Consider the following 57356-nt stretch of genomic DNA (forward strand, 5'->3'; position numbering starts at 1 on the left):
GTGCTGTAGGCAAATGGTTTAAGCCGCTTGGTTTTCACCCAAGTGATTGCGGGTTCAACTCCCGTCAGCACTTCCAATTTTTCTGGGTCGGCTCTCCTATTGGTGTAGGAAACTGTCTGTAAAACAGCAGCTTAAAGCGTTGCTGGTTCAATTCCAGCCCGGCCCATTTGCAACTGTCTGTATTTAATCTGCAGTTGCAAAGCAAGAGAGCGTGGTGTAGCTGGATAACATCTCAGTTAATAAAACTGAAGATTGAGGGTTCAAATCCCTCCCTTCTCGCTTCAGTTCCTGTGCCAATTTATAGTGCTGTAGGCAAATGGTTTAAGCCGCTTGGTTTTCACCCAAGTGATTGCGGGTTCAACTCCCGTCAGCACTTCCAAACTGGGTCGGCCCTCCTACTGGCGTGGGTACCTGTCTGTAAAACAGTAGCTTAAAGCGTTGCTGGTTCAATTCCAGCCCGACCCATTTGTAACTGCATTTAATATGCAGTTGCAATCTTGAGAACGTGGTGTAACTGGATAACATCTCAGTCTACGAAACTGAAGATTTGGGGGTTCAAATCCCTCCGTTCTCGCTGTGGAGAGGTGGCCGAGTGGCTTAAGGCGCTTTCCTGCTAAGAAAGAGCGGTTTAACAGCCGTCGAGGGTTCAAATCCCTCCTTCTCCGTTTTCCCCCGATAGCTAAGTTGGTAGAGCGCTTGTCTGAAGAGCAGGAGGTCGTCAGTTCGATACTGACTTGGGGGATTGCGTTGCCTTATAGCTCAATGGTAGAGCAAGCGGTTGTTAACCGCTAGGTTGTAGGTTCGAGTCCTACTGGGGCAGCCATTTTTTAAATTGCCGGGTAGACAAATTGGTAAAGTCGCCTATCTCTGAAATAGGAGTTTCTGTAGGTTCAAAGCCTACCCCGGCACCCAATTATTGGGAAGTCGCCTAATCGGTATGGCACCGCTCTTTGAAAGCGGAAAAATGCAGGTTCGATCCCTGCCTTCCCAGTTCTGCTATTACCAAAGCAGAGCAATTACACTCCTGTAGCCCAATTGGCAGAGGCCGCAATTTCAAAAATTGTGTTGTGTGAGTTCAAATCTCACCAGGAGTACCAAATTTTCAACTAAGTTTCTACTTGCTCCTGTGGCGGAATTGGCAGACGCGGCAGACTTAAAATCTGTTTTATTTTGAGTGTGAGTTCGAGTCTCACTAGGAGCATGAACGGGATGTAATTCAGCGGCCAGAAGCCATGCTTTGGGAGCATGGAGTCGTTGGTTCAAATCCAACCATCCCGACTTTACCCCTGTGATGTAATTGGAAAACATCACTCGCTCAGAACGAGTGTTTTTTGCAGGTTCGAGTCCTGTCAGGGGTATGAGGTTTTATTCAATCTCAAATCTCAAATCTCAAATCTCAAATCGGTTTTGCCCCTGTAGCCCAATCGGTAGAGGCGCTAGATTTAGGATCTAGTTAGTGCTGGTTCGATGCCAGTCAGGGGTATTTGGTGACATCGCGGGTGAAGTAGCCTGGGTAGGCTTGGAGGTCTCATAAGCCTCTTAATAGCAGGTTCAACTCCTGCCCCCGCCACCAAAAATGCAGGTGTGATGTAATTGGCAACATGAGGCTTTTGTAAGCTTTCTTGCCAGTTCAAATCTCGCCATCTGCTTGGCGTGCTGGTGTAGCTCAATTAGGCAGAGCAACTGATTTGTAATCAGTCGGTTGTAGGTTCAATTCCTATCACCAGCCCCACAATTGCGGATATGGTGTAACGGTAGCATTCGAGTCTTCCAAACTCTAGGCACGAGTTCGAGCCTCGTTATCCGCTTGGCTAAACGAGAGATTTTTTCAATCCAAAATCTCAAATTTCCAATCTAAAATCGGTTTGCGGATGTCATGTAGCGGCTAGCATCTGAGTATGCCATTCTCAGCGCATGGGTTCGAGTCCCATCATCCGCTTTTGTAGTCCTGTAGCTCAACGGTAGAGCGTTTGCCTTACAAGCAAGATGTTGCAGGTTCAAATCCTGTCAGGACTACCAGTTTATGGGAGTGTAGCTCAATGGATAGAGCGCCGCGCTTCGGACGCGGATGTTGTGGGTTCGAGTCCTACCACTCTCGTTGTTTTTTCTTTAATTTAAGGAGGTTGATTCCATTGAATGGATAATTTTTTATATTAAGATCGATCGCCCTTTGCGTGCCCCAATCTTTGGAGCCTACATACTTTAGTACGAGAGGAAAGGTAACGCTGTCAACATCAGCGGGCGTTTGAGAACGAGGAGTGCGATGAACCCGGCAGGTTGGCTTAAAGGTAGCCATCCTTTAAAGAGTGTGTAATAACTCATCGGCGGAGTCCCTCTAGTAACTGAGAACACGCAATGCTCTGATAACTTGCACGTCAAAGTCCGATCGCACACATCAACAAAAAATACGGGAGTGTAACTCAACTGGATAGAGTGTCGAGCTTCTACCTCGAATGTTGTGGGTTCAAGTCCTACCGCTCCTGCTGTCTGGGGTTCGTAGCTTAATTGGTAAAGCATCTAACTGGCTGTTAGAAAGATATCGGTTCAAATCCGATCGCAATCCACCACACCAATTTTAGATTTTAGATTTTAGATTTTAGATTTACTCCACAGGTGAATCTTTTAGCCGGGGTCATAGCTCAATTGGTAGAGCGCTTGCTTTGCACGCAAGAGGTTAGGAGTTCGATCCTCCTTGACTCCACTTACGGTGTCTGAAGTCGAAGCGGTCGAGACGCTAGCCCGTGAAGCTAGTTATTAGCGGGTTCAAGCCCCGTCAGACACCCCTTGGAAGATGCCGCTAAATGGTTGGCAACCAGTCTTGAAAACTGGGGTACAGGTAACTGTAAGGGTTCGATTCCTTCATCTTCCTTTTAACCACTGGAAGTCGAAAAGCGAGACACCGTGCTGATAACGCGGGGATAGGAGGGGCAGTACCTCCTCGGTGGATTGCTTATGATTTTATATATAAATAAGGGACAATTATGGTTGATTTTTTCACGAGATTTGCTATCCTAGACGGAGCAAAATTATGGGGAGGTCGCCTAAGTGGAATGGCACCGTAAAAACTTTGGAAAAGCGGCTCCCAAAAGGACGAGCGGGTTTGTTGAGTAGGGTAAAAAGTTGCTTCGCGACGTTCCCTGAAAACGAAAACTGGCAGCGGGTTGCGGAGGCACTGAAAGGAATTAACAGTCCGAGATGGGGGCAGTTCTCATCTGCTTGCGGGCAGTAAGGAAGCGCGTTTCCTGAAAGTTGCTGTCGATCGATGCGGGTTCGAGTCCCGTCCTCTCCATTTATTGTCTTTAACATTTTAACAAAAGAAAGGTTAAATATGAGAAAACTAAAATATTACGTTGCTTGCACCGTTGACGGGTTTATTGCTCGCGAAGATGGCTCATTTGATTGTTTTCCTATGCAAGGAGAGCATTTTGCTGATTTGTTCGATTCCTTTCCTGAAACTTTTCCGGCTCACTTTCAGGAAGCACGAGGCATTCGTGCAGAGAACAAGCAGTTTGATGCGGTTTTGATGGGACGGAAAACCTATGAGGTAGGGCTAAATTTTGGTGTAACTAATCCTTATCCCAGCTTGAAGCAGTATGTTTTTTCGCGCACTATGAAAGCCAGTCCCGATGAGAATATTGAACTTGTTTCGGACAATCCTGTCGCATTGGTTCAGGAATTGAAAAAAGAAACGGGTAAAGACATCTGGCTCTGCGGTGGTGGCGGTTTAGGGGCAACTCTTTTTTCGGAGATTGACGAGATGATTGTGAAGTTGAATCCGGTAGTTATCGGAGCGGGAATTCCTCTTTTTTCCCGTGCCATTGAGCCGACCAATTTGGAACTTGCCGAGCGCAAAATCTATAGCAACGGTTTCATGTTACTTCATTATCGAGTGAAGCATTAGCAATCGGGACTTTAGGCGTTGCAATTGCTGGGGGAAAAAAATGACTGAAGTGTTTACTACACAATGATTTTTTAGGAATTACACAAACGCTGAATTTTTAAGGGTGGTTAGCAAAGCGGTTATGCACCCGGCTTTTAACCGGTACCAGATAGGTTCAACTCCTATACCACCCACTTTCAATCTATCAGCGTTAATCAGCGTTTATCTGCGGTTAAAAATCCAAAACTTGGAAAGTGCGGCTGTGTGGACGGCAACTGGTTTGGAATACCAGCGTACGGCGAAAGCTGTAGAGGTTCGACTCTTCCACTTTCCTTTTTAATCATTAGTCATCAGTCATTAGTCATCAATAACAGGCTAAGGACTAAAAACTCATGATTAGAAACCAAAAACAACTCTTAGAGGAGAATCAAATGTAATGTCACGCACCAAATTTGAACGGAACAAACCCCACGTCAATGTCGGTACGATCGGTCACGTTGACCACGGCAAAACAACCCTAACAGCGGCGATTACAATGACGCTGGCTGTACAGGGTCGGGCCAAGGCTAAAAAGTACGATGAAATCGATGCTGCACCGGAAGAAAAACAGCGGGGAATCACGATTAATACGGCTCACGTTGAGTATGAAACTGGCGATCGCCATTATGCTCACGTTGATTGTCCGGGTCACGCTGATTACGTGAAAAACATGATCGTGGGTGCCGCTCAAATGGATGGTGCAATTCTCGTCGTGTCGGCTGCAGATGGTTCGATGCCTCAAACTCGCGAACATATCTTGTTAGCGCGGCAAGTGGGAGTGCCGAAGTTGGTTGTCTTTTTGAATAAGAAAGATATGGTGGACGATGCGGAAATTTTGGAGTTGGTGGAGTTAGAAATTCGCGAACTTCTCAGTTCTTACGGTTTCCCTGGCGATGATATTCCAATTGTCGCAGGTTCGGCACTGAAAGCGCTGGAAAAAATGACTGCTAATCCGAAAATTCAGCGCGGCGAGGATGAGTGGGTTGATGGCATTTACAATTTGATGGATGCGGTAGATGACTGGATTTCTACGCCCGATCGGGATATTGACAAACCTTTTCTGATGGCTGTTGAAGATGTGTTCTCGATCAAAGGCCGGGGAACTGTCGCCACGGGCAAAATCGAGCGGGGTAAAATCAAAGTCGGCGATACTGTGGAATTGGTGGGAATCCAAAACACTCGCACGATAACTGTTATCGGCGTTGAAATGTTCCAGCAACTTCTGGATGAAGGAATGGCTGGAGATAATGTCGGTTTGTTGCTTCGTGGCATCCAAAAAGACGAAATTGAGCGGGGGATGGTGCTTGCTAAACCCGGTTCAATTCAACCTCACACTGAATTCGATTCTGAGGTTTACGTGCTGTCGGAAAAAGAAGGCGGCCGCCGAACTCCTTTCTTTGCGGGATATCGCCCTCAATTCTTCGTGCGGACAACGGATGTTACGGGTACGATCGCATCTTTTACGGCTGATGACGGGAGCACGATCAACATGGTAGTTCCGGGCGATCGGGTTAATATGACTGTGAAGTTGTTGCAGCCGATCGCGATCGAACAAAATATGCGTTTTGCCATCCGCGAAGGTAATCGCACTGTCGGCGCGGGTGTCGTCTCCCGAATTCTGAAATAGACGTTTTCGGAAGCAATTAGAATCAGTAAGGTGGGCAAAATTCCACCTTACTCATTAATTCACAGCAAATTTTTCTGTGTGGATGCAGTAGATCGCCAAGATGGAGTCAAGCGAATTGTCGAGATTGAAGATGGCCAAGTATCAGATTTGGTTGGATGGTCTGCCGCACGTTTTGCACAACTCTGGGGAGGTGCTTGAGGTCGATCGCGCTTAAATCAAATGTGGAATCAGCGCGATCAAACTTAAATTAAATGTTGGAGTAAGGGCGATCGTCACAAATTTTTCCAAAAATAGTTGATTTTTCAGAACGGTTGTGTTATACTAGCTTAGATGCGGGAGTATAGCTCAGTTGGTTAGAGCAGGTGACTCTTAATCTCAAGGTCGAAGGTTCAAGTCCTTCTACTCCCATCCCAAATCCTGAACCTGAATTTATCGAAACTCACGAGTGCAGTCAACTGCTGTAGCGGTTCGAGGCGTCGGCGTGTTTGCGCGGTCGGATTTTTAATGCCGATCGACCATTGGGGCGAGTCGATCGATAAAAGTGCGATCGCCCAAGCTATTTTTAAACTGAATAAGCACAGGAAATTGTGATTAGCTATGATGGCAAATCTCTCGGCGCGCTGCTATGCGGGCGATCGCGATTTAGATGCGATCGCCCATTTAATCAATACTTGCGAAGAAGTCGATCAGCTCGATGAAGGCACTTCCATCTCGGAACTCCAACAAGAATTTAACGCACCGTCTCTAGACAAAGCCCGCGATATCCGCCTTTGGGAAGATGCGGAGGGAAAATTAATCGGTTTTGCTCAGTTGTCAGTTTCTGAGCCTGGGGAAGTAATTGACGGTTGGCTGTGGTTTCGCGTCCAACCGGAGGCGCGCGGAGGCGATGTGGAAGCAGCCGCGATCGCCTGGGGTGAAGTGCGGATGCGCGAAGTGTCTGCGATGCGGGGCGCGCGCGTGAAACTGCGAACCTACGCGCGCGCTGAGGATTGCGCTCGCATTTCTGTGCTGGCTAATTGCGGTTTTAAGGCCGATCGCTATTTTTACCGAATGGCGCGATCGCTCTCTGAACCGCTCCCAGAACCGCAATTCCCCGAAGGTTTCGCGCTGCGTCAGTTCCCCGGCCAACAGGAGGCGGCAGCTTGGGTAGAAATGTTCAACCAGTCGTTTATCGATCACTGGAATCATCACGATTTAACGGTGGATAAATTTAAGCACGAGTTAGCTAAACCCGATTACAGAAATGATTTAGACTTGATTGCTGTTGCTGATGACGGCACATTTGTCAGTTTTTGTTCCTGCCTGATTTGTGTGGAAGAGTGCGATCGTACCGGGCGCAATGAAGGCTGGATTGCTTGTCTCGGCACTAGGCGCGGCTTCCGCAAAATGGGATTGGGACGAGCGATGTTGCTCGCTGGTTTGCATCGGCTCAAAGCTGCCGGTGTGGCTACTGCTATTCTCGGCGTCGATGCTGAAAATTCATCAGGTGCATTGCATCTTTACGAGTCTGCTGGCTTCCACAATATTCGCGACAGCATTTCTTATGTTAAGGACGTTTGATCGATGTTACAGTTCGCGATCGCGCTTTGACCAAAGAAACCGGGTTTTTTACCGGATCTGCGGGTTGCAACGAAATATTTTCGTGAAAAAACCAGGTTTCTCGCCACTGGTGTAAGTTTTATCTAAAAAACTTTTGCTACCCCCTTGACACTTGTGTAGTACAAATGTAGTATAAAGACATGGAAAGCGCAGGACAAGCAAAAACCTGTATTTTTCGTGCAAATTCTGAACCTTGACAACTAAATATTGCTCAAAATTTCAAGGAACATCAATTTGAAAGTCTTGCAATACAGACTCAATTGTCATGTTGTTACTTTATACGAGACTGTTCGGTTACAAACTGACTCGACCAGAGTCAGATGCTGTACGAAATCAGTCTAATTTCAATGAATTTCATGCGGATTCAGAACAGACAAGTTCGGCCAGATTTCAAGCAACCAAAAAGGCTGAGGAAATCTGCCAAATCAAACAAGCTTATCACCTAAAACGGCGCTTCTTTCCGTAAAGATTATCAGATTTCGTGAATCTTTACCGATACTGGCAATTTGCTAAGTCTCACAAAAAGCCAAAGTCGAGAGCAGATAAGCTACCAATCCAAAATTCAAAATTGCTCTAGGAGGTATCGGTAATGGTTCACATTCGTTTTGAAGGACGTTCCTATGACTTGGCAGAAAACCAACTGGGCATCGAGGCAGGAATGAGCGATCGAGCTATTAAGGAACGTCTAGCCAACCATTTTGATGTCAAGGGATCTCGCTTCGAGTCTTACGTGCTCGATCGCCGTCCCAGTGGGGATTTAATTGTCCGCCCAGAAGCCGTTTACGGCTAGAAATTCACTTAAAGCACGTATTAGACAGCGCACCCCAACTAAAGAAGCTTACAAACTGGATACGTTCGACTTAAAATCGAATCGTAGGTTCAATTCCTACTTGCCGCGAGGCTAAAGCTTCTCTGACTTGTGCGCTGCCTTTTATAGCTGAATTTTTTATATCTATCGGGCGCTTAAAAGTTCCACTTCGCGCCCTAATCAAGGAAGCTTACATACTAGCTCTTGGTAGAGCATTTCTCTTAAAAAGAAAAGGTCGCGGGTTCAACTCCTGCGTATGTGCAAACGGCTTTCTTAACTTGCGCGAAGTGACTTTTAATGCTATAAAAAGCAAAAATAATTGAGCAATTTAGAATAATCACAAGTCAAAAATTTCTAGCTTAGAGATTATAAAAATTTTGTTCCGCACCCTAACGAGTGAAGCGAATACACACATTCTAATCGATTGGTCGCAGGTTCAAATCCTGCCAGCCCCGTTTAAGGGGCTGTAGCTCAGGGGTAGAGCCATCGGACAGTCAAAACGCTTCGCAAACTTGTGCGGAACATCTCATCTTTATAAAAAGTTAGATATAAAAGTGGTGTGTGAGGAGACTTAAATTATGACCAAAAAAACTATAATTTACCGATCGCCCAAAGAGATAGACAGTGTGATTCATGCCTTCCAAGAATGCAACCTGTCGCGAAGTCAATGGACGCACGAGGCACATTTAACCGTTGCCCTTTGGTATCTGTTTTATGACTCCGAGCAAGAAGCAATCAATGCGATTCGCAATGGCATTAAACGTTACAACTCGGTTCAAGGAATTGAAACCACAAAAAACAGCGGGTATCACGAAACGCTAACGCTGTTTTGGGTGCGAACTATTCGCCGATATCTCGCCGATGAAAGCCAAAATCGGTCGATCGTACATCTGGCTAACGGTTTGATTGCAAAATATGCCGATCGCACTTTACCCTTTCGCTACTACACGCGCGATCGGCTGATGTCTTGGGAAGCTCGAAATAACTGGGTTGAACCAGATTTGAGAGCGATGGAATTAGAAACAGTTTCCCTGAAATAGTTAATTTCAAATCGCAGTTTTTGCCGCGCCCCAATCGCGAGAGCTTACATACAGACCCTATTAGGTTTAGCCATAGGTTTACTAAAAAAAGCTCCCCAAACTTGCGCGGTGATTTTTAAATTTCACTCGCTAGCGTGCAACAACTGCCAACCACCGATTTTGAATACTTCTCAAATCCAACATCCAAAATCGAATAGGAAGGTAACACCAATGAATATGAATACAGCAGAACGCGATTTGCGTTTGGAAATGCTCAACAGTCTGCTCACCACTCCTCACCGTGTATTAGAAAAAGTAGCAGAAATTCACAAGTTAATTATCGAATTAGACCCCATTTTTTACGGTCATTTAGCAGTGTGGTATCAACGTAACGGCGACGTGCGCGATCACAAGGAAGTTTTTGCCGGAAATTTGCTGACTTCGGCGCTGACGGAACACCGAGATGCCGGTTTTATGATGCTGCAAGAGTTCCCTCCCTACGAGGTTTCGCGGATTGTGGACTTTATGAAGCGGCACCAGAATAAGGTGCCCCGCAGCGCGCGCACTGCTGTCACTCGCTATCTGAAATCGCGGGAAAAGAATCCGCAGTTTTTCGATCGCGCTGCCATCCGCAACCGCAAGGCGATGAAGCATTTGTACGCAACGCTGCACGTCAAGCCGAGCGATCGCGCTAATGCTATTCTGTTTAAAGACAATCCGCCGGAAGACTCTCTGGCATTCGTTTTGAAGCAGTTGGCCAAGGCGGCGACACCTGCGGAACAGGCGAATTTGATTGTTGAGTACAAGATTCCGTATACGATCGCAGTTGGTGCGATCAGACAGCTAACGCCAACGGTTTTGGCCGCGCTGATTAACTCGATGTCGCCGCAGGAAGTCATCAACAATTTGAAATCGATTCAGTCGCGCGGCGCGATGGAGCACCCGGAAGTCAAGCAGTTGATTGACTCGAAGCTGGATGAAGCGGCAAAGTGCGATCGGGTTTCTGCTTACAAAGCGAGTGTTGCGGGCACGGGCGCGAACTTCGACGCAGCAACGGCGGCGAAGCTGGAAGCGGTGACAAACGAACAGGTGAAGAAGCGCGGCAAGATTGCGAAAGCAACCGGTTTGTTGATTGACAAGTCTGGTTCGATGGAAAGTGCGATCGAAGTCGGTAAGCGTCTCGCTGCTTTGATTTCCGGCATTTCCGACGCTGCACTGTTCGTTTATGCCTTTGACACGATGCCATATCCATTGCAAGCAAACGGCAGCGAATTGACAGACTGGGAACGCGCTTTCAAGCACATTCGCGCTGGCGGAGGCACAAGTTGCGGTTGCGCGGTGGAAGCAATGCGAATTAAGAAACAGGTAGTTGAGCAATTCATCCTGGTAACAGATGAAGGCGAAAACTCTTCACCTTACTTCGTGGATGCTTATCCCAATTACTGCCGCCGTTTGGGGGTAATTCCTGATGTTTTGATTGTGCGAGTTGGTGCTTGGTGCGAAGATGTTGAGAAGCACTTGAAGGACAAACAAGTATCGGTGGAAACCTTTACGTTTGCGGGTGATTATTACTCATTACCGAATTTAGTGCCGATGTTGAGTCGTCCTTCGCGACTGGAATTGTTGATGGAAATTCTCGACACGTCGCTGCCTGTGAGGGATGACAAGTAAAATGTAGGGTGTGCACTGCACACCTTACTTATTATATAGCAAAAATTTGCACGGATCTTAAGGACAAGACACTATGAAACTAGCGGAAGCTTTAATTTTAAGAGCGGACTGTCAAAAAAGAATGGAACAACTGCGAGCCAGATTGACAAGAAGTGCTAAAGTACAGGAAGGAGAAGAACCTCCAGAAAATCCCCAAGCACTAATTAGCGAATTAGATGCAGGGGTGCAAGAACTGGAAGACTTAATTAAGAAAATTAACAAGACTAATTCGCTGACAACTCTGGAAGATGGAGTGACTTTATCGGATGCTTTAGCGAACAGAGATGCTCTCGGGCTTAAGCGCGGCATTTACAATTCTTTAGTTGACGCAAGCGCTTTGAGGCAAGACCGCTATACTCGATCTGAAGTCAAATTTTTCAGTACGATCGACGTTGGTGAAGTGCAAACGCAAATCGATCGAATGTCTAGACAGTATCGGGAGTTAGATACTAAAATACAGCAAGCAAACTGGAATAGTGAACTTATCGATTGAGCAAGTTGGTAGCCAATGCAATAGAAGCGAGCACAACCCCCAACAGGGTTAAGTTGGATGGTACGGTTGAGGGGCCATAACCAAGCGGGTTCAAACCCCGTATCACAAATCAAGCCTTGCATTGTTACAAACGTACAGGGCATTGTTAAAGTTACTACCGCGTGCAGGTCTATTGATATTGGTGAGGGTGGGTTAGGGGTTTCTTGCTCAATTCCAAAAGGTATAGCAGTTGACAGTTGACAGTTGACAGTTGACAGTTACATACTACGAGCATCAAACCGTTTATGCTAAAGGGTCATAGGATCTATTCATGAGATTATTTATGTCCTAACCTATGTGGCGGTTGCTATATAAATTAATAGAGTGAGGAGCCCGATCGCACTTTACTCCAAAACGGCCCGCTTTATTTCCTCAAGCGAAAGCGTTTTCCTACTTCTCAACTCCTCTCTCGCCTTCTCGATAATTTCGAGAAACTTGGGATTTGTACTCAGCTATCGAGGCTGTGATGCTGTGGAAATTTCAATTGTTTTCGTCATAAAACGAAAGCCTTTTATCTCTGGGAAATTATTCTCTAGTTTGAGCGATAATTGCTTGTAATTCTGGATTAGCTATGGATGACACTAACTGGGAATCGGCACCAGCCAAAGCAGCGCGTAACTTTTCCGAAGTCAGTGCAGGATATTTCTCTAACACTTGTTGTTCCGTCCATCCCGCTGCAAAGAGTCCCAGCAAAAATTCTACAGACAATCGAGTTTCTGGCGCTGCTGGTTGACTTGTTGAAGCTTTCGGGTTGGGATGAATGAGCTTTCGCCAGTCCATTGTTTTACTTAAACGATTTGGGAAGATTCCGCCGATTATACTGCATTTGGACACAGTAGAAACACGGGCCTCGTTGACTGATTGTGTAACATGATACGGCAGGTAATACCATTTTAGATTTTAGATTTTAGATTTTAGATTGGGAATCACTGATGACAACCAGGGTTGGGAGTTGGGCGACAATGGCATTTTTTTTGAGCTGGTGTCATTTCCCCATTTTGGGATTAAATTGTTATTACGATCGCAGTACAGCGCTTTCTTATAGACTAGAGTGATGGGGTAGCAACGGGGCGATCGCCCTTTTGCTTCAGTCCGTTTCTATACCAAACTGCGATTGCGCTAAATCTCAACCCACTGTGCAACGAACTGTGCAGCGAACTGTGCAACGAACTGTGCAACCCACAATACAACTACTTTAACTTCTTAAAACTATGGGAAAAAAGTCGAAAGCCAAAAAATCCCAGCTCAAAAAATCCAGTTTGCTCTGCCAGCGACTCCAAGAAGCTCTCGATCGAGGCAGCAAAGTTTGGATTAAAACAAATAATAGCAGTTTCGGAGGCATCCCGATTAATTTGTTCGGGGAGTTTGTGGAACTTTTGGTGATAGTTCCCCCTAACGAACAGGCGGAACATATCGATGCTTACGGACAAGTTACGTGGCTGATTCGACTCTCTGATATTATTGCACTCGCTTACCCTACTGAATATTGGTCTAAAGATAGATTAGAAAGTTTGCTGCCACCCGATGCAGTTACTTCCGAAGTAGGAGATTAACTGCGTAGGGTTTGCATTGCGTACCCTAATTTTAGCTGAGTTGTATTTGGTATGGTGTGCAATGCACACCATACGTTTACTATTTTTTAAGCTGTTTTAGCAGCAAACATATACACCTGTTCCACCGATTTTTATCCGTTTAATTAGTTGTTGCAAGCTGAAAGCTGCACTTTACAACTGCCGCCCTCTAGTTCGCTGCAACCTGCGAGAGCTTGAGCTTCTGCTGCTTCTTTATCGTCGCCCCAGCCCGCACCGGCTCCTCCTTTGCCTACTGCGATCGCTCCACAATTATTACTATTAGATGTCAGGGGTTCGCAGTCGTTCGCACCTCCGCTTTGTTCATTGCACACGACTACTGCTGCGTTTAGTGCTTCTTTCTCTGTAGCATGATCCCAACTAATACCAGTGGCGTCAGAAGTCGGAGAATAAGCAGTAGCTCCATAGGTGTCCTGAGCTTGGGCTACCTGGACTGAGCCAAAAAGAGGAAGTGTCAAAGCTGTGACTACAACCCACTTAGAAAAAAGCTTTTGCAGCATATTTACTTACGATATTTACAAGGTTAAGTTGCGAGGTTTTCTCAATATTAGATTAGGAGATTAATTCCTGTCAATAGTGTTGAGCAATCTTTATATTTTTTTAAATTAAAAGTGTTTTGGGTAACAAAAACTAAGATGACGGAGGTAAATTCAGTGGCAGATATCCGCCAAATCCTCAGCCAACTCGCTGCCCAAGAAGCGCACCTACTCGATACCCAATTTCTGGCGCCCTGCGTGCGCGGGGGAAGCGTGCGGATAAGAGTTAGCTCAATGATTTATACTTTTCAACCGCAGCCACGCAACTTTGAAGGATGGGCTATTTTTGGGCCAGTCAATGAGAAAATTGCTGCGGTTATTGAGGAACCGAGTTTGCCGCAAGTAGCCGAGTATTTGCAACTGCTCGTACCCGTTCGCTTGCAGTTGGCTTGCGTGCTGCAAGGGCAAACTTGGCTGGCTTATCCTGTTAACGAATCTGATGCTAAACAGCGCACTGGTGTTGCCAAACCCGTACCAGTTCATTTAGTAACTGAAGGTTCGCAGTTTGAGCAGATCGTTACGCGCTGGGACGGTCATTGTTTGTGGTTTGAAGAGATTGATAGACGCGCCGATCCGCGGTCGTCTGAGGAATTGAAAGCAGCTTTGAAAAAGGTGATTTTGCCTCAAGAAGTTTGCTTTAAAGGGATGACACCGGAAATGCGAACAGTTTACGAATTGGTGTCCCGAAATATTAAAGATTTCAATCCAAAAGTGCGGGCAGAACAGCGCTTGCAGCGGGCGCTAAAAATGGGCGGCGGTGAATTGCGGGATTTTGGCGATCGCGAAAATTATTGGCTGGTTGAATGGACTAGCGGAACGGGAGAACACCACACTTCTGCGATCGCCAAAAATGACTTGACAGTTATGAGTGCTGGCATTTGTCTGAGCGGATTGGACAAAGACTTCGACTTGCATTCATTGGTTGGAGTCGTCGAAAATCGCTAATTCTTGATTACCATGAGTATATTTTTTCACGAACAACTTTACAGAAGTGCGGGCGTGATGTCGCAGATCAAAAATTTCCCGGTAACGGTGTGCGGGGCGGGCGCTTTGGGTGCGAATATTACAGAAAGTCTGGCGCGATCGGGCTTTTGTCAGTTAAAAGTCATCGATCGCGATCGCATCGAGGAATGCAACCTTTCCACTCAACCTTATTATCGATCGGACATCGGCGCATTCAAAGCCAAAATTCTCGCCAACAACCTCTACCGCGCTTTGGGAGTCAGCATTGACGCGCACTCAAAAGAATTGACGCCCGCAAATGCCGATCGGCTGCTGGCCAACAGCGCTACAGTCATCGATACTTTTGATAACAGTGTCGGGCGGCAAGCAGTCAAGGATTACTGTGCGAGTGCCTCCCTTCCATGCGTGCACGTCGGATTAGCTGCCGATTACTCGGAAATAATTTGGAACCAACACTATCGGGTTCCTTCAGCGGCGAATGATGACGTTTGCGATTACCCGCTGGCGCGAAACTTGGTAATGCTGACGGTTGCAGTTGCTTGCGAAGTAATTGTTACCTTTGCTGCTAACAAAGAGCAACAAAATTTAACTTGCACGATCGGAGATTTTGCAGTAAAGCCACTTATATTGTAGAATGTCGGTTGACTGTTGCCAGAAACCTGGTCAATCAAGATTGGATGCCCCCATCCTATAAACCCGGTTTCTCACCCTCAAACAATCGTCCAACTTGCAAAAAACGCTTGAAAAATTAACAGGGAAAGTATGGCCGGATCGCAGACTTTTTATTATTTACTAGCAATTCTCGCACTATTAGTTTTGACGGGCACAAGTAGAGCAAACTATGCAGCGGGCTCCGCAGTTTGCTACACTGATGATTGCCATCGACCAGCAGTGAGACACCATAAAAGGATTTTAAAATGCGGCTCGAAAGGGCACGATGTGAAGAAACTGCAAAAGTTGTTGAACGCGCGGGGCTTGTCCCCACACCCGATCGTAATTGATGGCGTTTTCGGTCCGACAACCGAAAATGCAGTGAAAAGATTTCAGCGACAAGCTCATATTCCTGTAGACGGAGTTGTGGGAGGCAAAACTTGGGACAGACTGTTTGCTAGTTCCTAACTTTAAGCACTGCACAACAAAGGTTCCTAAGTCATTATTGCTAATCATTAATCGCTGTGGTTTGTAGTTGCACAGATAGCACGTTTTGTGCAACTACAGACACAGAAGCTTTAATCAACAATCAATCGCATACTAGATTGCTAATGAATGAAGTTTTAGATTTTTGGTTTGGTCGATCGCACTCTCCAGAGTTTGGCAAAGTCCAAAAGAAATGGTTTGAAAAAGATGCGGATTTTGATGCAGAAGTGCGATCGCGCTTTCTGCCGCAATACGAACTCGCCGCCTCCGGTAAACTCGACTCATGGCAAGATTCCCCCGAAAATTGCCTAGCATTAATTATACTGCTCGATCAATTTCCGCGTAATATGTTTCGCGGAACGCCCCAAGCATTCGCCACAGACAACAAAGCTTTAGCCACCGCCGAATACGCTATTAATCATAACTTCGATCGCGAATTGCTGACTGTACAAAAATCATTTATTTATCTGCCTTTTCAACACAGCGAAAACTTAGAAAATCAGCAAAAATCTGTCGAACTATTTCGCCAACTCAGCGGCGAACCTGACAGCGACTCACTCATTGAATACGCGTTGCAGCATTTGGTAATAATCGAATGTTTTGGGAGATTTCCCCACCGCAATGAAATTCTAGGACGCGAAACAACCCCCGAAGAAGCGGAATTTCTCAAACAACCCGGTTCTGGATTTTAAAGCGCGATCGCACAATCTCGATCGTTCTGATATATTCGAGGCTTGTAGAGGCGGTTTTAGCCCGCAATCAGAACCAACAGCAGAAAATCTCTCTACAAAACCCGCCCCAACCCAGCGACTATCAAAATTGAATAGTGAAATTATAAAAGAAGATACATTGTTAATTCAACAAAAAGTAGACGCTGGTGAATAATTTATTCATCGCCCAACCGTCACCCGCGATACTGCACCCGATAAATCCGGTTGTTCGCTTCCTCAGTAAACAGCAAACTCCCGTCAGGTAAAACCAGCAAACCAACCGGCCGTCCCCAAGTTTTCGGGCCCGACGGATCTGTCAGAAAACCAGTCAGAAAATCCTCATAATAACCTTGAGGGCGTCCATTCGCCGCATTAAAAGGTACAAACACGATTTTATAACCAGTTCCAGCGTTCCGATTCCAACTGCCGCGAAACGCCACAAATGCCCCGTTGAGAAATCTTTTGGGAAAAGTTTTGCCGTCGTAAAACTGAAGCCCCAAAGCGGCCGAGTGCGCCTGAAACAAAACGTCCGGCATTAATGTTTTAGCCGCTAAATCAGGTCGATCGCTATTGCCGCTTCTGGAGTGGCGCGGGTCGAGCAAATTCGGCTTAAAATAAGCGTAAGGCCAGCCGTAAAACTCGCCTTGACGAATTCTTGTGAAGTAATCCGGCACCAAATCATCTCCCAAACCGTCGCGTTCGTTGACCGTCGTGTAGAGTTGATTTGTTTTTGGGTGAAAATCCAATCCCACCGGATTTCGCAAACCGGAAGCGAAAATTTGCTGGTTCTTGCCGTCCAAATTCATCACTTGAACAGAAGCCCTCGGCAGCGCCTCGACATCCGCATTAGATTGCGAGCCAACTGATACGAAAAGCTTGCTATTGTCGGGGGAAACGACAACATTTCGCGTCCAGTGTTGGTTGTAGCCGCCCCCCGGTAAATCGGCAATTTTTTGACCAGTACCGGTCAATTGTTCCTGCCCTTTTGTGTAGGGAAATCGGCGGACTTCAGCGGTATTTCCCAGGAAAAAATAGCGATCGCCAAAAGCCATGCCAAAGGGAATATTTAACCCGTTTTGGGTACTTGCAAAAGTCTTGCGAACCTCAGCAACCCCGTCGCTGTTGGCATCCCGCAACAGTGTAATCCGATTCTGTCGCGTTTCTGTTACCAAAACATCGCCTGTCGGCGTCAAAGCCAGCCATCGGGGAGCGTCTAAATTGTCAGCAAAAACGTTAACGACAAAGCCAGGAGGCACTCGCAGCACTGGCGATGCGGGAATCGGTACTACTTGAGGAGGTTTTGAGGCGCTTTCGCTGGCTCCTGGCTGCGGCAAAGAAGTTGCAACAATACGGATGGGCTGCGGCGACAGCGGTTTGGTCGGTACAATTTGATTTGTCCCAACATTTGTCAGCGGTGCACGGGAGGGAATTTGCGACAGGGGGCCGTTGTCGCCCACAGCAGGGGCGATCGCATCTGTAGCTCGATCGCACGCCATCACCGGCAACAGAAGAATTAGCAGCAAGAAACGCAAGTAATACATAGCAGCGATTTCTCAACAATTGCTGAACAATTCTATTATTCTAACTGCTATTAAACAGCTAAGCCACCGCCGGCGCGGTGGCTTAATTCCATTTACTGATACCAGTTGCAAAAAAGAATGCAAGTGTAGGCTAGTGCTCCAAACCTTGAGCTCGATCAGTCAATCGATTTTAGATTTTAGATTTTAGATTTTAGATTGAAGAAAGCGACGCCACTGATAACTCCGAGGGCTTGCGATCCTGATTCGAGCTTTTTTCTCGCTCCACGAATGAATCACGGGGCTTGTGACCACATTGCTTTTGGTCATTCGCAATTCTCTAATCGAAAATCGAAAATCTAAAATGGTATAACCTATCTTTACCAAAGTCCTCTCACAGGAGCCGGACGGGGAGCCGGAGCCGGAATTGGACGGGGAGCCGGAATCGGAGCCGGAGCCGGAGCCGGACGAGGAGCCGGACGCGGTGGCGGTTCTGGGGCCGGACGCGGTGCCGGTGCTGGGGTTGCGGGACGAGCAACCGTTGTGGCTACCACCTTATAATCAGGGATCACCGCGATATTTTGTATCTGAGATCCGGCGACGGTGGCTCTGACTTTCATTCCCGGTACGAGGCCAATAATTCTCAGGACGCATCTTTGAATCCTGAGAGTCCTGTACGGCGCGCTTTCTTCGCGAATAGTTACTACGTCGCCGACAATACTTTTGACAAAACCGACAATGGTTGTAGTGTTTGCTGTTGTGGTGGTCTGCGTTTGGGCTATTTGAGTTGCAGGGTTAGCCATCGCAGGAGGTACTGAGACCGCCGAAATTACCACCGACAGTGTTGCACCTGTCAATAATTTGATGTTCTGAAGACGCATTGAAACCTCACATTAACTGCTATTCAGGGTCGGGTTTGCTTCCGCTGCACGAAAGTCCCAACCTCTATACCTAATCCAGTTTAATCCCCAGAGTAGGAAATTTATGACAATCTCAAAAAAAGATTATCGAACAAGTATTGAAAGACTAAATTTTACATCATAAGTTCCCGATTTACAACAAGTTCAGCGGTTTGCATCTCTAGAGTGTTGCCGTGATATATTGAGTTTATTCGATCGACCGTAGCAGTTTTTTTCCCCCAACCTAACTGTTGCTGGGGGCAGCTCTACCCAAAGACAGATTGTGCTTGCCGGATACAGCAGCGCCATAGTTTGAATACTCGATCCCCAGTCGGTCATGGCTAAAAAATCAAATTAGTCGGAGGTATAATTTAATCATTTTCTGGCAATATTTACGCATAAACCGGGTTTTATCACGACATTCTCTTGCGTAAGTCCACTGAGCCGCTTATAAAAACCTTGTTTTTTTCGTAGTATTATTGCCTAAGCTTTGTGTTGAGTTACAAATTATCAGTGGTGGAATTTCAACTAAAAACTGTGCAGCGCAGTTGCCGTCAGAAAGTCATCTCAAAATTTTTATGATCGGGTGCGGTTGGCGGATAATTAGATAGGAACTTTGTAGGAACTGCTGGTGAGGAGTTTAGCGAACAAAACAATGGTGAAGAGCAAATTTTTGTTTGACAAGTTAATTGTACTGAGCTTGAGTGCAGCCGCGCTGTCGGTTGGCCTACAGCAGCAGGCGACTGCCGAAGTGGTGGCTAATTCAAGTAATAGTGCGATCGCGGCGCAGCGGCCCACATCCGAGACAAAATTGCCGAATCTCGGAGCCCCAGAACTGCCGCCCCTGGGAGAACCATTTCGTTATATTCCCCAGGAACCAAAGCCTGCGGTAAATCCTATTGAGGAAGTGCGTTTAGTCCTGAAATTGCGAGAACGCCGCGTCTATGTTTACCGACAAAATAAGGTGCAAGCCAGTTTCCCGGTTGCTGTGGGAAAAGGCGGGTGGGAAACTCCTACAGGCAATTTTAAAGTTATGCAAATGATCAAAGATCCTGTTTGGCAAAATCCTTGGACAGGAGAACTTATTCCTGCGGGGCCAGACAATCCATTAGGGAGTAGGTGGATGGGGTTTTGGACGGATGGCAAGAATGTGATTGGTTTTCACGGTACTCCGAATCCAGAGTCGATCGGGGGGGCGGCTTCTCACGGCTGCGTCAGGATGTTTGATAAAGACGCACAGGCTTTATTTGAGAAAGTCGCAGTTGGCACACCCGTGATAGTTGAGCATTAATTATTTCGAGGTTGGGGTGCATAAAAATACATGAACAGGCAAGATGCCTGTTCGTTCCACAAAGACCTTAAATTTGGTTGTGGGGTGGGCAGGAGAGCCCGCCCATGAAAGACTTATTGATAATGCAGCTATTGGGTGAGTTAAAACTTACATTTTGCACCCCTCTGAGCAACAGGCTTTCGGGCCTGTTCCACAAAGAGTTAAATAGATTGCTGATATTTTTCCAGCAACTCCGGGATGTAATCGTAGCCGTCAACACCGATCGCCGGAATGATATTCGCTCGACTTTGAGCCAAAGATTGTTTAAAAGATTCCGCCCCCATTTGACCGCGCAAAATTGTCAACAAACCCGCCGATTGACGCCACTCCATCGCACCAATTTGCTCCAAAGTATACATCCCCAAACTGCCTGCAAATATCGCTTTTTCTAGTGAGTTGATTCTGTAATAAGCTTGAGCCAGGTAAGCCAAATTCAGACCTTGCAAATATAAATCCCCTGAAAATTGAGCCGCTTGCCAACCTTTGAGCAAATATTCGATCGCAGATTCAGCATTTTCCAGGGCGATTTTAGCGATACCGAGACTGCTGGAACAAAAAGCTTGACTTTGGCGATCGCCCAATTTTTCCGATAGCAACAAACCTTGTTCCAAATAACCGATCGCACTCTCGTAAACCTCCGGTGCCACCTCCTCCAACTGCCGCGCTTGAAACACTTCACTGTAACCCAAATTAGCCAGAGCATTTGCCTCGCCTTGTCGCTCTCCGGCTTGTCGTGCCATAATTAAAGCCCGCTGGCTGTAATTAATCGCTTCCTGATAATTTTTTTGAGCAACATAGTTGCGGCTGATGTGATTGAGATTGGCAACTTCGCAAGCTTTGTCTCCTTCGGTACGGGCAATTTCCAGCGCTTGCTTGTGCAGCAAGAGCGATCGCTCGTAGGCCCCAGCCGCCTGCATCGAATAACCCAAAAGCGTCAGAATCCGAGCTTTTGCTTGAGTGCCTTCAACTCGGCGCAGCGGTTCGTCTAAATAATCCAAAGTATGCCGCAGGGCTTTACCATCAAACGAAGCAAAAATTCCCCCGTAAAGCGGAAAATATTCTCGCTGAGAAAAAGCGCGCAAAATTTGCAAAGTTACTTGAAAACAAGCATTTGCCAACTGCTCGCCGCTCTTGGTAGAATTATTAAACCCACTAGCTAGCTGACTCCAAATTACCGCAAAAGTAATGTAAGTAGAAATTGAAGCTTTTGTTGACACTTTGGAATCATAAACTTGCTTATCAAACCATGTCGCCAACGCCCGCTGCAAGCACTGCAAAATAATCGCCGCTTCCACCAATATGCCTAAATCTAAACTCGATTGCTGGGCTGCGAATTGAACTACAGATTCACCGAGCGCAATAGTATTCAAAAGAGCCTGGGGAAAGGGACTGTTAACTTTTTTTGCCCAAAAAGCCCAAGGCCCACTTTGTTCGGGACTACCAGCAAATCCTAGCTGCTGCGGCTGATAAATCCAGCCCACAAGTTCCGGTTCCAAACGCTGCCAAGATTCTAAACCTTTAGCGATGCCGGCGGTGATTTGCTGCAAATCTTGTTCGGTTTCGGGATTGGCAGTTTGCAGCATTTGTTGGTGCAGAGATTTTGCCAATTGCTGCAATTGAGCCAGAGTCAGCGGATGTTCTTTATTCGGGTCAATTACTTGCAATAATGCCAGGAGGCGGGCGTTAGATTCGGCGCTAACTATTTGTTGGATTGAGGATGCAATTGCGCGATCGACGCGGTTATCTTTCTGCCAGCGTTCCCATTCTCCTTGGATGGTTTTGAGAGCTCGGAGGGTGCGATTTGCCTTTGCTTGTTTGATTTCGTCTTTTTCATTTCTGACTTGATTTTCGGCGGCATCAAGGCGTTCGCCGAAACAGCGTTCAAAGATTTCGCCAGTACCCGTACTAATGTCTTGCACCAGCATTTGATAAACTTGTTCTTTGGAGCGAATTTGACCTTTGAGGGTGATTTCGACAATTTTGTCGATTAGGGCTAGGTAGCGATCGCGCAATGAGGTAGATTCAGGCATAAGTTATTTTTAGTTAATAAAATTTTATGGACAGCGCTTGCAGCTTGCACCATTTCATGCTGCTATTTAATTTTACAGCTCCTCTGGATTAATGCCCATTGCTCGCAGTCGATCGGCTAATGGATTTGCCCGCTGCCTTTCCAATTGAGCTCGCTGTCTTGGAAATGCTTCTGGAGTCCGAGCTAAATTGCCATTAACATCATACTAGCGCAGCCACAACCTCTGATGTTCCAAGAAAGAACCTTAGCACAAACCAAAACTCAATTTTATTTCCAGTATCCAGAATCGAACACCTGTTAACACTTGTTCGCGGTAAAGGTTGCCAACTCAGCGAAATACTCTCTATTGGTTGTTGTATTTGTTCAAAACAAAGTAATAACGAATCTTCAAAATTATCTCGTAAATCTGCCACTTAGTCTGCGGTTTGTTTGGTTCCGATTCAGTCAGCCCCAAATCTTCATCTTGCCTACCTAGTGACAGAAATTAGATGGCGATTACAGGAGTTACGGCTTCGTCCCAAATCGCGTAACTTTGGCGCAAGTCTCTGTCTCTGTAAAATCTCAAAACTTCGACAACTAAATACCAATCGGGTCTTTTGTACCAATTGGGATGATTGGATTCGTAGTAGAGATTTATATCGCTGGCAGAGAATACGCGATCGGCTAGATAATTAGGTAGAAAGCAGCTATAGCACAACTTTTGTGATTGCCCGGGTGATATTCGTCAGGCAAGCCTGAGCGCTCTGGGTCTTTACTTGGTACAGCCTACATCGTCGGCAGCACTTTTGTTTGCGTTGGCTGCGAATCTACTATGTAGATTGTTATACCATCATTCCTGCCAGATGTTAAGGAGATTCAGGCGGTACAGTAATTGTTACATTATAACGCGATGTGATTTGTGGTGGCAGAAATTCGGTATCCTTTGCACCGGAAATTTTTGCTAAATATTTTGCTAAATAACGATCGCGCACGGCTTTTGTTAATACAGATTCTCCCCTAGCTCCGACGGTGGGTTTTAGTTTTTTTTGGATAGTTATAAGGTATTTCAGTATGTAACGTAGGTAACATTTTTAAATGCGAACACTTAAATTGTTGAGTATGATGGTGTGCAGAATTCGAGCGACTAAAAAAGATGACCACGGGCAGTAAGAACAGGTTGACATACATGAGCTATTTGTAGTATGGTAGGTTGAATCATGTATTGCACATCTGCCACCCAATATCTGCGACACAATTAGTTGTGGCTCTGCCGACTTTTTTGTGATTACAAAAGCCGTTTTCGGTCAACGGTTAGACGGCTATACCCCGACTCAATTAAGACTCTGTTAGTATCTTTACTGTTTACATCTACTGATTTTGAGGTAACAAAAAATGAAAGACTTAATAATGGGTTATGCAACCAACTGCAAATTCGATGATTTCTACAGGTTCGTTGTATCCACTCGTCAGCATTGTGATCCAGATAAAGTTGATATTGTTGTGTTTATTAATGCTTTAGGAGATGAGTTTGCAAAGGTAGCTCTAGAAAAAAATATCACCCTTATACCCATTGAAAATGTGTGGAAGTGGGTTACTAGCTCAAAGATCCTAAATCTCATCTATCACGCAAAGATGGTGGGACTGCAAGCTTTAATTGGACTAAGTTCAGGGTCTAACCGTACCTACTTAGAGGAGGATTATAGGAGTACGGTTGCCAATTGGATTCATCCACTAGCAGGTCGGTGGATTACTTACCATACATTCCTTAAGGTTAACTCCAGTTATCGAATGGTTATGACTTCAGATGTGCGTGATGTTGTTTTCCAAGCTTCTCCCTTCGATGACTTAGACTCTAGTAAGCTTCACGTTTTTGAAGAAGCAGGTATTTATTTTGGAGCGCCCACTCCAGAAAATGTAGATAGTGAATGGGTGAGTGGTGTTTATGGAAAAAAAACTCTTGAAAAACTGTTGGGAAAACCTATACTCTGTGCAGGCACAGTATTAGGAGGAAACCATCTCATGATGCAATTATTTGAATTAATGGTGGTGGAGGCTCAACGCCATCGTCGTAAGCCTCTCGATCAAGCAATGTTCAATAAGGTGATTAACTATGAATTTCCCAGTAACCAAACGGTGAGACATAATTTGAAGAGTGGTGCCGTCCTCACACTGTGTGGAGATCATGAGAGATGTTGGGAGATTGAAGATGGCAAAGTGATGGTTGATAATCGACTTGTTCCTGTTATACATATGTACGATCGCGATTCTCGGACTAAGGAATTATTTCTCAGCAAGATTCCAAGTCCGCAGAAGTAACCTGTAACCGGATTTGGTTAGGAATTATGTAACTGGCTTGCCTTAATCGGACTCTGCGATTTTCTCACGTCAGGCTTTAAACCCCGTGAACCGTTACATCCGTGGTGTTGTAGTCGATGAAATTCTGTAATCGCTTCGGAAGTTGAGTTAGACTTCTCCGTAGGGGGAAGTTTAGCTTAAAAAGGGAAACGTTAAGAACATTCCGCTTCCGTTTTTCTTTAACGCCTTGGTTTTAAACTATAACTCCGGCTTTCTCTCAGACTTGGCGACGGCACGCGATTGTTGAAATAACACCGATCGCGATCGCCCTCAACTCCCGGCCTCACCAAAGTAAAAGCCTGACATTGTTCATCAAACGCACCGATTTGTGTGCAAAGATCCGGGTCAGGTTGGCTAATGTACATATTGCTATAATTAGCGCCGATTCTGTCAGTATTTAACTCTAAATTTCACCTTGTCAACAGCCACTAGCTGCGCCACAACAGTTTTAGCTTCTGCACAAATTTTATTCAAAGCAGAGGCTGCACTACTACGCACCTTTGAATTGGAGTCTTTCAGCAAGACAATTAGCTGCGGCAGTGCAGTTTAAGCTTTTGCACGGATTTTATTCAAAGCAGAGGCTGTACTACTACGCACATTTGAATTGGAGTCTTTCAGCAAGAGAATTAGCTGTGGCAGTGCAGTTTTAGCTTCTGCACCGAAACTTCCCAAAGCATTGGCTGCACTACTACGCACAGTTGCATCGGAGTCTTTCAGCAGGGAAATTAGCTGTGGCACAGCAGTTTTAGCTTCTGCACCCATCCTTGCCAAAGCATAGTCTGCACGGCTACGCACCTTTGCATCGGAGTCTTTCAGCAACAGAATTAGCTGCGGCAGTGCAGTTTTAGCTTCTGCGCCCATCCTTCCCAAAGCATTGGCTGCACGGCTACGCACAGTTGCATCGGAGTCTTTCAGCAACAGAATTAGGTGTGGCACAGCAGTTTTAGCTTCTGCACCCATCCTTCCCAAAGCATACTCAGCACGGCTACGCACAGTTGCATCGGAGTCTTTCAGCAACAGAATTAGCTGCGGCAGTGCAGTTTTAGCTTCTGCACCAACCGACACATCTGAGTCTTTCAAGATTTTGACAAAGGCAGGGATAGCAGGAAGAGCAATTTGTCTTAGAACCTCAGCAGCACTCTGGGGGACTGACAAATTCTTATCCTGCAAAGCTTCCATCCAATCAGGGATGGCTGGTTCACCTATTTTTCGTAACAGCTTAATAGCTGGATCAAGTGCCGTTTCATCGTTACTCTTTAACTTCTCGGTGAGGGAGGCAATCTGTTTGGGATTAGCTGTGGGTTCGTCCTTAATTCCAGCCGCAGCATTGCAAGTCAACAGCAAAGGGGATGTGAAAGATAGAAACGAGAGGGCAATTACGGCAACTAATCTTTGTCGGTAGTGCTTCGTCATGGGCCAGAATCCTTGTATTTGATGAGCCGTCTCAGCCATTTGAATAATTGTGTATACATTCTCATCAAACTGTTTCAGGACTCCGGGCGATCTAAATTTGTGCTTGTCTGTGGTGAAATCGATCGCCCTAAATACTGCTTAAAAACCGCCACTTTAAGAACATTCCGCCGTCTAAGGCATAATTATAGGAATCCTTGCAAGAGTCGTAATGTTTTTACCCCACCCCAACCCTCCCCGAACCCGCTCGCTCGGGAGTAAGAAATTCACAAATGATGCGAGGATTGCTATAGATATCTTATATTCGTTCTATGATGTGTTTATGATTTCCGAACCCCTTACCCTCTCAACAAGCAATCCTGTTTTAGCAGCCAAAGGATTAACTCGTCGTTTTGGTGGTTTAATTGCTGTAAACAACGTATCTTTTACAGTTGAAAAACACGAAATTTTTGGATTAATCGGCCCTAACGGCGCGGGCAAGACAACTCTATTTAATCTAATGACTGGACTGATACCTGCTTCAAGTGGCAACCTGATTTATCAAAATGAAAATATTTCCCAATTGAAGCCTTATCAAATTGCTAATAAAGGTATTGCCAGAACTTTTCAAAATATCCGGTTGTTTGGAGAACTTTCTGCCCTAGAAAATGTCGCGATCGCCCGACACATCCACAGTCGATCGGGCAATCCAGTTTTATCGGTGCTGGCGGGGATTTTCGGCTTGCCAGCATCTAACGCAATGGAACGCAAAACCCAGCGAAAAGCCTTAGAATTGTTGGATTTAGTCGGATTGGGCGATCGCGCGGGCGAACAAGCCAAAAACTTGGCCTACGGCGACCAGAGGCGCTTAGAAATTGCCCGCGCTTTAGCCTTAGAACCGCAAATACTCTTATTAGATGAACCTGCAGCAGGGATGAATCCCAGTGAAAAGCACAAATTAAGCGAATTTATCCGAGAAGTACGCCAACAATTCAATTTAACTGTAATATTGATCGAGCATCATGTACCGCTAGTTATGGGGTTGTGCGATCGAATTGCGGTCTTGCATTTCGGTCAGCTTATTGCTTTGGGAGAACCTGCTGTTGTGAGGAATGACCCGGCGGTGATTGAGGCTTATTTGGGAGATGAAACTTAGAAATTGTAAATGTTTTTCCGGCTCTGGCGGGGAAGCGATATCTACAGGCTCGACCTCGTTTTGTAACAGGAAAAATCGAGGCCGAGCCTCTGGTTCTGTGTTACCAGACAGAGCGGGAGAACGAGTAAGATTAATAGTTATTGTTAAATGTATCTCCCAGCCCTATTAAGAGGACTTCAGCTAGGAAGCCGGGGTTGAAACCTCTGGCGGACTCGCGGACTAACCAACTAGCGAACTGCGGGAAAAGAGATAAAATTTTATCAACCATCAAGTCACACAAAATGCAACATAGCTCACCCAAAACCACCCCGAACATCCTCTTAGAACTCAAAAATGTTTGTGTAAATTATGGCGGAATTCAAGCCATACAAAATATTAATCTCACGATTAATGCAGGCGAGGTTGTCAGTCTCATCGGCGCCAACGGTGCGGGCAAAAGTACCACCCTGAGAGCGATTTCTCAAATAGTTAATTTGCGGCAAGGACAAATTATTTATAACGGGCGCGACATTAGCCGCCGCCAAGCTCACGAAGTTGTGAAATTGGGAATCGCCCACAGTCCAGAAGGGCGGCGCGTTTTGGCGCAGCAAACGGTGTTGACTAACTTAGAATTAGGGGCGTATATTCGATCGGACTCGGCGGCAGTAAAAGCCGATTTAGAGCGCCAATTTGAGATATTTCCGCGCTTAGCAGAAAGACGCCGCCAGCTAGCAGGAACTCTCAGCGGCGGGGAACAGCAAATGCTGGCGATCGCCCGCGCTCTGATGAGTCGCCCGAAGCTGCTATTATTAGACGAACCCAGTTTAGGCTTAGCACCTGCAATCGTCAAAGAAATTTTTGCAATTATTCAAAACCTCCGCTCCACGGGCGTTACAATCCTCTTAGTCGAACAAAACGCCAGTTTAGCACTGCAAATTGCCGATCGGGGTTACGTACTAGAAGCTGGTAATATTACCCTCACAGGTATAGGAGCGGATTTGCTAAACGACGAGCGAGTCAGGAGCGCATACTTAGGATGACTTGGTTAATTTTGGGAATCTTGACCGCTTTCTTTGAAGCCGTCAAAGACGTTTTTGGCAAACAAAACCTCAAAAAAAGTGACGAATATGTCGTCGCTTGGTCTCTCTCATTTTTTTCAGTCATCTTTTTGATTCCCTGGGTACTTTATACAGGAATTCCGGCATTAAACTCTCAATTTTGGCTCGCCCTATTAATCGGAGGTAGCATCAACGCTGTCACAGCCCTCCTCTACATCAAAGCCATCAAAGTATCAGATTTATCCCTGACATTACCGATGGTAGCTTTGACACCCTTATTTATGTTGCTAACTTCACCGATAATGATCGGTGAATATCCCAAATTTTTTGATTATATTGGCATTTTACTAATCGTAGCAGGCTCTTATTTATTAAATATAAAAGAGAAATATAAAGGATATTTAGCCCCATTCAAAGCACTGCTGGACGAGCCAGGTCCAAAATTGATGTTAATCGTCGCATTTCTATGGAGTATTGCCGCCAATTGTGACAAAATAGGAGTTACAAATTCCTACCCTATTTTTTGGGTATTCTCTTTGTTTGGTACAATGACTGTTTTGCTACTGCCAGTTTTATTGCACAAAACCCCAAATCCAGGGCGACAAATTATCAAACACTTACCAATGCTAGCTGCTATGGGGTTTATCAATGCTACTGGAATAATTTTTCAAATGCAAGCTTTGACATTAACTTTCGTAGTGCGAGTGATCGCGCTTAAGCGTACTAGCGTGTTAATGGGTGTATTGTTCGGTCATTTCATTTTTAAGGAAAAAGATATTCAAGAAAGATTATTAGGGGCCGGAATCATGATTTTGGGAGTTTTATTTATCAGTTTATAGGTTGAGATTTCCGGGACTTTGACGCTCATTCTCCCCCCGAATGTAGGGGCGGTGCCCCCGTGCCCGCCCTCTCTCGGTTGGGGGGGATGTCTGGGTTGGAAACACGCCCTAGCCTCTATTTATGTATAAGTCATGTTATAGTAAAGGCGATCGCACTTTCTCTAACTATTTATTAACATAAAAAAAATTAATGCACAAAATAGCAGCCACACCCGGAGGTTGGAACCCTCAAGCAGAAGGAGTAATTTTTATTCAGCAAACCCCAGCACCAATAGTATTTATTAGTGCTGCTGACACCGACATTCAAACTCTCGCAGCCGCTGCATCCAAAATGCCGGCAAAATTTCCCAAAGTGCGCGCAGTAAACCTGCTTCAGTTACAGCAACAACTAACAATTGATACTTATGCTGAGGAAGTTTTAGAACGCGCAGAGGTCATAATCTTAAGACTTTTAGGAGGGCGTTCTTATTGGTCTTACGGGTTAGAAATTCTGCGGGAAACTGTGCATAAAACTAACGCATCACTGATTGTAATGCCGGGAGAAGACAGTCCAGATCCCGATTTAATCAGCCATTCCAATGTATCGCTGTCAGCAGTCAATCAACTTTGGCGTTACTTCACAGAAGGTGGAGTCCAAAACTTTGTTAATGCACTAAAATTTGCCGCCGATACTTGCCTAAAAACTGCTTATAGTCCGCCCCTACCTCAAACAGTTTCCCGCGTCGGAATTTATGATTGGAAAAAGCAAAGTGAATCGTCTCCAACTTGCGGACACGGGGACATTACTTCTACATCTAAAGTCGGAATTTTATTTTATCGCGCTCATTATTTATCAGGAAACTTAGCCCCAATTGATGCACTTTGTCAAGCTCTATCTGAGCGAAACTTAGTCCCTGTTCCCGTCTTTGTGTCTTCTCTGCGGGAACCAGATTTGCAAATAGAATTGCTGGAGTATTTTCAACCTAAAGAATCAGAACCAATTCAATTATTGCTCAACACCACAAGTTTTGCAGTCTCCGGTTTCAGCAGTCAAGAACCGGCACAAAACAGCTTAAAATCCTTAGACGTTCCCGTATTGCAAGCAATCTTCAGCGGTGGCGGTTTGGAACAGTGGGAAACGGAACTTCAGGGACTTTCGCCCCGGGATGTGGCGATGAATGTAGCATTGCCGGAAGTAGACGGAAAAATCATTACTAGGGCTGTTTCTTTTAAAGCGGTACAAACTTGGAACAGCGAATTAGAAACAGATGTAGTAGGCTATGTAGCAGCGGGCGATCGCATTCAATTTGTAGCAGATTTAACCGCGAATTGGGTGAAAATGAAACAAACCCCAGTCGCCAACAGACGCATCGCCATAATTCTAGCAAATTACCCCACTCGCAACGCCCGCTTAGCCAACGGCGTCGGCTTAGATACGCCCGCTAGCTGTGTCGAAATCCTCAAAGCTATGCAGCAAGCTGGCTATCAAATTGAAAACATCCCCGCTAGCGGCAACGAGTTAATTGAACTCCTGACTTCTGGCATGACAAATGATCCGGAAGGACGCGAATTGCGACCTGTGCATCAATCATTGGATTTGGCAGAATATGAAGAATATTTTGCTACTTTGCCGCAGCAAGTGCAAGATGGGATTTGTAAAAGATGGGGGCTTCCGGGAAGCTATGCACAAGATTTTATAAGTAACAATACGTCTTTTCCGATTCCGGGGATTCAGTTCGGTAATGTATTTATAGGAATTCAACCATCGCGCGGATACGAACTTGACCCCGCGTTAAATTATCACGCACCGGATTTAGAACCCACTCACAATTATCTAGCTTACTATTACTGGCTGCGAGAAAAGTTGGGAAGTGACGCTATAATTCATGCCGGAAAACACGGCAATTTAGAATGGCTTCCCGGTAAAAGTATAGCATTGTCTAACAAATGTTATCCAGAAGTAGCATTAGGCGCGATGCCGAATTTTTATCCCTTCATTGTCAACGATCCGGGGGAAGGTTCTCAAGCAAAAAGACGATCGCAAGCTGTGATTATCGACCACCTGACACCGCCGATGACTCGCGCCGAACTCTACGGGCCTTTGCAGCAGTTGGAAACCTTAATCGACGAGTATTGCGAAGCCCAAAGTTTAGATCCGTCCAGATTGCCCATGATTCGCGATCGCATTCTCGCCCTCACCAACAAAGAAAACTTGGATCGAGAGTTAGGAATACAACTAAATAAATCGGAATTTACCGAATTTATTACCCGCACAGACGGCTATCTTTGCGAACTCAAAGAATCCCAAATCCGCGACGGATTGCACATTTTCGGTCAGTGTCCCGAAGGTAGACAGTTGAGAGATTTGATAATTGCGATCGCCCGCCATCCCACCAACGGGCGATCGGGCATAACCCGCGCCCTAGCAGAAGACTCAGGCTACGATTTCGACCCCTTAACCTGCGATCCAACCTCGATAATTCAGCACCGCACAGCAGGCGATTTAACAGCAGAACTCGAAGAAAAAGCCGCTGAATTAGTAGATAACTTAATCGAACACATCCGCGTTAATCCGCGTTCATCTGCGGTTAAAAATATCCAAACAGGAGAAGCAACCCAACAAGAACTAGACTGGATAAACAACTATCTTTTACCCTCACTCCTTCAAACAAACCAAGAAATTACCAACCTTTTGCGCGGACTAGATGGGCGGCACATACCCAGCGGCGCATCCGGCGCCCCCACTCGCGGCCGACCAGATGTATTGCCCACAGGTCGCAATTTTTACTCAGTAGATATACGTGCCATTCCCACAGAAACTGCCTGGAGAGTTGGCCGAGTTGCTGCTGAAACTTTAATCGAAAGATACACCCAAGAAAATGGCGAATATCCGAAAACTTTGGGTTTGTCAGTATGGGGAACATCCACCATGCGGACGGGGGGAGACGACATCGCCGAAGCCTTGGCGCTGATAGGAGTTCAACCAGTTTGGGATGGCCCTTCGCGCCGGGTTGTAGATTTTGAAATCTTGCCAGTTTCTGTTTTGGGACGGCCGCGCGTTGATGTTACTTTGCGAATTTCTGGCTTTTTCCGCGATGCTTTTTTTAATTTAATTGATTTGTTTGACAGTGCGGTAAAAGCTGTGGCAGATTTAGACGAATCGGAAGAAAATAATCCTTTAGCAGCACAAGTTCAAGCAGAGATTCAGTATTGGGAATCTACAGGTTTGAGTCAGGAAGAGGCGCAAGGGCGATCGCAATTTCGAGTCTTTGGCTCAAAACCGGGTGCTTACGGCGCAGGACTTCAAGGTATAATTGAAGCTCAAAACTGGACAGATGACGCCGATTTAGCAAAAGCTTACATTAATTGGAGCAGTTACGCCTATACCTCCTCTAGTTCCTCAAATTTGCCGGGAGATGTAGGAGGAGTTAATCAGAGTGAATGGGGATGTTCTGCACCCGAAGCATTTGAACAACGCCTCGGCCAAATGCAAATAGTTCTGCAAAACCAAGACAACCGCGAACACGACATCCTCGACTCGGATGATTATTATCAATTCCAAGGGGGAATGACGGCCGCAATTCGCAATTTGCAAGGCAAAAATCCTGAAACTTATTTTGGAGATAATTCAATTCCCGAGAATCCGAAAGTGCGGCAACTGCGGGAGGAAATTGCGCGCGTTTATCGCAGCAGGGCTGTGAATCCCAAATGGATAGAAGGTGCGATGCGTCACGGTTACAAAGGTGCTTTTGAAATTGCAGCAACTGTTGATTTTTTGTTTGCTTACGATGCTACGGCAAATTGTGTAGAGGATTTTATGTATGAAGGAATCGCAGAGGCTTACATTTTTGATGAGAAAGTGCAGACATTTATTCAAGAAAACAATCCTTGGGCACTGCGAGATATGGCAGAAAGATTGCTAGAAGCTCGTCAGCGGGGGCTATGGCAGAGTGCGAACCAGGATACACTGGATAAATTGAGGTCGATCGCCCTGCAAGCCGAAGCAGTCATCGAATCCCATACATAAATATTCAAAAGTCACCATCGCGGCAGCAGACCAATGGCGGCTTGCGGTAATATCTAGTAATGTTTTGCCCACGGTGAAAGCTGTATGATTCGCCGCTACATTGCTAGCCTCAGTACCAGCATTTTAAAACGTACCTGCGCCGCTGCTGCCGTGCTGGCGCTAACAGTCGGATGTTCGCCTCCCAAGCCGCCCAACACCGCAGCGGCTTCTGGTTCGAGTGAATCCCCTGTCCTAGCGCAGTCGTCAACGCCTCTGTTAGCTAAAAACGCCAACCAAACCCAAAAATCCCTCAGCGTTTCTTCATGCCCCCAAAACGATGGCTTCACGGAGGCAGTTAACTTTGCCACCCAAGCTTCTAATTTGGCTCAATCAGCCAATTCAAAACAAGACTGGGACGAAGTAGCCGCCCTGTGGGTGCAGGCCGTCGCCTGGATGCAAGCGGTTCCCCCAGGCAGTCCCAGACGGGCGTTTGCGGAGAAAAAAGTAATCGAGTACATGAGAAACCTGGTGTATTCCCAACAGCAAGCGGGCGCAACCCGATCGCAAGCTAGTACAGTCAGCTTCAGCAGCGATTTGCTAAACGAACAACTCGAACTTTACCTATCCTACGTTGCTGCCGTCGGGCCACCAGATGTTTTGATTGTCGGCAGTTCCCGCGCATTGCAGGGCGTCGATCCCAAACAGCTAAAACAATCTTTGGCCCAAAGGGGCCGTCCGGGCTTAAAAGTATTTAACTTTTCAGTCAACGGCGCAACTGCACAAGTAGTTGACTTTCAACTGCGGCGGCTTTTGAAGGCTGGTCATTTACCTCAAATGATTGTCTGGGCGGATGGTGTGCGCGGATTTAACAGCGGCCGGGACGATCGCACTTTTAATTCGATCGTTGATTCTGAAGGCAGCCAACTTTTAGCAGCAGGCATTCGCCCCGAACTAGAGTGGGATGAACCCAACGAGATTCCGCTGTGTTACAGATTCCCGCAGCCCTGCGCTAACAACAATTTCCGCAAAGCATTTACCTCTGTAGATCAACCTTTCAGGGGCGGGCAAGATGCGCAACCCCTATTCCCCACAATCAAATCCCTGTCTAGTGGAACGGGCATCTTGCCCGTTGCTAACACCCACCCCAGAATCAAATCCCTGTCTAGTGGAACGGACATCTTGCCCGTTGTTGACACCCGCCCCGCAATCAAATTCCTGTCTAGTCGAACGGGCATCTTGCCCGTTGCTGAGAATGCTGCAAGATATGAGTTAAAACCAATCACAGCGAATGCAGCAACCCAAAAAGCACAATTGATTCCAGTCTCGCGACGCACCACAGTAGCCATCAGACAACTTAACCAATTGGCAGATTCGATCGACTCCAACGGATTCATGGCTATATCAGGCACTTACAACCCCAACACTTATTATCGAGAACGCGCTTACGTTTCAGGCCAGTACGATCGCGACTACGAAAACTTCAACCTCGGAGGCAAACAAGCAACAGCCTTTAATTCAGTTGTAGCATTTACCAAAGCTCGCAAAATTCCCCTAATTTTCGTCAATTTACCCCTCACCAACGACTACTTAGACGGAACTCGCCTGCGGGCAGAACAGCAGTTCCGGCAGCGAATGCAGCAACTCTCCCGGCAAAAAGGCTTCGCTTTCCGCGACTTGTCGCAGCGGTGGCCAGGCCGTAACGACTATTTTTTTGACCCCAGCCACCTCAACCGCTTTGGGGCGATCGCAGTTTCTCGCCTACTCGCGGCCGATTCCAGCATTGTCTGGCCACGGCCCAAATCCAGCCGCAGCGAGGGGTGAAGGAAGAAGGAAGAAGGAAGAAGGAAGATGTGGAAATGCAGTCATAATAATATTTCTTATTCCCGGCTTTCTTTTTACCAGGCAAATCCTGGTAACGCAGATCCACAGGCTCTGCCTCGCAATGCTCAAAAATAGTTTAAAATCTAACCTAATGTCCAAAACCAATTTGTGCGCTCGAACATTTTAAGATATTTCACTCAGCCTAAAATCTAACAATCAAAAATCCAAAATCGATAGATTGTGAGCTCACTCTAAAATCTAACAATCCAAAATCAAAAATCAAAAATCGATAGGTTGTGCAACTAAAACAAGTAATTATCGCCCACAAAGCCAGAGATACCCTCAGCCAGCGGTGGGCAGAACAGTGTGCCCGCCAATTAGAAAGTCGCGGGTGTCAGGTTTTAATGGGGCCCAGTGGCCCGAAAGATAACCCGTATCCGGTGTTTTTAGCTTCTAGTAACAGCCCCATTGATTTAGCGGTAGTGCTGGGGGGCGACGGTACGGCCCTAGCTGCCGCGAGGAATTTAGCTGCTGACGGCATCCCGATTTTGGCAGCGAATGTGGGGGGACATCTGGGCTTTTTAACCGAGTCTTTTGAGGATTTCCAAAATACTGAGGAGATTTGGGACAGACTTTCGGAAGATAGGTATGCTGTGCAGAAGCGGATGATGTTGCAGGCAACAGTTTTTGAGGGAAACAGAAGCAATCTCGAACCCCAAAGCGATCGATTTTTGGCACTAAATGAAATGTGTGTCAAACCTGCTTCAGCCGATCGAATGCCGAGCTGTATTCTAGAAATGGAAGTTGACGGCGAAGTAGTCGATCAATATCAAGGCGACGGTTTAATTGTGGCAACTCCCACCGGTTCGACTTGCTACACTGCATCTGCCAACGGGCCGATTATGCACTCTGGAATGGAGGCGATCGCAGTTACTCCGATTTGCCCTTTGAGTTTATCCAGTCGGGCGATCGTACTCCCGCCCGGTTCAGTCGTCAGCATTTGGCCTTTAGCAGATTACGAACTCAGTACCAAACTCTGGACAGACGGCATTTTGGGTACTGCAATTTGGCCGGGACAGCGCGTAGACGTGCGGAGGGCAGACTGCGAAGCGCAGTTTATCATTTTGCGGGAAAACTATTCTTATTTCAACACTTTGAGGGAAAAACTTCATTGGGCAGGAGCCAGAATTCGCTACAGCAACAATCACCGCAATTAATCCGAATCATCCACCATGAAACTGCATTAACCCCTAGGACACGTAAGCGTGAAAAAACCTGTTAAATCACCAACAATCTAGATACAAAAACCGCCATCAGCCAACCCATAATCTCTGTACTTTGTTAAGATCGCTCAATATCTTGACAAACAGCCTGATCTATGCAGATTTTCAAAAAATCAACCCGACCTTTCAACCCTCAAGATACATATCCCTGTCCCGTGTGTCGCACCGGTCAAATTTCCACCCTAGCGCTGATGGACGCCCTAGCTTGCAACTTCTGCCAGCACATTTATACCGCAAGCGTTGAAAGACAATCGCTCCAAATGGCCGATCGCCAACCGCCCGTAACTTGGCACTGGAACGGCAAACAGTGGATAGGAGCCCACCTCGAAGGCGTAGAATTCGGATGGCCCTACTTTGCAGCGGCTATTGGTCTAATTTTCCTTCCCACTACCTTGCTAGGACTTTCAGCTTACTATTTTCCCCCGGTTCCCGGCAGCCGGTTGTCGTGGCTGCCCGTAGCTTGGACAGGCTTAGCTTTTTTGTCGCATTTAGGCATTGTGCTGTGGTTGGTAGGTGAATTTTATCAATTCCCGGTGGTCACTTACTTCAGAGCTTGGGGGCGCAGGATAAGCCGGCGCTAGCTTAAATGCTCTCTAACAGCCGATCGCCCTCTGGCGGCCCAGCGACATCGATCCAGGTAAAATTAGAGGCGATCGCAAAATTCAATTCCCAATCAGCACTGAAACAGCTATAATCGTTAGCTATTCTAAATAGTCAGATACAAACGCATTGCGATTTGTGAGGAGACGAATGAACATACTTGGAATCTCGGCGTATTACCACGACAGCGCCGCAGCCTTAATTCGCGACGGAGAAATTATCGCCGCAGCGCAGGAAGAAAGATTTTCCCGCAAAAAACACGACGCCAGATTTCCCAAGAATGCGATCGCTTATTGCTTGAAAGAAGCGAACATAGATTTGCGGGAACTCGATCACATAGTCTTTTACGACAAACCTTTAGTCAAATTCGAGCGCCTTCTCGAAACCTATTTAGCCTACGCACCCCAAGGTTTTCGCTCTTTCCTAGCAGCCATGCCGATATGGCTCAAAGAAAAGCTTTACCTCAAAACCATGCTCAAAAGAGATCTGGCAGCAATAGCAAACTGCAAAACGAATAAACTGCCATCTCTGCTATTTACCGAACACCACCAATCGCACGCAGCATCGGCATTTTTCCCCAGCCCCTTTGAAAAAGCAGCCGTTTTGTGCCTCGACGGCGTGGGCGAGTGGGCAACAACCTCGGTTTGGTTGGGAGACGGGAACCAACTTACACCTCAGTGGGAAATCGATTTTCCCCACTCCTTGGGTTTGCTTTATTCAGCTTTCACCTATTACACCGGCTTCAAAGTTAACTCTGGTGAATACAAACTCATGGGTTTAGCTCCTTATGGCGAACCCAAGTATGTAGACAAAATTCTCAACTATTTAATCGACCTCAAAGATGACGGAACTTTTCGTTTGAACATGGATTATTTCAACTATACAGTTGGCTTAACCATGACAAACAAGAAGTTTGACGAACTGTTTGAAGGGCCACCACGTCAAGCTGAAGGAAAATTGACTCAGCGAGAAATGGACATTGCAGCTTCCATTCAAGTTGTTACTGAAGAAGTTGTTTTGCGGCTGTGCAGAACAGTTAAAAAAGAATTGGATGTCGATTATCTTTGTCTTGCCGGCGGCGTTGCTCTCAACTGCGTTGCTAACGGTAGACTCTTGCGGGAAGGTATTTTCAAAGATATTTGGATTCAGCCGGCGGCGGGAGATGCTGGCGGTGCTTTGGGCGCGGCTTTGGCGATTTGGTATCAGTATTGCGAACAAACTCGCACTGTCAGCGCCAACTCGACAGCAAATAGTATAGAATCCCTCAAAACTGAACTTATCACTACAAACGCAGCGGTTGAGGAGAGGACTGAAGTTCTCACTGGCAACCAAGCGGTGGCAACTGTGGCGAAGTCGGTTGCTCATTTAACTTGTCACGATCAAATGCGCGGCTCATATTTGGGCCCAAGATTTACTGACGCAGAAATTATCGAATATTTGGATGCTATCAAAGCCAGCTATCACCGATTGGACGATGCCGAATTAATGCCGCAGTTGGCTGAGATTTTGGAACAGGGAAACGTGGTGGGATGGTTCCAAGGGCGGATGGAATTTGGGCCGCGGGCTCTGGGCGGTCGATCGATCATTGGCGATCCCCGCAGTGCTAAAATGCAGTCCGTGATGAACCTGAAAATTAAATATCGGGAATCATTTCGACCTTTTGCTCCGTCAATCTTAGCCGAGCGAGTTGCGGATTATTTCGAGATTGACCATTCTAGCCCTTATATGCTATTAGTAGCACCTGTCAAAGCCAGTCTCCGCATTCCCATGACTCCCGAACAAGAGCAGTTGTTTGGCATTGAAAAGCTCAACATTCCGCGTTCCGAGATTCCGGCTGTCACCCACGTCGATTACTCGGCTCGCATTCAAACTGTTCACAAAGAAACCAATCCTCGCTACTATGACTTAATCAGCCATTTTGAAAAGCGATCGGGCTGTTCTATTGTGGTAAATACTTCTTTTAACGTCCGAGGCGAACCCATTGTTTGCACTCCAGAGGATGCTTACCGCTGTTTTATGCGAACTGAAATGGACTATCTGGTTTTGGAAAATTACTTGCTTCCCAAGTCCGAACAAATTCCTTGGAAACAAGATGATGCTTGGAAAAATGAATTTGAACTAGATTAGTCATTAGTTATTAGTTATTAGTTGTTAGTTGGTACGAATAACTAATAAGCTGTTGCGGGATTTAAATTGTGTGTAAAAAAAATTAAAGTCTTGTGGGGTGGGCATCCCGCCCGCCCTGGGTATACAATTTAAATGCGCGACAGCTTAACTAATTCCCAATTCCCAATTCCCAATTCCCAATTTCTAATGAGCGACGAAATTAAAAAACTCGACAAAAAAGGCTTGCGCGATTTCGGGCTGCTAATTGGCGGCTTGATTGGAGTGCTCTTCGGTTTAGCAGTACCTTTACTGCGGCGGCATTCTCTACCTTGGTGGCCTTGGGCAATCTGCGGAGTGCTAGTGCTGCTAGCATTGGTTGCGCCGAAATCGCTGAATCCCGTTTATCACGGGTGGATGCGCTTTGGAATTATTCTTAACAAAATCGAAACGCCGATCGTCCTAGGGATAGTTTTTTACCTGATAGTTTGGCCGATGGGAGTTATTAAAAACCTCTTGGGCGAAGATGCCATGCGGCGAAAACTCAATCCGAAAATGGATACTTACCGCGTCCCAAGTAAAGCAAGAACAAAAGTTAGTATGGAGCGTCCTTTCTAAGTGTTTGAATCAACATTAGATTTTCTCAAAGATTTGTGGGCGTTTATGAAAGAACGCCAAAAGTATTGGCTGTTGCCGCTCATTGTGACTTTAGTCTTTTTGGGAGCTTTAATTGTATTGAGTCAGGGTTCTGTGATTGCTCCATTTATTTACACGCTGTTTTGAAATAATGAGCAAGTTGAAAAATTTGGGTGTCAATTTGGGTTTGACACTCGGCGGTTTATTGATGGGGGTGGTAATTGGTGAAGTGGGATTGCGAGTTGCTAGAGTTGAGGGCTATCCAAAAATAGGAGATTTCGTAGAGTCGGCGCCAACTCGTTTCCACACTTCCGATCCGAATTTGGGCTGGAAGCTGAAACCTGGTGCGTCGGGGGAGTGGAATGGGGAAGGTGCGAGTTTTGTGCAGGTGAATAGCGAGGGTTTGCGCGATCGTGAACATACAAAAGCAAAACCTCCAAATACTTTGCGCGTGGCGGTTTTGGGCGATTCTTTCACCGAAGCAATTCACGTACCTGTCGAACAAACTTTCTGGTCGAAACTGGAACGAAAGTTAGGCAACTGCGAAGCTGTTAAGGGACGCAAAAATGTTGAGGTCATGAATTTCGGGGTGCAGGGCTACGGTACTGCTCAACAATTGATAATGCTGCGAAAAAAAGTGTGGGATTACAGTCCTGATATTGTAATTCTTGCTTTTTTTATTGGCAATGATATAATTAACAACTCGCCGAAATTGGAATACGATCGCTATCGACCATTTTTTGCTTATGATGATAGTGGCAAGTTAGTACCGGATATGTCTTTCCGCAATCTGGCGCCGATCGATCGCAACGAAAGAGCAGTTTCCTTCGTAGACCGAATGCCCAGTTTGATCGTCAACAATTCGCGCATTTTGCAGGTTATTAAAAAAGTAGACTTAGAAAGGAAAAAGCGCGAGTTATCTCAGGATTTTACCACTTTAAGTACCCAAAACCTCAAGGAACCTCCGAATGCAGCTTGGCAAGAAGCTTGGAGGGTGACAGAGGGTTTGATTGTGACGATGCGGAATGAAGTCGTGCAGAAAAATGCTGATTTCTTGGTTATGACGATCGGCGATCCGATGCAAGTTAGGCCCGATGCCGAGAGGCGAAAAAATTTTATGAGAAAGAACAACATTCAGGATTTGTTTTATCCCGATCGGCGGCTGGAAAAGTTGGGCGCGCGTGAGGGTTTTCGGGTACTGAATTTATCCGAACAGATCCAAGGTTACACTGAAAAATATCAAGTTTGCGCCCACGGTTTTGATAATTCTGTACCCTGTGGGGGTCACTGGAATGAACTCGGACACCGGCTGGCTAGTATCCTGATTAACCGAAATTTGTGCGAAAATTTGAAGCAGTCTCAAGTCCCCAAAAAACAACCGTAAGCAGTCAAATTTCATGAAAGATTCAACGGCGCTGAAAAAAAGCCAAAATATATTAATTATAATCGCAGTTAATTTGGCGATCGCCTTTATTTGTCTGGAAGCTTTATCGCTAGCTTTTTATTTTATAAACCAAAAGCAGTTTTTTTATACCAGAACTAAAGCCAAAGAAAAAGTAGTAGAAGATATTGAAAGGATCGGCATTAGACTTGATGAATCTATCGTAGAAAGACTGCACCCACTTTTTGGCTATGTACTCAAACAAGGTGCCTTCACCAATGAAAAATTAAAGTTAAAAGTCAATAAACACGGCTTTTTTTCTCTTTACGAATATCCGTTTATTAAAACAAATAAAAATCAAGTTATTATCGGAGTTTTTGGGGGTTCAGTTGCGAATAACTTTGCAGTTGATGAATACGTCGATCGCAGATTGTCTAAGAAATTGAAGGCTTATCCAGAATTTGCAAACAAGGAAATTATTGTTTTAAATTTTGGGAATGGCGGCTACAAACAGCCCCAACAATTATTGGTTTTAAATTACTTTTTGGCTTTGGGTCAACAATTAGATTTAGTCATCAATATAGACGGTTTTAACGAAGTAGCACTGTCAAATTTAAACAACAAAGCCCAAGTAGAAATAGGAATGCCCAGCGTTCAGCACATACAGCCTCTGACGGGTTTAGCCAACAACAACTTGTCACCGGAAGCGATGAGTTCGATCGTTAAAATTAACGAAAATAAAAAACAATTGAAAGCAGGTATTGACAAATTGCAAACTTGTCAACTGGCTTTGTGTCACGCTGTCACCTCGCTACAGGTTAAACAATTAGTCAACAATTACCAGCAAGCAGTTGTCAAGTACGATCGACAAGTCAAACTATCCAACCCAGACACGGCAAATAGCGGTATAGTATACATCCCCAAAGCTGACTTTGTTTTGCAGGATGCCGCTGCTTTTGAGAAAATGGCATCGATGTGGTATGAATCGTCGAGCGGCATGAATCAAATTTTATCAAGTAGAAAGATTAAGTATTTTCACTTTATCCAGCCCAACCAGTATTATCCCACTAAGCGAGTGTTTACCGCCAAGGAAAACGAAATCGCGATCGACCAGAAGAGTCCTTACATTGAAGGTGTGAAAAAAGGTTATCCAGTATTGTTGTCCAAAGTCGATGATTTGCAAAAAGCTGGAGTTAATGTGTTTAGCGCAGTGAATATTTTAGACAATACAAAAGAGACGGTTTACAAAGATGCCTGCTGCCACTATAATTCAGTCGGAGAGGAAGTATTGGCAAACTATGTTTCTCGTTCCATTATTAAAGTAGTAAGAGAGTCGAAATAGAGGTTTATGAAAGATTTAAAATTCCTCAAAAAAGGACAAGAATTTATCAAGATTGCTTTTATTAATTTAGTGATGTTACTGTTTTTTCTGGAACTTGGCTCTTTGGCATGGTATTTTGTCAAGCACAAGCAATTTTTCTATACGAGAGAAAAAACGCAAGATAAGTCGGCTTTAGGAATTAATTTAGATGGAGTGCGGCTGAATCAGTCTATTGTTGAAAGGTTTCATCCTTTTTTGGGATTTATCCAACAACCTGGTCCCGATTTTCGCCCTGGTTTTAAGGTTAACAACTACGGATTTATCTCTCCTTACGATTACCCTTTGAAGAAAACCAAGAATAATCAATTTATTATCGGAGTTTTTGGCGGTTCTGTGGCTTCTAATTATGGAGTATTTGAAGTTCAAAACAAAATTTTACCTCAATACCTTAAGCAGATTCCGGGTTGGAAGGATAAAGAATTTGTAATTTTGTCTTTTGCTACCGGAGGCTACAAACAACCCCAGCAATTATTAATTCTAAACTATTTTTTGGCTTTAGGGCAAGAACTGGATCTGGTCGTCAATATAGATGGTTTTAATGAAGTAGCACTTTCTAACTTAAACAATAAAAATCAAGTCGATTTGGCGATGCCAAGCATTCAGCATATTTTGCCGCTGACTAACTTGGCGAATAATAGCCTTTCTACAAAAGCGATGAAAGCAACTATCAGAATCCAAGAAAATAAAGCTAGGATTAGTCAGGGTTTGGAACGTTTGCAACACTGCTCTTTAGCTGCGTGCGATGCTTTGACTTCTGTTTACGTTCAAAATCTAGTTAATAACTATAAAACTGATGTCATTAAGTTTGAAAAAGAACGGACTAAACAAAAAAAAGATGACAGTGGCAGCGTTATTTATATCAATACTAATAAGTCGGTTTTACAGGATTCAGTAGCTTTTCAAGAAATGGCGTTGAATTGGGCGAAAAGTTCAATTTTTATGCACAAAGTTCTGTCTGCTAGTAATGTGCCTTATTTTCATGTTCTTCAGCCTAATCAATATTATCAGACGAAAAGGGTGTTTGGTGACGCCGAAAAGCAGATTGCTTTTAACAAGGATACTCCTTATGCTAAAGCTGTGCAAATTGGATATCCTGCTCTTTTCAAAAAGTTTCCTAATTTGGAAAAAAATAATATCAATCTAGTGAATGCTGTCAATGTTTTTGACAAGACTAAAGATGCTGTTTATGTAGATAGCTGCTGCCACTACAATCAAGCTGGAGAGGTAGTTTTTAGCAATTATGTGGGCCGTTCTCTTCTGGAATCTTTGCGGAAAGCTCAGCCTAGGAGCAAAAAGAATTAGGTCTGAAATAGCCGCTGCATGGTTGATGTAGGGTGCGCCTAGCGCACCTTACCGCTGAGTTCAAATTTTAGGTTTTTGGTTCGGTTCTAGCTCGAGCGCCCGCTGAGTCGATCGGCATTACCAATATCTTATCAACTCGGTTCCCGTCCATATCGACTACTTCCACGCGCAAACCGTTCCACTCAAAATGCTCGGCTGCTGTGGGAATTTTGCCCAAATTGGTAATTACAAAACCGCCCATTGTGTGGTAACTTCCTTTGTGTTCTGCTGACAATTCTTCGATTCCAAACAGCTCAAAAAAATCTTCGACTGCTAGCATTCCGTCTAACAGCCAAGAACCATCTTCGCGCTGCACAGCTTCCGGTTCGTCAGCATCTTCTATTGAAGGAAAATCACCCACAAGTTCGACTAAAATGTCGTTGACTGTAACCAATCCTTGAATGACGCCGTATTCATCTACTACCAACGCAATTTGATTGCTAGATTGTTTGAAAAGTTCTAATACTTTTAAACCCCGCGTGCTTTCGGGTACAAATAACGGTCGTCGTAAAGAAGCGCTTAAATCTAGGGGTTGACCCGTTAAAGTCCGAGACAGCATATCAGTAACGTGTACTAAACCGACAACGTTGTCGAGTCCTCCCTGACACACTGGAAACCGAGAATGACCGCTGCCGAGCATTTTTTGGCGGTTTTCTTCCACTGAGTCGTCGAGGTCAAGCCAGGTAAGATCGGGACGCGGGGTCATTAACGCGCTGACTCGCCGATCGCCCAAACGAAACACTCTTTCCACCATATCTTGTTCGGCTTCTTCAAAGGTTCCGGCTTCGGTTCCTTGCTCGATCAAAACTTTAATTTCCTCTTCCGTAACTTGCGGTTCTGTCGAGGGGGCTATCCTCATCAGCCGCATCACTAAGTCAGTGGAATAACTTAACAGATAAACCGCAGGAGCGCCAATTTTTGAGAGCATTCGCATGGGAATTGCTACGCTTGAGGCGATCGGCTCCGGGTTGTTGAGCGCTAGCCGCTTGGGCACCAGTTCGCCGATAATCAAGGTCAGATAAGTGATGGTTAAAATTGCTACTACTGAGGCGATCGTCTGAGCATAGGGCGCGAGGGCAGGAATCAGCCGCAACAAAGGCTCTACTCTTTTAGCAATTGTCGTTTCTCCGAAAGCGCCCGACAGAATGGCCAGCATCGTAATCCCGATTTGAACTGTCGGCAAGAACTGATTGGGGGCATTAGCCAGATCCAAGGCTACGCGGGCATTTGCTGAACCTTGGTTGGCCATCTGTTGCAGTCTTACCTTCCGTACAGAGATGATGGCCATCTCTGACATCACAAACAAGCCATTGAGGAAAATTAGCAGGAGAACAATCAGAATATCGGTACTTGGGGACATTTCTAAAATTTTCGGTAGTAACGGCGAAGCGCTCTGCCCGGTTAGTCGATTTTAGATTTTAGATTTTAGATTTTAGATTGACTCCGCAGCCAGTATCTGGGGGATTTCCCTAATGTCTAAAATTCTTCGATCTTCACAACTTGAGTCGGGGGCTGGTATCCGTCTTTGGGTGCAGTCACAGGAGAGGTCTGGAAGCTGCGAATCTCGATCGCAAAATCGAAATTTTTTCTAAACCTGTCACTAGATTAACGGAACTGGCTCGATCGCGATCGCAGGATCGACATATTAAAGCAGAAATCTATCTCCAGTTAAGTTCCCAGGCGTCAACAGCACAGCGGCACAATCATGGATGTTTGTCGTACAATCTCCTTAACAGGCAAAGGGAAAGAGCCTTCGCCGATCAGGGATTAAAATTAAAAGCGCATGACTTTCTCTTCAATAATTCGTACCCTGGGGCGATCGCCCCTAGCAACAGAACTCCTCAACAAGCTCAAGCGCCATCGCTACGTGCAACTCAACGGCGTAGCCCGTTTGCCTAAAGGTTTAGTAGCTTCCGCCCTCGCACAGCAAGAAGGGCGGAGTTTACTGGTAGTGACGGCAACTCTAGAAGAAGCCGGTCGTTGGGTGGCAGGGCTGGAGGCGATGGGCTGGCAAACCGTACATTTTTACCCGACTTCGGAGGCTTCGCCCTACGAGCTATCTTACTCCGACGAGAATGAAATGACGTGGGGGCAAATGCAGGTGCTGGCGGATTTGGTGGATAAGGAAGAAAAAACCGCCAATCAGTCGAAGCCAATCGCGATTGTAGCTACCGAAAGAGCTCTCCAGTCTCACTTGCCGCCGCCTGATGCTTTTGAACCCTACTGTCTGACGCTGAAGCGAGGTGCGGTTCAAGACTCGAAGATACTTGACCGCCAACTGGTGTCGATGGGGTACGATCGGGTGGCTCTGGTGGAAATGGAGGGTCAATGGAGCCGTCGGGGTGATATTGTCGATGTATTTCCGGTGGCGGCTGAGTTGCCGGTGCGGCTGGAGTGGTTTGGGGATGATTTGGAGCAAATTCGGGAGTTCGATCCGTCTTCCCAGCGATCGCTCGATAAGGTCGATCGATTAGTTTTAACTCCTACTAATTTTAACACAATTATTAAAGCAGTTTTATCTAAAAAAAAGCTTGACGCAATCAACCAGCTAGGCTCTTTCGCCCCCGAAAATGAAGCGGAAAATGAAGCGGAAAAATTTGTCCGCAGGCTGTTGGGTTTAGCGTTCGAGCAACCTGCATCTTTGTTGGATTATTTGACAGAAAATACTTTAGTTGTTATTGACGAACCGCAAGGGTGCGAAGCTCACAGCGACCGCTGGTTTGAGAATGCCCAGGAACAGTGGAATAATTGCAATCGGGAATCGGAAGTTGCTGGGGAGGCTACAGAAAAATTGCCAATTGCTAATTTGAAAGTTCCGAAAGTTCACCGCACTTTTGCTGAATCTATGGCAGATGTTGCAGCTTTCGAGAGGCTAGAACTTTCTGAATTGGCCGAAGATTCTACGGCTAAAAAAATTCAAAGCTCTGCGGAGGGCGACCAGCTACCATCTGCGATTAATTTGGCTTCTCGGCCTGTGCCGGTGATGCCTCACCAATTTGCGAAGCTGTCTCAAATGCTCAGGGAAGAGCGCGATCGGGGTTTTACTATTTTTCTGGTTTCTGCTCAACCGAGTCGATCGGTTTCTCTGCTTTCGGAACACGACTGTCCGGCTCAGTTTGTGGTAAATCCGCGCGATTTTTTGGCGATCGACAAGTTGCAATTGCAGCACGTTCCGGTTGCTTTAAAGTACAGCGGGCTGGCAGAATTGGAAGGTTTTATTCTGCCGACTTTTCGGATTGTTTTAATTACCGATCGGGAATTTTACGGTCAGCATTCTCTGGCTACTTTTAGCTACGTCCGCAAGCGCCGTCGCGCTGCTTCTAAGCAAGTAGACCCGAATAAATTAAGCCCTGGTGATTATGTGGTTCACCGCCAGCACGGAGTGGGTAAATTTATCAAGTTGGAACGTTTGACGATAGATCGAGAAACTCGCGAGTATTTATTGATTCAATACGCAGACGGTACTCTGAGGGTGGCGGCAGATCAATTGGGCGCTTTGTCGAGGTTTCGGACTGTAGCCGATAAAGTACCTGATCTAAACAAGCTGACAGGTCAAACTTGGGAAAAAACTAAGACAAAGGTTCGCAAAGCTGTTAAAAAATTGGCAGTGGATTTGCTGAATCTTTATGCTAAAAGAGCTAAACAAACAGGTTACGCTTTTCCTCCTGATATGCCTTGGCAACAAGAATTAGAGGATTCTTTTCCTTACCAGCCAACGCCGGATCAGTTGAAGGCAACTCAGGATGTGAAACGCGACATGGAGGGCGATCGACCGATGGATCGCTTGGTCTGTGGGGATGTCGGTTTTGGTAAGACAGAAGTGGCTCTGAGAGCGATTTTTAAGGCGGTTACGGCGGGCAAGCAGGTGGCTTTGCTGGCCCCGACGACGATTTTGACCCAACAGCACTATCACACGCTCTCGGAGCGTTTTTCTCCTTATCCGATCGAAGTTGGTTTGCTCAATCGCTTTCGCACTGAAACCGAGCGCCGGGAGATTCATAAGCGTTTGGCGACTGGGGAATTAGATGTGATTGTCGGTACTCAAGCTGTTTTGAGCAAGGCGATTAAATTTCGGGATTTGGGCTTGTTGGTGGTGGATGAAGAACAGCGGTTTGGAGTTAAGCAAAAGGAAGCAATTAAATCTCTCAAAACAGAGGTAGATGTTTTGACTTTGACAGCAACGCCCATTCCCCGGACTTTGTATATGTCGCTGTCGGGGATTCGCGAGATGAGTTTGATTTCGACTCCGCCTCCCAGCAGGCGCCCGATTCAGACGCATTTGGCTCCCTATAACCCGGAGGTGGTGCGATCGGCAATTCGTCAAGAATTGGACAGGGGCGGTCAGGTTTTTTACGTGGTGCCGCGGATTGAGGGGATTGATGAGTTGGCCGCTCAGTTGCAGGAGATGGTACCGTCTGCCAGAATTGCGATCGCCCACGGTCAAATGGATGCTTCGGAATTAGAATCGGTCATGCTGACTTTCAGTGCGGCTGATTTCGATATTTTGGTGTGTACGACGATTATTGAGTCGGGTTTGGATATTCCGCGAGTCAATACCATTTTAATTGAAGACGCGCAGAAGTTTGGTTTGGGTCAGCTTTACCAGTTGCGGGGACGGGTGGGACGCGCGGGGATTCAAGCTCATGCTTGGCTGTTTTATCCGAAGCAGAACAAGCTATCCGATCCTGCAAGGCAGAGGCTGCGGGCAATTCAAGAATTCGCCCAGTTGGGATCGGGCTATCAGTTGGCCGTCCGAGATATGGAAATTCGCGGTTCGGGTGATGTTTTGGGTACTGAACAGTCGGGTCAAATGGAGGCGATCGGTTTTGATTTGTATGCGGAAATGTTAGAGGAGGCTATTCGGGAAATTAAGGGTCAGGAAATTCCGAAAGTTGAGGACGCGCAAATCGACCTCACTTTGACGGCGTTTATTCCTGCCGATTACATCGCAGATTTGGATCAAAAGATGAGCGCTTACCGGTCTGTGGCTTCTGCTAATACCCCTGAAGAATTACAGCAGATTCAGGCTGATTGGTGCGATCGTTATGGGCCAATTCCTCTTCCAGCCCAGCAACTTATCCGTGTGGTCGAACTAAAACAAATTGCTAAAAAAATCGGTTTTTCTCGGATTAAACCGGAGAATAAGCAGAACATAGTTTTGGAAACTGCGATGGAAGAGCCTGCTTGGAATTTGCTCAAGGCTAATTTGCCGGAACATTTGCGCTCTCGTTTTGTCTACAGCAAGGGGAAGGTTACTATTCGAGGTATGGCGGTTTTGACGGCCCAAAAGCAATTGGATAATTTGATTGATTGGCTGGGTAAAATGCAGGGCGCTTTGCCGGAAGCAAATGTTTGATTTTAATATATAATCCCCAAATCTCGCGCACCGCCGAAACCACAGAATAATACCGATGGAACCATAAAAAATATTACTGCTGTTTTCATGATGGTTTTAGCGACAGAAAGGATTAAAATCGTGAAAAAGTTAGTGAGTATTTTTTTGGCGATCGCGCTAGTGCAAGGAGTCCCAATGGCAGTTCAATCTCAACAAATAATTGACCCGATCGATCGGGTTGTGAGTGCAGGATTGATGAATAAAGATGCTAGTGGTAATTTTAATCCTGAGGGCCTTGTAAGTCGCGCCGATTTGGCGATGATTTTAGTGAAAACTTTTGGTTTGGAACGGCGGAAAACTGCTCAGAAACCGGATAGGGAAGTGCCGGACGTACCGAAGAGTTACTGGGCTTACAGTGCGGTTCAAACTGCTTTGAAAACGGGAACGATGAGTGGATATCGCGACGGAATGTTTTTCCCAAATCAAAGGGTGACTCGCGCTGAAGCTTTGGCGATTTTTGCTCAAGCTTACGGGGTTTTTCAGTTTCCCGATCCCAGCATTTCCGAGATTTTAGCTAAGTATCCAGATGCAGGCGAAATTCCTACTTGGGCTAGAAAGTCTATAGCTACTGCACTTTATGAAGGGTTTGTTAATGTTGATATCGCAACTAATAAGATTAATCCTTTGAAACCGATGACTCGTGGGGATATCGCTTACGCTTTGAGCAAGTATTTGGAGCGGCAGGTAAGGCCGAGTTCTTTGCCTGTTCCGGACGAGGAGCCTCCTGATCGCGGCGTGGGAAGGTGATAGTGTTGAGTTGTGAGTTAAAAAGTCGATCGCCCGCCATGCAAAATCCCGGAGATTTGCTGACTGTAAAAGCAGCCATCAAACCCCCAGGATTTAAGTTTTTCCTCTTAAACGAGGCTCAATTTATTGCCAATTCGTGTTGGATCAATCAGCAGTAGCCAATTCGGTACTGGCGCCACCGCGCTTCCGCGTCAGGGTATTGAAAAGCATCTGACCGACAGCTTTAATCAAATTGCCTTCTAATTCCATGAACATCTTCATGTTCATGCCAAAAGCTGCATTAGCTTCGTCAACAATTCGCTCTGCTGTTGCTTCGTCAATCGGCAGTTCATTCATTGCCTGACGGTAGTTAGCTTTGAATTCTTTTTCATCAGGAATATCCTGGAATTCATAGAAAGCAGTGCCTTCTCCCTCGGAAAGATTCATCCCGCGCTGGGCAATTCCCTTCAGGATTTGTCCGCCAGATAAATCGCCCAGGTAGCGAGTGTAAGAGTGAGCTACTAACAGTTCCGGTGCGGTCGCCGAAATTTCGTGAATGCGCTGCACATAAGCTTTAGCTGCGGCTGACGGAGCTACTTGTTCGCGCCAATTCGCACCGTAGTAGTAAAATAAATCTTGCTCTAAGCTTTGTTTGCGATTCAACTCAGAAAAGTAAATTTTTGAAACAACCGGATGCTGCTTTTGGCGTTCCATTTCCTCTTCGATTGCCGAGTAGACAAAGTAGAGGTTTCCTACTAACTTCCGGTAAGAAGTTTTTTCTACAACGCCTTTTAAAAAACACTTGACAAAACCGACGTTTTCTGCCATTGTGTGGGACTTTTTGGTTCCCTCACGCAATTTGGTCGCTAAATTGATGCTCATGCTATACTGTCCAACCTTCTATTTTTGTGGTAGCTGATGGATGCGCCAAAAATCTAAAATTTACCTAAGCATTTACCTTAGATCGATTTGATGAGAGATTGTATTAATTTTTATAACAAAATCTACCTACCTCAAACGGCAGAAACCCTTGTGCCTTCGGAGGCACAAGGGTTCAAACTGCTGAAAAAGTTTAGTCGTTAGTCGTTCCTCATCGACAGTTAGCTAAGGATTAATTTAGATGTCCAAGTCGAGGAGGTTGAGTTTGGGGCCGTAGGTTTCAATGAATTCGCGGCGGGGGGCGACACGATCGCCCATTAAGATCGTAAAGATGCGATCTGCCTCAGCAGCGTCTTCAATCTCCACCCGTTTCAGCGTCCGAGTTTCTGGGTTCATCGTCGTATCCCACAACTGTGTCGGCATCATTTCACCCAAACCTTTGAACCGCTGAATGGTGTAATTAGCATTCGCCGGAAATTCATTGCGGATGAGATTGTTCATTTCGCGATCGCTGTAACAGTAGTAATGATTGCGTCCCCGTTCCACTTTATAGAGAGGAGGACAAGCAATATAGATGTAACCTTGGTCTACAAGTGCGCGCTGATAGCGGTAGAAGAAAGTCAGCAACAGCGTGCGGATGTGAGCACCATCTACGTCAGCGTCAGTCATAATTACGATGTGGTGATACCGCAATTGACCCGGATCGAATTCTTCGCCTTTGATGCCCAAACCCAGGGCTGTAATTAACGATTGAATTTCGTTATTTTTGTAGATTTTGGCGTCGTCGGTTTTCTCAATGTTGAGAATTTTACCGCGCAAAGGCAGGATTGCTTGGAATTGGCGATCGCGCCCTTGTTTGGCCGATCCGCCCGCAGAATCCCCCTCCACCAAGTATATCTCAGACAGGGCAGGGTCTCTGGAACTACAGTCCGCTAATTTTCCAGGCAAAGGAGACGATTCTAAGACAGATTTTCGGCGCACTAAATCGCGGGCACGGCGGGCGGCTTCAGCAGCCTTAAATGCCTGAATTGCTTTTTCCAAAATAGCGTCAGCTACTTGGGGGCGAAACTCCAAATATTCTGTTAATACTTCGCCTACCAAGGAATCAACAATTCCCCGAACTTCTGTATTTCCCAACTTAGTTTTAGTTTGACCTTCAAATTCCGGATCTGGGACTTTGACCGAAATTACTGCTGTCAAACCTTCGCGCACGTTTTCGCCCGCGAGGTTGGGCTCATTTTCTTTAATTTTGTTGCGCTTGCGGGCGATCGAATTCATCGTCCGCGTCAAAACAGCCTTCAAACCTTCTAAGTGTGTGCCACCGTCGATCGTCCGAATGTTGTTAGCAAAACCTAGAACGTTGTCACTAAAAGCATCAACGCACCACTGCAAAGCCACTTCTATCTGCACGTTGTTGCGTTCTCCTTGCACGTAGATCACTTCTTCGTGCAGAGGCTGCTTTTCGCGGTTCATGTAGGCGATATATTCCTTGATTCCGCCCTCATAACAGTATGTTTCGATGCGAGGTTCGCTACTTTTAAGCAGTTCCAAACGGTGGTCGCTAAACGTAATTCTCACGCCCGCATTCAAGTAACCCAATTCTCGCAAGCGCCCGGCGAGTATAGTGTAATCAAATTCAATGCCAGTGCTAAATATTTGAGTATCAGGCAAGAAAGAAACTGAAGTGCCGGTGCGAGTACCTTTGTTGGGCTTGGCAGTAAGTTCAGTAACTGGATTGCCTCTTTCGTAGCGCTGTAAATGTTCTTTTTGGTCGCGCCAAACTGTCACTTCTACCCACTCGGACAGCGCGTTAACAACAGAAATACCTACACCGTGCAATCCTCCAGAAACCTTGTAGCCACCACCGCCAAATTTACCCCCGGCGTGAAGTACAGTCATTACTGTTTCTATTCCTGATTTGCCTGTCTTGGCAACGATGCCGGTGGGAATGCCCCGGCCGTCGTCTGTCACGGTAACGGAACCGTCGGCGTTGATGTCAATCTCGATGTGAGTGCAGTGGCCAGCCAGCGCCTCATCTATGGAATTGTCCACAACCTCGTAAACTAGATGGTGGAGTCCTCGCGGTCCGGTAGTACCGATGTACATCCCCGGTCGTTTACGGACTGCTTCGAGACCTTCGAGAACTTGAATCTGGTCGGCGCTGTAGCTGCTGGTCATACAAAAATAGCTCCAATAATGAGGCCTAAAGCCCCGAAAGCTTCTAAAATGGGAAAACTCCTAAAATTATAGCACAAAACCGTTAAAGGCGATGCTAGGGCTTTCTGAAGGGAAATTTATTGGGGGGACGGAGGCGAAGAGTTTTGAGATTGCTGGAGGACTGCCCTGGTTGATCGCTGTGAATCAGTGTAGGGAGAGAGGGGAAAGCATGGAAAGGAGAGGATTTGAGAGTTTTTATAGGGAAATGTGCGACACCTTATGCCTAAATTAATTACGATTTGCGGGGCGACGGCGACGGGGAAGTCGGGAGTGGCTTTGGCTTTGGCTTCGCGACTGCAATCCTCGATCCTGAGTGCGGACTCGCGTCAAGTGTACCGCGAATTTGACATCGGAACCGCAAAACCGACGGCGGTCGATCGCACCTGTGTACCGCATCACTTAATTGACATCTGCGAGCCGACAGAAACTCTGACACTAGCAGATTACCAGCAACAAGCTCAAAAAATAATTGCTGATGTAGATTTTCCTGTTTCTCCCCCCCTGTTGTTGGTGGGAGGGACGGGCTTATATATTAAATCGATCGTGCGCGGTTTAAAAATTCCGAGGGTAGCACCGATGCCCGAATTGCGGTCGCAACTTGCGGAACTCGGACAATCTCAATGTTACGCGATGTTGCAGCAGGTTGATCGCTCTGCCGCTGAGAAAATTCACCTGAATGACCCAGTAAGAACTTTAAGAGCACTGGAAGTATTTTATGCGACCGGTCGCCCTATTTCCGAACAGCAGGGCGAAAATCCTCCCAATTATCCTATTTTACAAATTGGGTTGGATTGCGAGATCGATGTTTTGGTCGATCGGATCAAACAGCGCACCGAACAAATGCTAGAACGCGGCTGGATCGCGGAAGTAGAATATTTGTGTAAAAAATACGGCTGCGACTTGCCACTGTTGAACACGCTGGGCTATCAGGAAATCAAACAATATTTGGCTGGCGACATTAAGCTTGAAGAAGCCAAAGAATTAACAATTTTGCACACGCGGCAATTTGCGAAGAGACAGCGGACTTGGTTTCGAGCGTATCCTGAAATTGAATGGTTTGATGTTAGCACGCCAGATTTGCTAGAAAGAGTTTGGCAGAGAGTTGAAGAGTTTGAGGGACGCAGATCAAGACTGATGTAATTTCAATTTTTCCTTGGCAGGCTATGCCTGGGAATGCCTGAATCCGAGGCATAGCCTCGCAGAAATAGGGAAGCATAGCCTCCGGTTCTGTGTTCCTAGGCAGAGCCTATAAACGAGGGGAAATCCGTCAATTAACTGTACAAACCCGCCACATATTCGCCGTAACCGTTATAGGGCAAAGTTGGGCGTGTTTCCCACGACCAACTGTTACCGGGACCGACTATCCGTTCACTTGCCTGCGACCATCTGGGGTGCGGTTTGTCGGGTTCGACATTTGCTTCAAAAGCGTATTCGTTGGGGCCGATTGTATTCCAAAAAGTGGCGGGCTGTTGTTCGACAAATTCAATTTTTACGATCGACTTTGCGCCCTTAAAACCGTATTTCCAAGGAATCACTTGCCGCAGCGGCGCACCATTTTGTTTTGGTAGCCTTCGGCCATACAAGCCTGTGGCAAAAAATGCTAAATCGTTTGCCATTTCTTCAATTCGCAGACCTTCGGTATAAGGCCAAGGATAAAATTGCGACATCAAACCGGGGCCGGGAGTAATTTTGGGGTCGTAAAATGAGGTGAAGCGAACGAATTTAGCCTTCGATTGCGGTTCGACATCAGCCATCAGTAATTTCATGGGAAATCCGACCCAAGGAACTACCATCGCCCAGGCTTCTACGCAGCGAAATCGATAAACTCGTTCTTCGATAGGAAATTTTTTGTAGAGGTCGTCGATATCATAAGTGCGGGGATTTTTTACTAAACCGCTTACTTCTACTTTCCAGTTTTCTGTTGGCAAAGCTTGAGCGGCTTGCCAAATAGATTTTGTGCCGCCGTATTCGTAAAAATTGTTGTATTTTGTAGCTAAGCCTTCGTCGGTAATTGCTCGATCTACTTTCGCAAAGGCGGGATTCCGGCTCAATTCCGAATATGCTTGGGTGGAGCTTTGATCCAGAGCCGTTTTTGAGCTAGCATTGCTTTGGCAGCCGGTCAGCGGCAGCAGCGAAGCAGTCACGCCGGCGCCAATTAAATTTGTCATGAAGCGGCGGCGGTTGATAAAAGCTGTTTCTGGGGTGATTTCTGGGTTGAGAATTTCCCAAGACTTGGGTACACGAATTAAGGGCATAAGTAATAGTTAAAAGTTAGTAGTTAGTTGGGAAAATTTTGCCTACTTTTTAATCGGTTAGTCGATTTGAGGTGGGAAATGGAAAATTTTAGATTCACTCCATAGAACAAAGAATCGCCGATATTTGGCAAGGCCTCGCGATTGCTTAGGTGCGATCGCACTGAAAGTATTCGCAATGACAGTATAACGTAATTCGGTAACAGCAAATCCCGCAGATCGCTCGAATGAGCTCGGTACGATCAACCTATTAAACCTCGCTCGCAGGAAAGTCAGCAATAATTTACGCGCGATCGCCCCAAGCAATTGTGGCGAAAATCTGGGAAACAATTATGATCAAGCAAAGATTCCAATTATTTAATTTGTCCACAGGAAGCGGCACGCACCGCCCCGCTTTCCTCCCCCACCAGCAATAATGTCGGACGGGGGTCTCCAGCGGAAAGACAAATGAGTTACTGCACCAATCCCCATTGCCAGAATCCCCAAAATCTCGATCGCGCGACAATCTGCAAAAGTTGCGAGTCGAACTTATTGCTAAAAGGCCGCTACCGAGTCTTTCACACCCTCGGTCAAAGTCTCACTTGCTGCACCTTCTTAGCAGTCGATGAAGACCAACCTTCGCAACCCCGCTGCGTCATTCAACAGTTCTGCGCCCCCGCGGCCGTCGCCGACGGTCGCACACAGCAAAACCGGACATTTCGCGGCTCAGCCTCAGTTCTTGACGAGTTGGGGAAACATCCGCAAATACCGAAATTGCTGGCATCTTTTGAACTCGAAGGCTGCCAGTATTTAGTGCAAGAATACATCGAAGGCCGTAATTTAGCCGATCGGCTTTCAGAAAAAGGTGTTGTTAAAGAAATTCAAATTTGGTATCTGCTGAGCGAATTGTTGCCAGTCCTGCAATTTGTTCACGAACATCAACTGATTCACGGAGATATCAAACCGTCGAATATTATTCACCGCAAAACTCCCCAAGCATCCCCAGCTTTGGCAGGGAAAGAGGATTTACATTCCGTGTCCCAAGAAAGTGCCTCTGGGCTAGTTTTAGTCGATTTCGGCGCGGCAATTCCGGCTAATAGCGGGCCTCTCAAAACAGAAACGGTCACAGGTTCTGCGGAATACGCGGCCCCGGAACAAATTAAAGGTCAAGCGATTAAGAGCAGCGACATCTACAGTTTGGGCGTCACTTGCATTCACTTGTTAACGGGAATGTCGCCCTTTGATTTGTTTGACATCAAAGCCGAAAGTTGGACCTGGAGACATTATTTGAAAGTACCTGTTTCGGCGCGACTCGGCCGCATTCTGGATAAAATGGTGCAGCGAGAACCCTCAAAACGCTATCGCTCGACCGAGGCAATTCTCACAGACATGAAATACGGCCCGGCACCGGTAGATGTGATTCTCAGCAAACCCAAGTGGACTTTGGCCATGTGGGGAGCAAGTACGGTTGCCCTGCTGTCCGTATTGCTGGGTGTTCGCTTGCCCTCTCCTGCACCGCAAGCTTTCACTTCTGGTGAGCCTGTTTCTAGCATTCCCGAAATTCGGTTCAATCCGCCCCCGATGCAGGATTTTAACGGTGAGGCATCGCAGTCCCGGCCAGCAGTGCGGACTCTGGCGGATCAAGAGAAAAACCCGGTTTGGGCGGTAGCAGTTGCTCCCCAGGGCCGCGTGATCGTCAGCGGGAACAACGACGGCACAATTCACCTGCTGCACAAGCGTCACGGCAAGCTGCTCAAGGTTTTAGCAGGACATTTGGGGCCGGTGTGGTCGGTGGCTGTCAGTCCCGACGGCAGGACGATCGCCAGCGGTGGCGTTGACGGTACGATTAAATTGTGGAATTTCTATTCTGGCAAGTTAATTCAGACTTTGGACGGACACCAAGACGGCGTGTTCTCGGTGGTTTTCAGTCCCGACGGCCAGACCCTGGCCAGTGTCGGTAAGGACAAAACTTTGAAGTTGTGGCAAGTCGAAGGTGGCGCCGAGTTGGAAACTCTCAACCGGGTGTTTGACGAGGTGCAGTCGGTGGCTTTCAGTGCCGATCGAGAAACTTTGGCGATCGGCAGCAGCGACGGTAAGATCAGCCTGTGGAACTGGCAGACTGGGGAATTGAAAGAAACTCTTTGGGGTCATTCCGAGGCGGTTTGGTCTTTGGCCATCAGCCCGGACGGTCAAACTCTCGCCAGCGGCAGTTGGGACAAGACGGTGAAGTTGTGGGATATCAGCGCAAATAATCAGTCCCAGCAACCCAACGGTTCTCTGCTGCGGACTTTGATCGGCCATTCCGACAAGGTTAAGTCCTTGGCTTTCACTCCCGACGGAGACAAACTCGCCAGCGCCGATTTGAGCGGGACTATCAAGCTGTGGCGGATGAGTTCCGGCGAAATGGCGGGTACGCTGAAGGGTCATTCTACCTGGGTGGATTTGGCTTTTAATCCTCAAGACAAAACTCTGATCAGTGGCAGTTTTGACGACACGATTAAGGTGTGGCGACTGTCTCCTTAATTTGATTGTCCGCGCGATCGAAGTATAAGAATCCCCAAGCAGAATCAAAGATTTTGGTTGGAGATTCTTATACTCGGCGATTGAAATCGCTGCTATACAAACGAAGTCCACTTCAAGCTAACTAAAGTATATATTTAGGCAGTCCCGCCGTTAACGCGAATATTTTGTCCGGTAA

47 protein-coding genes, 30 tRNA genes and 1 pseudogene (1 of these 78 only partly in view) are annotated in these 57356 nt (G+C 46.2%); 64 read left to right on the top strand and 14 right to left on the bottom strand.

What is annotated here, in order from left to right; translation table 11 throughout:
- The 39 genes from QUA42_RS12175 (at nucleotide 1) to QUA42_RS12365 (ending at nucleotide 11175) form a co-directional block, all read left to right on the top strand.
- Nucleotides 1-76: transfer RNA gene (locus QUA42_RS12175), tRNA-Glu, on the top strand.
- 8 nt (nucleotides 77-84) lie between these two features.
- Nucleotides 85-166: transfer RNA gene (locus QUA42_RS12180), tRNA-Tyr, on the top strand.
- Between the two features lie 39 nt (nucleotides 167-205).
- Nucleotides 206-279 (top strand) — tRNA-Tyr (locus tag QUA42_RS12185).
- Nucleotides 280-302: 23 nt separating this feature from the next.
- A tRNA-Glu gene (locus QUA42_RS12190) sits at nucleotides 303-379 on the top strand.
- Nucleotides 380-383: 4 nt separating this feature from the next.
- Nucleotides 384-465: transfer RNA gene (locus tag QUA42_RS12195), tRNA-Tyr, on the top strand.
- 34 nt (nucleotides 466-499) lie between these two features.
- Nucleotides 500-574 (top strand) — tRNA-Arg (locus QUA42_RS12200).
- Between the two features lie 4 nt (nucleotides 575-578).
- A tRNA-Ser gene (locus tag QUA42_RS12205) sits at nucleotides 579-665 on the top strand.
- A 4-nt stretch (nucleotides 666-669) separates the two neighbouring features.
- Nucleotides 670-742: transfer RNA gene (locus tag QUA42_RS12210), tRNA-Phe, on the top strand.
- Between the two features lie 6 nt (nucleotides 743-748).
- Nucleotides 749-823, top strand: a tRNA-Asn gene (locus tag QUA42_RS12215).
- A 10-nt stretch (nucleotides 824-833) separates the two neighbouring features.
- Nucleotides 834-912 (top strand) — tRNA-Gln (locus QUA42_RS12220).
- Nucleotides 913-917: 5 nt separating this feature from the next.
- A tRNA-Gln gene (locus tag QUA42_RS12225) sits at nucleotides 918-991 on the top strand.
- 29 nt (nucleotides 992-1020) lie between these two features.
- Nucleotides 1021-1097: transfer RNA gene (locus QUA42_RS12230), tRNA-Leu, on the top strand.
- Nucleotides 1098-1120: 23 nt separating this feature from the next.
- Nucleotides 1121-1201: transfer RNA gene (locus QUA42_RS12235), tRNA-Leu, on the top strand.
- A 4-nt stretch (nucleotides 1202-1205) separates the two neighbouring features.
- A tRNA-Pro gene (locus tag QUA42_RS12240) sits at nucleotides 1206-1278 on the top strand.
- A 4-nt stretch (nucleotides 1279-1282) separates the two neighbouring features.
- A tRNA-Leu gene (locus tag QUA42_RS12245) sits at nucleotides 1283-1358 on the top strand.
- Nucleotides 1359-1409: 51 nt separating this feature from the next.
- Nucleotides 1410-1483, top strand: a tRNA-Leu gene (locus QUA42_RS12250).
- 95 nt (nucleotides 1484-1578) lie between these two features.
- Nucleotides 1579-1649: transfer RNA gene (locus tag QUA42_RS12255), tRNA-OTHER, on the top strand.
- 6 nt (nucleotides 1650-1655) lie between these two features.
- Nucleotides 1656-1732, top strand: a tRNA-Thr gene (locus QUA42_RS12260).
- A gap of 5 nt (nucleotides 1733-1737) precedes the next feature.
- Nucleotides 1738-1808, top strand: a tRNA-Gly gene (locus QUA42_RS12265).
- A 59-nt stretch (nucleotides 1809-1867) separates the two neighbouring features.
- Nucleotides 1868-1939: transfer RNA gene (locus tag QUA42_RS12270), tRNA-Gly, on the top strand.
- A gap of 5 nt (nucleotides 1940-1944) precedes the next feature.
- Nucleotides 1945-2019 (top strand) — tRNA-Val (locus tag QUA42_RS12275).
- A gap of 6 nt (nucleotides 2020-2025) precedes the next feature.
- Nucleotides 2026-2098, top strand: a tRNA-Arg gene (locus tag QUA42_RS12280).
- Nucleotides 2099-2409: 311 nt separating this feature from the next.
- Nucleotides 2410-2483, top strand: a tRNA-Arg gene (locus tag QUA42_RS12285).
- A 7-nt stretch (nucleotides 2484-2490) separates the two neighbouring features.
- Nucleotides 2491-2567: transfer RNA gene (locus QUA42_RS12290), tRNA-Ala, on the top strand.
- A 61-nt stretch (nucleotides 2568-2628) separates the two neighbouring features.
- A tRNA-Ala gene (locus QUA42_RS12295) sits at nucleotides 2629-2701 on the top strand.
- A gap of 6 nt (nucleotides 2702-2707) precedes the next feature.
- Nucleotides 2708-2782, top strand: a tRNA-His gene (locus QUA42_RS12300).
- Nucleotides 2783-2786: 4 nt separating this feature from the next.
- Nucleotides 2787-2869: transfer RNA gene (locus tag QUA42_RS12305), tRNA-Ser, on the top strand.
- A 459-nt stretch (nucleotides 2870-3328) separates the two neighbouring features.
- Nucleotides 3329-3901 carry a dihydrofolate reductase family protein gene (locus QUA42_RS12310; protein ID WP_333137519.1) on the top strand — a complete coding sequence of 191 codons (573 nt, stop codon included), beginning with the start codon at nucleotides 3329-3331 and terminating at the stop codon, nucleotides 3899-3901.
- A 101-nt stretch (nucleotides 3902-4002) separates the two neighbouring features.
- Nucleotides 4003-4074, top strand: a tRNA-Lys gene (locus QUA42_RS12315).
- Nucleotides 4075-4316: 242 nt separating this feature from the next.
- Nucleotides 4317-5546: an elongation factor Tu gene (gene tuf, locus QUA42_RS12320; RefSeq protein WP_333137520.1), complete on the top strand. Its 1230-nt coding sequence runs from the start codon at nucleotides 4317-4319 to the stop codon at nucleotides 5544-5546.
- 30 nt (nucleotides 5547-5576) lie between these two features.
- On the top strand, nucleotides 5577-5744 hold the full coding sequence (locus tag QUA42_RS12325) for an ATP-grasp domain-containing protein (protein WP_333137521.1): 168 nt from the start codon (nucleotides 5577-5579) through the stop codon (nucleotides 5742-5744).
- A 136-nt stretch (nucleotides 5745-5880) separates the two neighbouring features.
- Nucleotides 5881-5954: transfer RNA gene (locus QUA42_RS12330), tRNA-Lys, on the top strand.
- A 189-nt stretch (nucleotides 5955-6143) separates the two neighbouring features.
- Nucleotides 6144-7106 (top strand): GNAT family N-acetyltransferase, encoded by a 963-nt coding sequence (locus tag QUA42_RS12335; protein ID WP_333137522.1) that lies wholly within the window; start codon nucleotides 6144-6146, stop codon nucleotides 7104-7106.
- Nucleotides 7107-7410: 304 nt separating this feature from the next.
- A complete protein-coding gene (locus tag QUA42_RS12340; RefSeq protein ID WP_333137523.1) occupies nucleotides 7411-7611 on the top strand; it encodes a radical SAM protein in 201 nt (66 codons plus the stop codon).
- 123 nt (nucleotides 7612-7734) lie between these two features.
- Nucleotides 7735-7935, top strand: coding sequence for a hypothetical protein (locus QUA42_RS12345; protein ID WP_333137524.1), 201 nt, complete (start codon nucleotides 7735-7737; stop codon nucleotides 7933-7935).
- 209 nt (nucleotides 7936-8144) lie between these two features.
- Nucleotides 8145-8215 (top strand) — tRNA-Leu (locus tag QUA42_RS12350).
- A 316-nt stretch (nucleotides 8216-8531) separates the two neighbouring features.
- Nucleotides 8532-8993 (top strand): hypothetical protein, encoded by a 462-nt coding sequence (locus tag QUA42_RS12355; RefSeq protein WP_333137525.1) that lies wholly within the window; start codon nucleotides 8532-8534, stop codon nucleotides 8991-8993.
- 210 nt (nucleotides 8994-9203) lie between these two features.
- Nucleotides 9204-10643 carry a hypothetical protein gene (locus QUA42_RS12360; RefSeq protein WP_333137526.1) on the top strand — a complete coding sequence of 480 codons (1440 nt, stop codon included), beginning with the start codon at nucleotides 9204-9206 and terminating at the stop codon, nucleotides 10641-10643.
- A 73-nt stretch (nucleotides 10644-10716) separates the two neighbouring features.
- Entirely contained in the window at nucleotides 10717-11175 is a 459-nt protein-coding gene (locus tag QUA42_RS12365; protein WP_333137527.1) for a DIP1984 family protein, read from the top strand.
- 564 nt (nucleotides 11176-11739) lie between these two features.
- Here QUA42_RS12365 and QUA42_RS12370 read toward each other — a convergent pair.
- Nucleotides 11740-11994, bottom strand: coding sequence for a DUF433 domain-containing protein (locus QUA42_RS12370; protein WP_333137528.1), 255 nt, complete (start codon nucleotides 11992-11994; stop codon nucleotides 11740-11742).
- A 431-nt stretch (nucleotides 11995-12425) separates the two neighbouring features.
- Here QUA42_RS12370 and QUA42_RS12375 point away from each other — a divergent pair, with 431 nt between their 5' ends.
- Entirely contained in the window at nucleotides 12426-12767 is a 342-nt protein-coding gene (locus QUA42_RS12375; protein ID WP_333137529.1) for a hypothetical protein, read from the top strand.
- A 143-nt stretch (nucleotides 12768-12910) separates the two neighbouring features.
- Here the strand turns inward: QUA42_RS12375 and QUA42_RS12380 are convergent, their stop codons facing one another.
- Nucleotides 12911-13303, bottom strand: a complete 393-nt coding sequence (locus QUA42_RS12380) for a DUF4189 domain-containing protein (RefSeq protein ID WP_333137530.1) — start codon at nucleotides 13301-13303, stop codon at nucleotides 12911-12913.
- 153 nt (nucleotides 13304-13456) lie between these two features.
- Between QUA42_RS12380 and QUA42_RS12385 the strand changes: the two genes are divergently transcribed.
- From QUA42_RS12385 to QUA42_RS12400, 4 genes are all read left to right on the top strand, one after another.
- On the top strand, nucleotides 13457-14284 hold the full coding sequence (locus QUA42_RS12385) for a hypothetical protein (RefSeq protein ID WP_333137531.1): 828 nt from the start codon (nucleotides 13457-13459) through the stop codon (nucleotides 14282-14284).
- A 12-nt stretch (nucleotides 14285-14296) separates the two neighbouring features.
- Nucleotides 14297-14935, top strand: a complete 639-nt coding sequence (locus QUA42_RS12390; protein ID WP_333137532.1) for a ThiF family adenylyltransferase — start codon at nucleotides 14297-14299, stop codon at nucleotides 14933-14935.
- A gap of 129 nt (nucleotides 14936-15064) precedes the next feature.
- Entirely contained in the window at nucleotides 15065-15421 is a 357-nt protein-coding gene (locus QUA42_RS12395) for a peptidoglycan-binding domain-containing protein (RefSeq protein WP_333073710.1), read from the top strand.
- Nucleotides 15422-15564: 143 nt separating this feature from the next.
- Nucleotides 15565-16131 (top strand): DUF924 family protein, encoded by a 567-nt coding sequence (locus tag QUA42_RS12400; protein WP_333137533.1) that lies wholly within the window; start codon nucleotides 15565-15567, stop codon nucleotides 16129-16131.
- Nucleotides 16132-16343: 212 nt separating this feature from the next.
- Here QUA42_RS12400 and QUA42_RS12405 read toward each other — a convergent pair whose 3' ends face one another.
- Complete coding sequence (locus QUA42_RS12405) at nucleotides 16344-17690, bottom strand: sorbosone dehydrogenase family protein (protein ID WP_333137534.1); 1347 nt, start codon at nucleotides 17688-17690, stop codon at nucleotides 16344-16346.
- Nucleotides 17691-18046: 356 nt separating this feature from the next.
- The gene (locus QUA42_RS12410; RefSeq protein WP_333137535.1) at nucleotides 18047-18547 is read right to left on the bottom strand and encodes an autotransporter; all 501 of its coding nucleotides are present in this window, start codon (nucleotides 18545-18547) and stop codon (nucleotides 18047-18049) included.
- A gap of 673 nt (nucleotides 18548-19220) precedes the next feature.
- On the opposite strand from QUA42_RS12410, the gene QUA42_RS12415 reads away from it, so the two are divergent.
- The gene (locus QUA42_RS12415) at nucleotides 19221-19856 is read left to right on the top strand and encodes a L,D-transpeptidase (protein WP_333137536.1); all 636 of its coding nucleotides are present in this window, start codon (nucleotides 19221-19223) and stop codon (nucleotides 19854-19856) included.
- Nucleotides 19857-20056: 200 nt separating this feature from the next.
- On the opposite strand, the gene QUA42_RS12420 is transcribed toward QUA42_RS12415, so the two are convergent.
- Nucleotides 20057-21925 (bottom strand): tetratricopeptide repeat protein, encoded by a 1869-nt coding sequence (locus QUA42_RS12420; protein ID WP_333137537.1) that lies wholly within the window; start codon nucleotides 21923-21925, stop codon nucleotides 20057-20059.
- A gap of 483 nt (nucleotides 21926-22408) precedes the next feature.
- Complete coding sequence (locus QUA42_RS12425) at nucleotides 22409-22621, bottom strand: hypothetical protein (RefSeq protein ID WP_333137538.1); 213 nt, start codon at nucleotides 22619-22621, stop codon at nucleotides 22409-22411.
- 674 nt (nucleotides 22622-23295) lie between these two features.
- Between QUA42_RS12425 and QUA42_RS12430 the strand changes: the two genes are divergently transcribed.
- On the top strand, nucleotides 23296-24219 hold the full coding sequence (locus QUA42_RS12430; protein WP_333137539.1) for a hypothetical protein: 924 nt from the start codon (nucleotides 23296-23298) through the stop codon (nucleotides 24217-24219).
- Nucleotides 24220-24437: 218 nt separating this feature from the next.
- Here the strand turns inward: QUA42_RS12430 and QUA42_RS12435 are convergent, their stop codons facing one another.
- The 3 genes from QUA42_RS12435 to QUA42_RS12445 are packed head-to-tail and all read right to left on the bottom strand — an operon-like array spanning nucleotide 24438 to nucleotide 25671.
- Nucleotides 24438-24644, bottom strand: a complete 207-nt coding sequence (locus QUA42_RS12435; protein ID WP_333137591.1) for a PAN domain-containing protein — start codon at nucleotides 24642-24644, stop codon at nucleotides 24438-24440.
- A gap of 4 nt (nucleotides 24645-24648) precedes the next feature.
- The gene (locus tag QUA42_RS12440) at nucleotides 24649-24798 is read right to left on the bottom strand and encodes a HEAT repeat domain-containing protein (protein ID WP_333137592.1); all 150 of its coding nucleotides are present in this window, start codon (nucleotides 24796-24798) and stop codon (nucleotides 24649-24651) included.
- A gap of 6 nt (nucleotides 24799-24804) precedes the next feature.
- Entirely contained in the window at nucleotides 24805-25671 is an 867-nt protein-coding gene (locus QUA42_RS12445) for a HEAT repeat domain-containing protein (protein WP_333137540.1), read from the bottom strand.
- A gap of 319 nt (nucleotides 25672-25990) precedes the next feature.
- Here QUA42_RS12445 and QUA42_RS12450 point away from each other — a divergent pair, with 319 nt between their 5' ends.
- The 13 genes from QUA42_RS12450 (at nucleotide 25991) to QUA42_RS12510 (ending at nucleotide 43171) form a co-directional block, all read left to right on the top strand.
- Nucleotides 25991-26803 (top strand): ABC transporter ATP-binding protein, encoded by an 813-nt coding sequence (locus QUA42_RS12450; RefSeq protein WP_333069509.1) that lies wholly within the window; start codon nucleotides 25991-25993, stop codon nucleotides 26801-26803.
- 281 nt (nucleotides 26804-27084) lie between these two features.
- Nucleotides 27085-27822 carry an ABC transporter ATP-binding protein gene (locus QUA42_RS12455; RefSeq protein WP_333137541.1) on the top strand — a complete coding sequence of 246 codons (738 nt, stop codon included), beginning with the start codon at nucleotides 27085-27087 and terminating at the stop codon, nucleotides 27820-27822.
- A complete protein-coding gene (locus QUA42_RS12460) occupies nucleotides 27819-28679 on the top strand; it encodes an EamA family transporter (protein ID WP_333137542.1) in 861 nt (286 codons plus the stop codon). The genes QUA42_RS12455 and QUA42_RS12460 overlap by 4 nt, the downstream gene beginning before the upstream one ends.
- A gap of 190 nt (nucleotides 28680-28869) precedes the next feature.
- The gene (cobN, locus tag QUA42_RS12465; protein WP_333137543.1) at nucleotides 28870-32685 is read left to right on the top strand and encodes a cobaltochelatase subunit CobN; all 3816 of its coding nucleotides are present in this window, start codon (nucleotides 28870-28872) and stop codon (nucleotides 32683-32685) included.
- 84 nt (nucleotides 32686-32769) lie between these two features.
- Nucleotides 32770-34485 (top strand): hypothetical protein, encoded by a 1716-nt coding sequence (locus tag QUA42_RS12470; RefSeq protein WP_333137544.1) that lies wholly within the window; start codon nucleotides 32770-32772, stop codon nucleotides 34483-34485.
- A 296-nt stretch (nucleotides 34486-34781) separates the two neighbouring features.
- A complete protein-coding gene (locus QUA42_RS12475) occupies nucleotides 34782-35702 on the top strand; it encodes an NAD(+) kinase (RefSeq protein ID WP_333098154.1) in 921 nt (306 codons plus the stop codon).
- A gap of 161 nt (nucleotides 35703-35863) precedes the next feature.
- Nucleotides 35864-36349, top strand: coding sequence for a hypothetical protein (locus QUA42_RS12480; RefSeq protein ID WP_333137545.1), 486 nt, complete (start codon nucleotides 35864-35866; stop codon nucleotides 36347-36349).
- Nucleotides 36350-36518: 169 nt separating this feature from the next.
- Nucleotides 36519-38495: a carbamoyltransferase gene (locus QUA42_RS12485; RefSeq protein ID WP_333137546.1), complete on the top strand. Its 1977-nt coding sequence runs from the start codon at nucleotides 36519-36521 to the stop codon at nucleotides 38493-38495.
- Between the two features lie 186 nt (nucleotides 38496-38681).
- Complete coding sequence (locus tag QUA42_RS12490; RefSeq protein WP_333082014.1) at nucleotides 38682-39089, top strand: SxtJ family membrane protein; 408 nt, start codon at nucleotides 38682-38684, stop codon at nucleotides 39087-39089.
- Nucleotides 39090-39254: a DUF5989 family protein gene (locus QUA42_RS12495; RefSeq protein WP_190734603.1), complete on the top strand. Its 165-nt coding sequence runs from the start codon at nucleotides 39090-39092 to the stop codon at nucleotides 39252-39254.
- Nucleotides 39255-39258: 4 nt separating this feature from the next.
- Nucleotides 39259-40491 (top strand): SGNH/GDSL hydrolase family protein, encoded by a 1233-nt coding sequence (locus QUA42_RS12500; protein ID WP_333137547.1) that lies wholly within the window; start codon nucleotides 39259-39261, stop codon nucleotides 40489-40491.
- Nucleotides 40492-40504: 13 nt separating this feature from the next.
- Nucleotides 40505-41830: a hypothetical protein gene (locus QUA42_RS12505; protein ID WP_333137548.1), complete on the top strand. Its 1326-nt coding sequence runs from the start codon at nucleotides 40505-40507 to the stop codon at nucleotides 41828-41830.
- Between the two features lie 6 nt (nucleotides 41831-41836).
- Complete coding sequence (locus QUA42_RS12510; protein WP_333137549.1) at nucleotides 41837-43171, top strand: hypothetical protein; 1335 nt, start codon at nucleotides 41837-41839, stop codon at nucleotides 43169-43171.
- Between the two features lie 67 nt (nucleotides 43172-43238).
- On the opposite strand, the gene QUA42_RS12515 is transcribed toward QUA42_RS12510, so the two are convergent.
- A complete protein-coding gene (locus QUA42_RS12515) occupies nucleotides 43239-44570 on the bottom strand; it encodes a hemolysin family protein (protein WP_333137550.1) in 1332 nt (443 codons plus the stop codon).
- A 423-nt stretch (nucleotides 44571-44993) separates the two neighbouring features.
- Between QUA42_RS12515 and mfd the strand changes: the two genes are divergently transcribed.
- The 3 genes from mfd to QUA42_RS12530 all read left to right on the top strand — a co-directional run bounded on the left by mfd (nucleotide 44994) and on the right by QUA42_RS12530 (nucleotide 49510).
- A complete protein-coding gene (gene mfd / locus QUA42_RS12520) occupies nucleotides 44994-48566 on the top strand; it encodes a transcription-repair coupling factor (RefSeq protein ID WP_333137551.1) in 3573 nt (1190 codons plus the stop codon).
- A gap of 120 nt (nucleotides 48567-48686) precedes the next feature.
- On the top strand, nucleotides 48687-49352 hold the full coding sequence (locus QUA42_RS12525) for an S-layer homology domain-containing protein (protein WP_333137552.1): 666 nt from the start codon (nucleotides 48687-48689) through the stop codon (nucleotides 49350-49352).
- Nucleotides 49353-49357: 5 nt separating this feature from the next.
- Nucleotides 49358-49510, top strand: a complete 153-nt coding sequence (locus QUA42_RS12530; protein WP_333137553.1) for a hypothetical protein — start codon at nucleotides 49358-49360, stop codon at nucleotides 49508-49510.
- On the opposite strand, the gene QUA42_RS12535 is transcribed toward QUA42_RS12530, so the two are convergent.
- Together QUA42_RS12535 and gyrB are read right to left on the bottom strand one after the other, a co-directional pair.
- Nucleotides 49497-50213: a heme oxygenase (biliverdin-producing) gene (locus QUA42_RS12535; RefSeq protein WP_333059514.1), complete on the bottom strand. Its 717-nt coding sequence runs from the start codon at nucleotides 50211-50213 to the stop codon at nucleotides 49497-49499. The two genes, QUA42_RS12530 and QUA42_RS12535, sit on opposite strands and share 14 nt — an antisense overlap.
- 234 nt (nucleotides 50214-50447) lie before the next feature.
- Nucleotides 50448-52388, bottom strand: a complete 1941-nt coding sequence (gene gyrB, locus QUA42_RS12540) for a DNA topoisomerase (ATP-hydrolyzing) subunit B (protein WP_333059513.1) — start codon at nucleotides 52386-52388, stop codon at nucleotides 50448-50450.
- A gap of 258 nt (nucleotides 52389-52646) precedes the next feature.
- On the opposite strand from gyrB, the gene miaA reads away from it, so the two are divergent.
- The gene (miaA, locus tag QUA42_RS12545) at nucleotides 52647-53567 is read left to right on the top strand and encodes a tRNA (adenosine(37)-N6)-dimethylallyltransferase MiaA (protein ID WP_333137554.1); all 921 of its coding nucleotides are present in this window, start codon (nucleotides 52647-52649) and stop codon (nucleotides 53565-53567) included.
- Between the two features lie 131 nt (nucleotides 53568-53698).
- Here miaA and msrP read toward each other — a convergent pair whose 3' ends face one another.
- Nucleotides 53699-54682 (bottom strand): protein-methionine-sulfoxide reductase catalytic subunit MsrP, encoded by a 984-nt coding sequence (gene msrP, locus QUA42_RS12550; RefSeq protein ID WP_333137555.1) that lies wholly within the window; start codon nucleotides 54680-54682, stop codon nucleotides 53699-53701.
- 444 nt (nucleotides 54683-55126) lie between these two features.
- Here msrP and QUA42_RS12555 point away from each other — a divergent pair, with 444 nt between their 5' ends.
- Nucleotides 55127-57181 carry a serine/threonine-protein kinase gene (locus tag QUA42_RS12555; RefSeq protein ID WP_333137556.1) on the top strand — a complete coding sequence of 685 codons (2055 nt, stop codon included), beginning with the start codon at nucleotides 55127-55129 and terminating at the stop codon, nucleotides 57179-57181.
- Between the two features lie 134 nt (nucleotides 57182-57315).
- Here QUA42_RS12555 and QUA42_RS12560 read toward each other — a convergent pair.
- Nucleotides 57316-57356, bottom strand: a pseudogene (locus QUA42_RS12560) (SDR family oxidoreductase); its annotated part runs 571 nt beyond the window's last position; the annotation flags it as partial.

Origin of the sequence: Microcoleus sp. Pol11C2 (assembly GCF_036701505.1) — a bacterium.
GTDB lineage: Bacteria > Cyanobacteriota > Cyanobacteriia > Cyanobacteriales > Microcoleaceae > Microcoleus.

Excerpts from the sequence above, each read along its gene's own strand:
- QUA42_RS12505 (WP_333137548.1), top strand. The coding sequence starts at position 40,505 with ATGAAAGATTCAACGGCGCTGAAAAAAAGCCAAAATATATTAATTATA.
- mfd (WP_333137551.1), top strand. The coding sequence starts at position 44,994 with ATGACTTTCTCTTCAATAATTCGTACCCTGGGGCGATCGCCCCTAGCA.
- QUA42_RS12515 (WP_333137550.1), bottom strand. The coding sequence starts at position 44,570 with ATGTCCCCAAGTACCGATATTCTGATTGTTCTCCTGCTAATTTTCCTC.
- QUA42_RS12455 (WP_333137541.1), top strand. The coding sequence starts at position 27,085 with ATGCAACATAGCTCACCCAAAACCACCCCGAACATCCTCTTAGAACTC.
- QUA42_RS12535 (WP_333059514.1), bottom strand. The coding sequence starts at position 50,213 with ATGAGCATCAATTTAGCGACCAAATTGCGTGAGGGAACCAAAAAGTCC.
- QUA42_RS12510 (WP_333137549.1), top strand. The coding sequence starts at position 41,837 with ATGAAAGATTTAAAATTCCTCAAAAAAGGACAAGAATTTATCAAGATT.
- QUA42_RS12335 (WP_333137522.1), top strand. The coding sequence starts at position 6,144 with ATGATGGCAAATCTCTCGGCGCGCTGCTATGCGGGCGATCGCGATTTA.
- QUA42_RS12405 (WP_333137534.1), bottom strand. The coding sequence starts at position 17,690 with ATGTATTACTTGCGTTTCTTGCTGCTAATTCTTCTGTTGCCGGTGATG.
- QUA42_RS12500 (WP_333137547.1), top strand. The coding sequence starts at position 39,259 with ATGAGCAAGTTGAAAAATTTGGGTGTCAATTTGGGTTTGACACTCGGC.
- QUA42_RS12490 (WP_333082014.1), top strand. The coding sequence starts at position 38,682 with ATGAGCGACGAAATTAAAAAACTCGACAAAAAAGGCTTGCGCGATTTC.
- QUA42_RS12370 (WP_333137528.1), bottom strand. The coding sequence starts at position 11,994 with ATGGACTGGCGAAAGCTCATTCATCCCAACCCGAAAGCTTCAACAAGT.
- QUA42_RS12345 (WP_333137524.1), top strand. The coding sequence starts at position 7,735 with ATGGTTCACATTCGTTTTGAAGGACGTTCCTATGACTTGGCAGAAAAC.
- QUA42_RS12365 (WP_333137527.1), top strand. The coding sequence starts at position 10,717 with ATGAAACTAGCGGAAGCTTTAATTTTAAGAGCGGACTGTCAAAAAAGA.
- QUA42_RS12415 (WP_333137536.1), top strand. The coding sequence starts at position 19,221 with ATGGTGAAGAGCAAATTTTTGTTTGACAAGTTAATTGTACTGAGCTTG.
- QUA42_RS12390 (WP_333137532.1), top strand. The coding sequence starts at position 14,297 with ATGAGTATATTTTTTCACGAACAACTTTACAGAAGTGCGGGCGTGATG.
- cobN (WP_333137543.1), top strand. The coding sequence starts at position 28,870 with ATGCACAAAATAGCAGCCACACCCGGAGGTTGGAACCCTCAAGCAGAA.
- QUA42_RS12355 (WP_333137525.1), top strand. The coding sequence starts at position 8,532 with ATGACCAAAAAAACTATAATTTACCGATCGCCCAAAGAGATAGACAGT.
- QUA42_RS12380 (WP_333137530.1), bottom strand. The coding sequence starts at position 13,303 with ATGCTGCAAAAGCTTTTTTCTAAGTGGGTTGTAGTCACAGCTTTGACA.
- miaA (WP_333137554.1), top strand. The coding sequence starts at position 52,647 with ATGCCTAAATTAATTACGATTTGCGGGGCGACGGCGACGGGGAAGTCG.
- QUA42_RS12555 (WP_333137556.1), top strand. The coding sequence starts at position 55,127 with ATGAGTTACTGCACCAATCCCCATTGCCAGAATCCCCAAAATCTCGAT.
- QUA42_RS12375 (WP_333137529.1), top strand. The coding sequence starts at position 12,426 with ATGGGAAAAAAGTCGAAAGCCAAAAAATCCCAGCTCAAAAAATCCAGT.
- gyrB (WP_333059513.1), bottom strand. The coding sequence starts at position 52,388 with ATGACCAGCAGCTACAGCGCCGACCAGATTCAAGTTCTCGAAGGTCTC.
- QUA42_RS12430 (WP_333137539.1), top strand. The coding sequence starts at position 23,296 with ATGAAAGACTTAATAATGGGTTATGCAACCAACTGCAAATTCGATGAT.
- QUA42_RS12400 (WP_333137533.1), top strand. The coding sequence starts at position 15,565 with ATGAATGAAGTTTTAGATTTTTGGTTTGGTCGATCGCACTCTCCAGAG.
- tuf (WP_333137520.1), top strand. The coding sequence starts at position 4,317 with ATGTCACGCACCAAATTTGAACGGAACAAACCCCACGTCAATGTCGGT.
- QUA42_RS12445 (WP_333137540.1), bottom strand. The coding sequence starts at position 25,671 with ATGACGAAGCACTACCGACAAAGATTAGTTGCCGTAATTGCCCTCTCG.
- msrP (WP_333137555.1), bottom strand. The coding sequence starts at position 54,682 with ATGCCCTTAATTCGTGTACCCAAGTCTTGGGAAATTCTCAACCCAGAA.
- QUA42_RS12340 (WP_333137523.1), top strand. The coding sequence starts at position 7,411 with ATGTTGTTACTTTATACGAGACTGTTCGGTTACAAACTGACTCGACCA.
- QUA42_RS12310 (WP_333137519.1), top strand. The coding sequence starts at position 3,329 with ATGAGAAAACTAAAATATTACGTTGCTTGCACCGTTGACGGGTTTATT.
- QUA42_RS12485 (WP_333137546.1), top strand. The coding sequence starts at position 36,519 with ATGAACATACTTGGAATCTCGGCGTATTACCACGACAGCGCCGCAGCC.
- QUA42_RS12420 (WP_333137537.1), bottom strand. The coding sequence starts at position 21,925 with ATGCCTGAATCTACCTCATTGCGCGATCGCTACCTAGCCCTAATCGAC.
- QUA42_RS12460 (WP_333137542.1), top strand. The coding sequence starts at position 27,819 with ATGACTTGGTTAATTTTGGGAATCTTGACCGCTTTCTTTGAAGCCGTC.
- QUA42_RS12450 (WP_333069509.1), top strand. The coding sequence starts at position 25,991 with ATGATTTCCGAACCCCTTACCCTCTCAACAAGCAATCCTGTTTTAGCA.
- QUA42_RS12395 (WP_333073710.1), top strand. The coding sequence starts at position 15,065 with ATGGCCGGATCGCAGACTTTTTATTATTTACTAGCAATTCTCGCACTA.
- QUA42_RS12360 (WP_333137526.1), top strand. The coding sequence starts at position 9,204 with ATGAATATGAATACAGCAGAACGCGATTTGCGTTTGGAAATGCTCAAC.
- QUA42_RS12410 (WP_333137535.1), bottom strand. The coding sequence starts at position 18,547 with ATGCGTCTTCAGAACATCAAATTATTGACAGGTGCAACACTGTCGGTG.
- QUA42_RS12470 (WP_333137544.1), top strand. The coding sequence starts at position 32,770 with ATGATTCGCCGCTACATTGCTAGCCTCAGTACCAGCATTTTAAAACGT.
- QUA42_RS12480 (WP_333137545.1), top strand. The coding sequence starts at position 35,864 with ATGCAGATTTTCAAAAAATCAACCCGACCTTTCAACCCTCAAGATACA.